Annotated in this window: 50 protein-coding genes and 1 pseudogene (1 of these 51 running past the window's edge); 21 read left to right on the forward strand and 30 right to left on the reverse strand. The window is 54.3% G+C overall.

Annotated elements, in window-relative coordinates; all coding sequences use genetic code 11:
• A pseudogene (locus CX651_RS10730) lies at nucleotides 1-127 on the reverse strand (alpha-amylase family glycosyl hydrolase); the annotation flags it as partial.
• A gap of 407 nt (nucleotides 128-534) precedes the next feature.
• Nucleotides 535-1,902 carry an L-cystine transporter gene (locus tag CX651_RS10735; RefSeq protein ID WP_101055994.1) on the reverse strand — a complete coding sequence of 456 codons (1,368 nt, stop codon included), beginning with the start codon at nucleotides 1,900-1,902 and terminating at the stop codon, nucleotides 535-537.
• A gap of 303 nt (nucleotides 1,903-2,205) precedes the next feature.
• Between CX651_RS10735 and CX651_RS10740 the strand changes: the two genes are divergently transcribed.
• Nucleotides 2,206-4,233, forward strand: a complete 2,028-nt coding sequence (locus CX651_RS10740; RefSeq protein ID WP_101055995.1) for a S9 family peptidase — start codon at nucleotides 2,206-2,208, stop codon at nucleotides 4,231-4,233.
• A 77-nt stretch (nucleotides 4,234-4,310) separates the two neighbouring features.
• On the opposite strand, the gene CX651_RS10745 is transcribed toward CX651_RS10740, so the two are convergent.
• The gene (locus tag CX651_RS10745) at nucleotides 4,311-4,895 is read right to left on the reverse strand and encodes a LysE family translocator (protein ID WP_101055996.1); all 585 of its coding nucleotides are present in this window, start codon (nucleotides 4,893-4,895) and stop codon (nucleotides 4,311-4,313) included.
• A 108-nt stretch (nucleotides 4,896-5,003) separates the two neighbouring features.
• On the opposite strand from CX651_RS10745, the gene CX651_RS10750 reads away from it, so the two are divergent.
• Together CX651_RS10750 and CX651_RS10755 are read left to right on the forward strand one after the other, a co-directional pair.
• Nucleotides 5,004-5,447 (forward strand): Lrp/AsnC family transcriptional regulator, encoded by a 444-nt coding sequence (locus tag CX651_RS10750; protein ID WP_101055997.1) that lies wholly within the window; start codon nucleotides 5,004-5,006, stop codon nucleotides 5,445-5,447.
• Between the two features lie 118 nt (nucleotides 5,448-5,565).
• On the forward strand, nucleotides 5,566-7,317 hold the full coding sequence (locus tag CX651_RS10755) for a sensor domain-containing diguanylate cyclase (protein ID WP_101055998.1): 1,752 nt from the start codon (nucleotides 5,566-5,568) through the stop codon (nucleotides 7,315-7,317).
• On the opposite strand, the gene mtgA is transcribed toward CX651_RS10755, so the two are convergent.
• From mtgA to CX651_RS10780, 5 genes are all read right to left on the reverse strand, one after another.
• Nucleotides 7,301-8,017 carry a monofunctional biosynthetic peptidoglycan transglycosylase gene (gene mtgA / locus CX651_RS10760; protein ID WP_268249217.1) on the reverse strand — a complete coding sequence of 239 codons (717 nt, stop codon included), beginning with the start codon at nucleotides 8,015-8,017 and terminating at the stop codon, nucleotides 7,301-7,303. The genes CX651_RS10755 and mtgA overlap by 17 nt on opposite strands.
• Nucleotides 8,018-8,204: 187 nt before the next feature.
• Nucleotides 8,205-8,876, reverse strand: a complete 672-nt coding sequence (locus CX651_RS10765) for an alpha/beta hydrolase (RefSeq protein ID WP_101055999.1) — start codon at nucleotides 8,874-8,876, stop codon at nucleotides 8,205-8,207.
• A complete protein-coding gene (gene trxC / locus CX651_RS10770; RefSeq protein WP_101056000.1) occupies nucleotides 8,852-9,277 on the reverse strand; it encodes a thioredoxin TrxC in 426 nt (141 codons plus the stop codon). Before trxC ends, CX651_RS10765 begins: the two co-directional genes overlap by 25 nt.
• Nucleotides 9,278-9,342: 65 nt before the next feature.
• The gene (locus CX651_RS10775) at nucleotides 9,343-10,083 is read right to left on the reverse strand and encodes a sporulation protein (RefSeq protein ID WP_101056001.1); all 741 of its coding nucleotides are present in this window, start codon (nucleotides 10,081-10,083) and stop codon (nucleotides 9,343-9,345) included.
• A gap of 167 nt (nucleotides 10,084-10,250) precedes the next feature.
• Nucleotides 10,251-11,303, reverse strand: a complete 1,053-nt coding sequence (locus tag CX651_RS10780) for an endonuclease/exonuclease/phosphatase family protein (RefSeq protein WP_101056002.1) — start codon at nucleotides 11,301-11,303, stop codon at nucleotides 10,251-10,253.
• Nucleotides 11,304-11,859: 556 nt separating this feature from the next.
• Here CX651_RS10780 and CX651_RS10785 point away from each other — a divergent pair.
• Nucleotides 11,860-12,510: a hypothetical protein gene (locus CX651_RS10785; RefSeq protein WP_101056003.1), complete on the forward strand. Its 651-nt coding sequence runs from the start codon at nucleotides 11,860-11,862 to the stop codon at nucleotides 12,508-12,510.
• 22 nt (nucleotides 12,511-12,532) lie between these two features.
• Nucleotides 12,533-13,888, forward strand: coding sequence for a magnesium transporter (gene mgtE, locus CX651_RS10790; RefSeq protein WP_101056004.1), 1,356 nt, complete (start codon nucleotides 12,533-12,535; stop codon nucleotides 13,886-13,888).
• Between the two features lie 114 nt (nucleotides 13,889-14,002).
• On the opposite strand, the gene CX651_RS10795 is transcribed toward mgtE, so the two are convergent.
• Nucleotides 14,003-15,766, reverse strand: coding sequence for an alkaline phosphatase D family protein (locus CX651_RS10795; protein ID WP_101056005.1), 1,764 nt, complete (start codon nucleotides 15,764-15,766; stop codon nucleotides 14,003-14,005).
• Nucleotides 15,767-16,013: 247 nt separating this feature from the next.
• On the opposite strand from CX651_RS10795, the gene CX651_RS10800 reads away from it, so the two are divergent.
• Complete coding sequence (locus CX651_RS10800; RefSeq protein WP_101056006.1) at nucleotides 16,014-16,433, forward strand: CBS domain-containing protein; 420 nt, start codon at nucleotides 16,014-16,016, stop codon at nucleotides 16,431-16,433.
• Between the two features lie 95 nt (nucleotides 16,434-16,528).
• Here CX651_RS10800 and CX651_RS10805 read toward each other — a convergent pair whose 3' ends face one another.
• From CX651_RS10805 to CX651_RS10840, 8 genes are all read right to left on the reverse strand, one after another.
• Nucleotides 16,529-16,813: a heavy-metal-associated domain-containing protein gene (locus CX651_RS10805; protein ID WP_101056007.1), complete on the reverse strand. Its 285-nt coding sequence runs from the start codon at nucleotides 16,811-16,813 to the stop codon at nucleotides 16,529-16,531.
• Nucleotides 16,810-17,127, reverse strand: coding sequence for a mercuric transporter MerT family protein (locus CX651_RS10810; RefSeq protein WP_101056041.1), 318 nt, complete (start codon nucleotides 17,125-17,127; stop codon nucleotides 16,810-16,812). Before CX651_RS10810 ends, CX651_RS10805 begins: the two co-directional genes overlap by 4 nt.
• A 16-nt stretch (nucleotides 17,128-17,143) precedes the next feature.
• Nucleotides 17,144-18,286: a transglutaminase-like domain-containing protein gene (locus tag CX651_RS10815; RefSeq protein ID WP_101056008.1), complete on the reverse strand. Its 1,143-nt coding sequence runs from the start codon at nucleotides 18,284-18,286 to the stop codon at nucleotides 17,144-17,146.
• A gap of 273 nt (nucleotides 18,287-18,559) precedes the next feature.
• Nucleotides 18,560-19,780, reverse strand: coding sequence for a phosphoenolpyruvate carboxylase (locus CX651_RS10820; protein ID WP_101056009.1), 1,221 nt, complete (start codon nucleotides 19,778-19,780; stop codon nucleotides 18,560-18,562).
• Nucleotides 19,777-20,427 (reverse strand): hypothetical protein, encoded by a 651-nt coding sequence (locus CX651_RS10825; RefSeq protein ID WP_025011291.1) that lies wholly within the window; start codon nucleotides 20,425-20,427, stop codon nucleotides 19,777-19,779. The genes CX651_RS10820 and CX651_RS10825 overlap by 4 nt, the downstream gene beginning before the upstream one ends.
• Nucleotides 20,427-24,098: an ATP-binding protein gene (locus CX651_RS10830; RefSeq protein ID WP_101056010.1), complete on the reverse strand. Its 3,672-nt coding sequence runs from the start codon at nucleotides 24,096-24,098 to the stop codon at nucleotides 20,427-20,429. The genes CX651_RS10825 and CX651_RS10830 overlap by 1 nt, the downstream gene beginning before the upstream one ends.
• Before the next feature lie 173 nt (nucleotides 24,099-24,271).
• Entirely contained in the window at nucleotides 24,272-24,469 is a 198-nt protein-coding gene (locus tag CX651_RS10835) for a YheV family putative zinc ribbon protein (protein ID WP_039034984.1), read from the reverse strand.
• Nucleotides 24,470-24,754: 285 nt separating this feature from the next.
• Nucleotides 24,755-25,102: a hypothetical protein gene (locus tag CX651_RS10840; RefSeq protein ID WP_101056011.1), complete on the reverse strand. Its 348-nt coding sequence runs from the start codon at nucleotides 25,100-25,102 to the stop codon at nucleotides 24,755-24,757.
• A gap of 228 nt (nucleotides 25,103-25,330) precedes the next feature.
• On the opposite strand from CX651_RS10840, the gene CX651_RS10845 reads away from it, so the two are divergent.
• Complete coding sequence (locus CX651_RS10845; protein ID WP_101056012.1) at nucleotides 25,331-27,139, forward strand: protein kinase domain-containing protein; 1,809 nt, start codon at nucleotides 25,331-25,333, stop codon at nucleotides 27,137-27,139.
• On the opposite strand, the gene CX651_RS10850 is transcribed toward CX651_RS10845, so the two are convergent.
• The 4 genes from CX651_RS10850 to CX651_RS10865 all read right to left on the reverse strand — a co-directional run bounded on the left by CX651_RS10850 (nucleotide 27,136) and on the right by CX651_RS10865 (nucleotide 37,727).
• Nucleotides 27,136-29,919: a M16 family metallopeptidase gene (locus CX651_RS10850; protein WP_101056013.1), complete on the reverse strand. Its 2,784-nt coding sequence runs from the start codon at nucleotides 29,917-29,919 to the stop codon at nucleotides 27,136-27,138. The genes CX651_RS10845 and CX651_RS10850 overlap by 4 nt on opposite strands.
• A gap of 120 nt (nucleotides 29,920-30,039) precedes the next feature.
• The gene (locus CX651_RS10855; protein ID WP_101056014.1) at nucleotides 30,040-32,445 is read right to left on the reverse strand and encodes a zinc-dependent metalloprotease; all 2,406 of its coding nucleotides are present in this window, start codon (nucleotides 32,443-32,445) and stop codon (nucleotides 30,040-30,042) included.
• A gap of 60 nt (nucleotides 32,446-32,505) precedes the next feature.
• Entirely contained in the window at nucleotides 32,506-36,198 is a 3,693-nt protein-coding gene (locus CX651_RS10860; RefSeq protein ID WP_101056015.1) for a response regulator, read from the reverse strand.
• A 134-nt stretch (nucleotides 36,199-36,332) separates the two neighbouring features.
• Nucleotides 36,333-37,727 (reverse strand): PhoH family protein, encoded by a 1,395-nt coding sequence (locus tag CX651_RS10865; protein ID WP_039033471.1) that lies wholly within the window; start codon nucleotides 37,725-37,727, stop codon nucleotides 36,333-36,335.
• Between the two features lie 345 nt (nucleotides 37,728-38,072).
• Between CX651_RS10865 and rapA the strand changes: the two genes are divergently transcribed.
• The gene (gene rapA / locus CX651_RS10870; RefSeq protein WP_101056016.1) at nucleotides 38,073-40,979 is read left to right on the forward strand and encodes an RNA polymerase-associated protein RapA; all 2,907 of its coding nucleotides are present in this window, start codon (nucleotides 38,073-38,075) and stop codon (nucleotides 40,977-40,979) included.
• Nucleotides 40,980-41,206: 227 nt separating this feature from the next.
• Complete coding sequence (locus tag CX651_RS10875) at nucleotides 41,207-42,187, forward strand: DUF3530 family protein (protein ID WP_146226012.1); 981 nt, start codon at nucleotides 41,207-41,209, stop codon at nucleotides 42,185-42,187.
• Nucleotides 42,188-42,262: 75 nt separating this feature from the next.
• Here CX651_RS10875 and CX651_RS10880 read toward each other — a convergent pair whose 3' ends face one another.
• Both CX651_RS10880 and CX651_RS10885 read right to left on the reverse strand, forming a co-directional pair.
• The gene (locus CX651_RS10880; RefSeq protein ID WP_039033473.1) at nucleotides 42,263-42,766 is read right to left on the reverse strand and encodes a YqhA family protein; all 504 of its coding nucleotides are present in this window, start codon (nucleotides 42,764-42,766) and stop codon (nucleotides 42,263-42,265) included.
• A 90-nt stretch (nucleotides 42,767-42,856) separates the two neighbouring features.
• The gene (locus CX651_RS10885) at nucleotides 42,857-43,660 is read right to left on the reverse strand and encodes a crotonase/enoyl-CoA hydratase family protein (RefSeq protein WP_101056042.1); all 804 of its coding nucleotides are present in this window, start codon (nucleotides 43,658-43,660) and stop codon (nucleotides 42,857-42,859) included.
• Nucleotides 43,661-44,023: 363 nt separating this feature from the next.
• Here CX651_RS10885 and CX651_RS10890 point away from each other — a divergent pair, with 363 nt between their 5' ends.
• Both CX651_RS10890 and CX651_RS10895 read left to right on the forward strand, forming a co-directional pair.
• Entirely contained in the window at nucleotides 44,024-45,019 is a 996-nt protein-coding gene (locus CX651_RS10890) for a response regulator (protein WP_101056018.1), read from the forward strand.
• Between the two features lie 15 nt (nucleotides 45,020-45,034).
• Nucleotides 45,035-45,994: a GGDEF domain-containing protein gene (locus CX651_RS10895; RefSeq protein ID WP_101056019.1), complete on the forward strand. Its 960-nt coding sequence runs from the start codon at nucleotides 45,035-45,037 to the stop codon at nucleotides 45,992-45,994.
• Nucleotides 45,995-46,059: 65 nt separating this feature from the next.
• On the opposite strand, the gene murA is transcribed toward CX651_RS10895, so the two are convergent.
• From murA to mlaF, 7 genes are read right to left on the reverse strand one after another with little or no spacing between them, the layout of a single operon-like run.
• Entirely contained in the window at nucleotides 46,060-47,319 is a 1,260-nt protein-coding gene (gene murA / locus CX651_RS10900) for a UDP-N-acetylglucosamine 1-carboxyvinyltransferase (RefSeq protein WP_101056020.1), read from the reverse strand.
• Nucleotides 47,320-47,328: 9 nt separating this feature from the next.
• Complete coding sequence (locus tag CX651_RS10905; protein ID WP_039033477.1) at nucleotides 47,329-47,586, reverse strand: BolA family protein; 258 nt, start codon at nucleotides 47,584-47,586, stop codon at nucleotides 47,329-47,331.
• Between the two features lie 7 nt (nucleotides 47,587-47,593).
• Complete coding sequence (locus CX651_RS10910) at nucleotides 47,594-47,881, reverse strand: STAS domain-containing protein (protein ID WP_101056021.1); 288 nt, start codon at nucleotides 47,879-47,881, stop codon at nucleotides 47,594-47,596.
• A complete protein-coding gene (locus CX651_RS10915; RefSeq protein ID WP_101056022.1) occupies nucleotides 47,878-48,534 on the reverse strand; it encodes an MlaC/ttg2D family ABC transporter substrate-binding protein in 657 nt (218 codons plus the stop codon). The genes CX651_RS10910 and CX651_RS10915 overlap by 4 nt, the downstream gene beginning before the upstream one ends.
• Nucleotides 48,535-48,544: 10 nt before the next feature.
• A complete protein-coding gene (gene mlaD / locus CX651_RS10920; RefSeq protein ID WP_101056043.1) occupies nucleotides 48,545-49,018 on the reverse strand; it encodes an outer membrane lipid asymmetry maintenance protein MlaD in 474 nt (157 codons plus the stop codon).
• 43 nt (nucleotides 49,019-49,061) lie between these two features.
• Nucleotides 49,062-49,847, reverse strand: a complete 786-nt coding sequence (gene mlaE, locus CX651_RS10925) for a lipid asymmetry maintenance ABC transporter permease subunit MlaE (RefSeq protein ID WP_039033480.1) — start codon at nucleotides 49,845-49,847, stop codon at nucleotides 49,062-49,064.
• The gene (mlaF, locus tag CX651_RS10930) at nucleotides 49,834-50,661 is read right to left on the reverse strand and encodes a phospholipid ABC transporter ATP-binding protein MlaF (RefSeq protein ID WP_101056023.1); all 828 of its coding nucleotides are present in this window, start codon (nucleotides 50,659-50,661) and stop codon (nucleotides 49,834-49,836) included. Before mlaF ends, mlaE begins: the two co-directional genes overlap by 14 nt.
• A gap of 284 nt (nucleotides 50,662-50,945) precedes the next feature.
• On the opposite strand from mlaF, the gene CX651_RS10935 reads away from it, so the two are divergent.
• The 10 genes from CX651_RS10935 to rapZ form a co-directional block, all read left to right on the forward strand.
• The gene (locus CX651_RS10935; protein WP_101056044.1) at nucleotides 50,946-51,908 is read left to right on the forward strand and encodes a calcium/sodium antiporter; all 963 of its coding nucleotides are present in this window, start codon (nucleotides 50,946-50,948) and stop codon (nucleotides 51,906-51,908) included.
• Between the two features lie 30 nt (nucleotides 51,909-51,938).
• Nucleotides 51,939-52,916 (forward strand): KpsF/GutQ family sugar-phosphate isomerase, encoded by a 978-nt coding sequence (locus CX651_RS10940; RefSeq protein WP_101056024.1) that lies wholly within the window; start codon nucleotides 51,939-51,941, stop codon nucleotides 52,914-52,916.
• Nucleotides 52,916-53,467, forward strand: a complete 552-nt coding sequence (kdsC, locus tag CX651_RS10945) for a 3-deoxy-manno-octulosonate-8-phosphatase KdsC (RefSeq protein WP_101056025.1) — start codon at nucleotides 52,916-52,918, stop codon at nucleotides 53,465-53,467. Before CX651_RS10940 ends, kdsC begins: the two co-directional genes overlap by 1 nt.
• On the forward strand, nucleotides 53,464-54,024 hold the full coding sequence (gene lptC, locus CX651_RS10950) for an LPS export ABC transporter periplasmic protein LptC (protein ID WP_025011766.1): 561 nt from the start codon (nucleotides 53,464-53,466) through the stop codon (nucleotides 54,022-54,024). Before kdsC ends, lptC begins: the two co-directional genes overlap by 4 nt.
• Complete coding sequence (gene lptA, locus CX651_RS10955) at nucleotides 54,011-54,544, forward strand: lipopolysaccharide transport periplasmic protein LptA (RefSeq protein ID WP_101056026.1); 534 nt, start codon at nucleotides 54,011-54,013, stop codon at nucleotides 54,542-54,544. The genes lptC and lptA overlap by 14 nt, the downstream gene beginning before the upstream one ends.
• On the forward strand, nucleotides 54,541-55,269 hold the full coding sequence (lptB, locus tag CX651_RS10960; protein WP_025011764.1) for an LPS export ABC transporter ATP-binding protein: 729 nt from the start codon (nucleotides 54,541-54,543) through the stop codon (nucleotides 55,267-55,269). The genes lptA and lptB overlap by 4 nt, the downstream gene beginning before the upstream one ends.
• A gap of 95 nt (nucleotides 55,270-55,364) precedes the next feature.
• Nucleotides 55,365-56,828: an RNA polymerase factor sigma-54 gene (locus CX651_RS10965; protein ID WP_101056027.1), complete on the forward strand. Its 1,464-nt coding sequence runs from the start codon at nucleotides 55,365-55,367 to the stop codon at nucleotides 56,826-56,828.
• A gap of 31 nt (nucleotides 56,829-56,859) precedes the next feature.
• Nucleotides 56,860-57,147, forward strand: a complete 288-nt coding sequence (gene hpf / locus CX651_RS10970) for a ribosome hibernation promoting factor (RefSeq protein ID WP_039033487.1) — start codon at nucleotides 56,860-56,862, stop codon at nucleotides 57,145-57,147.
• Between the two features lie 2 nt (nucleotides 57,148-57,149).
• On the forward strand, nucleotides 57,150-57,593 hold the full coding sequence (gene ptsN / locus CX651_RS10975; RefSeq protein WP_039033488.1) for a PTS IIA-like nitrogen regulatory protein PtsN: 444 nt from the start codon (nucleotides 57,150-57,152) through the stop codon (nucleotides 57,591-57,593).
• Nucleotides 57,590-57,671, forward strand: partial view of an RNase adapter RapZ gene (gene rapZ, locus CX651_RS10980; protein ID WP_039033489.1) — the 5' end (the start) only. The gene runs 773 nt beyond the window's last position; only the first 82 of its 855 coding nucleotides appear in the window; its start codon is at nucleotides 57,590-57,592; the stop codon falls past the right edge of the window. The genes ptsN and rapZ overlap by 4 nt, the downstream gene beginning before the upstream one ends.

Consider the following 57,671-nt stretch of genomic DNA (forward strand, 5'->3'; position numbering starts at 1 on the left):
TATGCTCGTAACTGCGCCCCGACAGTGCATCTTCACCACACAAAAATGCCCTTCTAACGCAACGGTTAATCACGTGGTAAAAGGGCGTACTTTCAACATCTATCAACTGGCGACGGGCACTGGTCATAACCAACCTCGACTGAGCTTTGATGGGTATTTCAAAGCCTAGTCAAGGCTGGGCGAAACATCAAAAAGATATGGCTGTCCTGTCTTTGTTCTAGACAGGGAGGCACGGCGAGATCCGATCCGGGTTTAAGCAGTCATGATATGGCGAATGAGTACCAACTGACTGCAACAATAAAGACTTGAGCGAACACGCCGACCGACCCTGCCAATCTAATAATGGAAAAGTAAAAAAGATTGGTGATCAGGTGTCAGTTGTTCATTTTGGCGTGAGCTCCAATAGGCGAGGATGGCGGAATTATAACCGCCTGAGACAACAAAAATCCAGCTTGTCCCCTTTGGGGGTTGAGAGCACGAGTCAAAAAAGGATGCCGCAGCATCCTTTTTCTCAAGCCGTTAGCCGGGGCTAACTTATTGCTGCTCGGCCGTCTGGTTTTCCGTGGTTTGCTTCAATAGCCGACTGGTCATGGTACCGGCGGTCATGGAGCCGGATACGTTCAAGGCGGTACGAGCCATATCAATCAGCGGCTCGATGGAGATCAGCAGCGCCACAATGGCCACCGGCAACCCCATGGCAGGCAGGACGATCAGCGCCGCAAATGTTGCACCGCCACCGACACCGGCTATCCCGAAGGAGCTGATGGTCACTATGGCAATCAAGGACAGCATGAAATGCAAGTCCAGTGGATCTATGCCCATGCTGGGCGCCACCATTACAGCCAACATGGCCGGATAGATACCGGCGCAACCGTTCTGGCCGATAGTGGCACCGAAAGAGGCCGCCAGGTTGGCAATGGCAGGCGGCACATTCAGCTGAGTCACCTGAGCCTCGACATTCAATGGAATAGTCGCCGCCGAACTGCGCGACGAGAAGGCAAAGGTCAGCACGGGCCAAATTTTACGGAAGTAGTCCAGTGGGCTGACGCCCACCATGGCTACAAGCATGCCGTGAACAACAAACATCAGCAGGATGGCGACGTAAGAGGCCAGAATAAAACCCAACAGGTTGAGCATATCGGCGCCGCTGGAAGAGGCGACCACCTTGGCCATCAGCGCGGCAATACCATAAGGAGTCAGCGCCATAATCATCTTCACCAGGCGCATAACAATCGCCTGCGCACCTTCAACAAAGGTCCGTATGGGGGATTCCAGTTGCTCTTTCTCATGCATCACCTTGCGGGCTGCTATCCCGAGGAGGATACCGAAAATCACCACGGCAATGATGGAAGTGGAACGGGCACCGGCCAGATCGGCAAAAGGATTTACCGGAATAAAGCTCAGCAGCATTTGCGGTACAGTCAGATCAGCAATCGAAGCCGCCTTGGTATCCAATACCGCCATTTGCGCCGTTTCCCGGCTACCGGCTATCAGCCCCTCGGCAGAAATCCCTGAGATGGACGTGACCAGAATACCTATCAAAGCCGCCACGGCTGTGGTCGCCATCAAAATAAATATGGTCAGGGAGGAGATCTTGCCGAGCGAGCCGCCCTTATCCAACTTGACCACTGCCGCGACCATGGACACCAACACCAAGGGCATGATCACCATCTTCAGCAAGGCCACATAGCCACCACCGACTATGGCTATCCAACTGAGCGCCTCTGCTGTGACCTGGCTGTCCACGCCAAAGTAAGACTGCATCAGGAAGCCATAGGCACTGCCGAGGATTAAACCGATCAGCACCAGACGGGATAATTTGTGCTCTTTTTGCTGTTGGTGAAACAGAATAAACAGAACGCCGAGAAATACCGCAATGGCTGCGATAACTGCAATAGACATATGGAACCTTATACGGGAAACGGTATATGAAGAGAGAATCTACCGCATAATAGGCGCTTGTTTAAGCACGACAAAATATTAAGTTATTATTCTTTATAGCCTCTAATTATAAATGGCCTGGCTTAACCCCATAAAAAACGGCCAAATTTCGCACGATACCGTACGAGCGCTAACAGAAAGTTACACAAAATAATCCCATCAAACCGTTCCCGGATAAGCTTGTTTTCATCATCCGGGGATATACTCCCGAGGCAGCCTCTGCTGTTAAATATAATAACTATCTGTATCTAAAGGAGACTTTCCGTGAAGAAGGTTGGAATTCTGTTGCTCTGCCTCTTGATGCCACTGGCATCGGCGTGGGCAGAGCCGGGCAAGCCCTTGTCGGTTGAGCTATTGTGGCAACTCAAGCGTATCGGCAGCCCGGTAGTATCGCCGGGCGGCGAGCATATCATCGCCCCCGTGACCGAGTATGATGTCAAGGCCGACAAAGGGTCGACCCAACTTTGGTACTTTGATACCGATGGCAAACATCAACGCCCACTAACTGCCGCCGGACTCAAGGTGAGCAACCCGGTATTTTCTCCCGATGGCAACACTCTGGCCTTTGTCAGCCAGCGTAATGAAGACGATGCCGGGCAGATCTATCTGCTGCCGATGAATGGCCCGGGTGAAGCGCAGCGGCTGACCGAAGTGCCTACCGGCGTGTACGGCATCAAATGGGTAGGTAAACATCTCTATTTCATCAGCAACATCTTCCCCGGGCAGGACTGGAAGCAGATGCAAGAGCAGCTGAAAGCCGACAAGGACAACAAGACCTCGGCCAAGCAGTGGAATGCCCTGCCCTATGCCCAGTTCGATCACTGGCTGGATGAACGTCGTCAGGCGCATGTGTTCCGAATTCCCGCCAAGGGCGGCGAGATAGAAGCCATTACTCAAACACTGGGCCATGAGCTGCCTCGTTCGAGTCAAAGCGCCGGCAGCTATGATGTGTCTGCCGATGAGAAACTGATCGCCTTCAACGCCTACGGCTCCGACAACCAGGTCGATCCCAAGCTGGACATCTTCCTCGGCAAGATAGGCGCAGACAAGGCAGAAAACCTGACACCGGACAACGAAGCGCCCGATAGCCGCCCAAGCTTCAGCCCCGACGGCAAGACGCTGGCCTTCACTCGCCAGAAGATACCGGGTTTCTATGCCGACACCTCCAGGCTGATGCTGCTGGATATCCACAGCCGTAAGCTCAAGACCCTGACCGCCAATTGGGACAGATCTGTGTCTCAGTTCAGTTGGACGCCGGATGGCAAAGGCTTCTACGCCGCCATTGATGATGCCGCCACCAGCCGTATCTATCATATCGATGCCAAGAGCGGCAAAGTGAAGGCGATCACCAAGGACACCAACTATGGTCAGCCGCAGATAGGCAAGAAAGGCACCCTGATTGCCCTCAACGACAGCTTCCTTTATCCGGCGCGACTGCTGGCGATCAATCCCAAGAACGGCAAGGGCCAAAGGCTGGAGCAGTTCAATGACGAACTGCTCAAGAATGTGGATCTGGGCAGCTATGAATCTGTGACCTACAAGGGTTACAACAACCAGGATATCCAGATGTGGGTGCACTACCCACCGGGTTTCGATCGCAGCAAGAAGTACCCGCTGTTTATGCTGGTACACGGCGGTCCACACAACGCCATCAGCGATGGTTTCCACTATCGCTGGAACGCCCAGACCTTTGCCTCCTGGGGTTATGTCACCGCCTGGCCCAATTTCCACGGTTCCAGCGGCTTCGGCCAGGACTTTGCCGATGCCATCAACCCGGACTGGAAAAACAAGTCTCTGGATGATGTCCTCAAGGCAGCCGACTGGTTTGAACAAAAGAGCTGGATCGACAGCGATCGCATGGTGGCCGGTGGTGCCAGCTACGGCGGCTATCTGACCTCCATCATCCTCGGGCAGAAACATCCGTTCAAGGCGCTGCTGATCCATGCCGCCGTGTACGACATGTACTCCCAGATGGCTTCCGACTTCGCCGTGCACAGCACCCGCTTCGGCCATTACTGGGAAAACCCGGAAATCTACCAGTCGATTTCGCCCCATTACTTTGCCGCAGGTTTCAATACCCCGACGCTGGTGAGCCACGGTCAGCTGGACTACCGGGTGCCCGTGGGACAAGGTTTTGAGCTGTTCCGCACCCTGCAAAGCCGTGGAGTGGAATCGCGGATGATCTATTTCCCCGATGAGAACCACTGGATCATGAAGCCCAACAACTCCATCTATTGGTATAACCAGGTCAAAGACTGGATGACCCATTATGCCGAGCCGGGCCCACGTTAAGCGCCGATAATCGGCATCCAAGCAAGAAGGCGACTCAGGGTCGCCTTCTTTCATATTAATGCCACGAAAAGCGAACATCAGAGCATGGGTACTATGGATGCCAGCAAGAGACCGCCCATCAACAAGTTAAAACCACGGGCGTAGTTGGGCGCCGTCAGCCAGCGACTCAACTGTTTGCCGATAAGGGTCCAGATACTGACAGACGGGACATTGACCAAGGCAAATATTACAGAGATCAGCAACAACTGCTGCCAACTGGCACTCGGGTTGTAAAGACTCACCGCCGCCAGCGCCATGGACCATCCCTTGGGATTGAACCACTGAAACAATGCCGCTTGAATGAAGGTCATGCTGCGATAACCTTCATTGGTATTTCCCGGACGACTCAAGGCGATTTTCAGCGCCAGATACACCATGTAGGCAATACATAGCAAACTCAGTAACTGGTGCAACCAAGGATAGGCCTGAAACAAGCCGGTCACGCCGATACCCACCAACAACAGCATCAGGCTGAACCCCAGTACTATCCCCAGCATATGCGGTAAGGTGCGAACAAACCCCACATTGGCACCTGAAGTCATCAACATGATGTTGTTGGGCCCTGGGGTCACGGTTGAAACAAAGGCAAACATCACCAAAGGCCATAGCAGATTAGGCTCCATTCTTGCTTTACTCCTGAAATAAGCAGTCAGCAAATACTAGATGGATTGGTACGCAATTTTGTGCTTATATTTGCTCTTAAAGCGGAAAGTAAGCAATAAAACATCACCATGGATAGATTTGACGAAAGAATATTGCAAGAGCTACAGAGTGATGGCCGGATCTCCAATGTCGAGCTGGCCGAGCGGGTGGGATTATCTCCCTCTGCCACCCTGAGACGGGTACAGGAACTGGAGCGAAAAAAGCTGATCACGGGCTACCGGGCCGTATTGGACAAGAGCCAGCTGAACATAGGTTTTATTGCTTACGTCGCCATAGGCCTCAACAGTCACAGTAAACAATCCCAGTTAGGCTTTGAAGAGCATATCCGCTACGCCAGGGAAGTAGTAGAGTGCCACAATATCACAGGCGCCAACGAATACTTGTTGCGGGTCGAGACCAAAGATCTCAGCAGCTATAAACGTTTTCATGCCGAAGTCCTCGGGGAATATCCTCAAGTCAAATCCATTACCACCATGGTGGTAATGGATTCACCGAAAGATCAACGTCAATAATTATCTGCGATAAACCGCATAACAAGCGGTATTGCTGGCGACACTTTTTATCCTTGGGTACCATTGAACAATAAAGAAGCGCCTGGACATGCCGGCGCCAGGGAAAATGGATACTTGAATGGAATTGAGATACGCGTTGCTGTGCCTGTTTTTGCTGCTAACCAGCCTAAAACCATTTGCATTAGAGCAGGTTAAACTTCCCGTTATTAATATAGAACAAAGCAGCGTCGCGCTTGATGAATTCAAAATCGGCTATTTCATTGATGACAGCCAAAACCTTGGCTTTGAGCAGGCACGCCAGAAGCCTTTCGGCGTAACCGATAATGTCACCACCTTGGGTACCAATGCCAGGGTCACCTGGTTCAAGCTGATACTGCACAATAGGCTCTCACAGGCAAAGCCACTGTTTTTACACCTGCCCCATGCTTACCATGTGCAGCAAATCGACATCTATGAGGAAAGCGGCCAACAACTGCAGCGACACGAGCAGTTGGACCTCGAACAGGCCGCCAACAACCCGCTCATGTATCGGGGTACAGTCGTCTACCCATTGAAGCTGGCGCCAGATCAGATAACAACCCTGTATATTCGTAGCCACGCCTACTCCCATCAATGGTTTGCCATGACACTGATGGATGGAGAAAATTCGCGGCGGGCCCTGGTGAGCACTCACTATGATATTGCACTTATGGTGGGCATGTTGCTGGCACTGGTGTTCTACAACTGCCTGCTGTATTTCGCCACCAGTAAGAAAGAGAACATCTACTATTCGCTGTATCTGATCTCGGGTCTGGTGTGGATAGCCCTGTCCTATGGTCTAGTTGCCAGCGTGTTCAACGCCTACGGCTCGAGCGTCTTCATGCTCAATCTGTCGCTGCTCACCATGCCGATTTTCCTGCTGCTGTTTATGACGGCTATTTTCGAGACCAGAAAGTTCTACCCCACAGAGCACAAGGCGCTACAGCTGATGCTGTTACTGCTGCTAGCGACCTTGTTCTGGGGCTTATTTGATATCTCAGCAGCACTCAAACCCGCCAGTAGCCTGGCAGCACTCATGATGTTGGTGACCTTCTCTGTGAGTATCTCCCTATATCGCAAGGGCAATCCACTGGTGAAGTACTTTCTGGTAGGCCACAGTTTTTTTGTTATCTTTAATGGCATAGCCGTGCTCTTCTACAAGGGATTGATCTCTCCGAGCTATCTCAGCAGCCACGGAGTCGGCATAGGCATTATGCTGGAAGCCCTGACCCTGGCGTTTATCATCTCCTACAGGATCAAAATCCTTGAGGATATCCGCGCCTCGCAGGAAGAGCTCAAGCGCCAGGCGGCCACAGACCCTCTGACCAAACTCTATAACCGGCGCTATTTCTATTCTGAGGCCGACTATCAACTTAAGCTGGCCGGCCGCAATGGCGAGGCTATCTCTGTGCTTATTCTGGATATAGACAGTTTCAAGCAGATCAACGATAACTTTGGTCACCACTTGGGCGACAGGGTGATAGTCGCCCTGGCCAAATTATTGAAGCAACACTGCCAAGGAGCCGAGATGGCGGCCCGCTTCGGCGGTGAAGAGTTCGTGATCTTGCTGCCGGGAGCCCCACTAAACCAAGCCTTGCAGCGAGCCGAGCAGCTGCGCCTCAATGTCGAAGCGATGCAGCTAACCGCCGACACGGGAGACAAGATAAGTTGCACCATAAGCTTGGGCATCGCCGAGGTTGAAATTGCAACAGAATCGATAGAAGCGGCCGTAAAACGAGCCGACCACGCACTTTATCAAGCCAAAAACAGTGGCCGCAATCGGGTCGTCGCCAATTCAAGCGCTGGCGACCAAGGGGTAAATACCGACATTGAAATCAATCCAGGTCTTTAAGTGTTTGCCGCCCCAATTGCCGCATCTGCTGCTGGATCCAGTCGGCGCGGCGGTTCATGTAAGCACTCGGTGGATCGATTTGATATTGCCAGGGATTAGGCAACAAGGCGGCGAGCAAGGCGGCCTCGCGGGACGACAACTGAGCGGCGCTCTTATGAAAGTAGTGCTGCGCCGCCGCTTCGACGCCGTAGATCCCCGGGCCGAATTCGACAATATTCAGGTACAACTCAAGGATCCTGGGCTTATCCAACACCAGCTCCAGAAGCAGAGTGAACCAGGCTTCAGCTCCCTTGCGAATAAAGCTGCGCGAAGACCACATAAACAGGTTCTTGGCGGTTTGCTGGCTCAAGGTGCTGGCGCCCCTGAGACGCTCCCCCTGAAGTTTTTCCTCTATGGCATTCTGAATCGCCTTGAGATCAAAACCGGAATGAAGGGCAAAACGCTGATCTTCACTGGCGATCACCGCCAGTTGCATATTGGCAGATATCTGAGTCAGCGGCTGCCACTGATGCTGCACCTGGCGCTGTACCTGTGTTACCGGCGCCGGTGGAAACCAATAGCGTTCAATACGCCAGCTCCACAGCGGTGGGTTAACAAACTTAAGCGCTATCACCATCAGCAGAGACAGTACCATCAGCCCCAACAACAGTTTTATCAGCCAGCCTGTCAGTCGCCTAAACCATCCCTTTTTCGCGGCCAAATTCGCTCCTGATAAATAAGCCCACCTGAACTTGAGTGCACCTGAAACTGAGTGAGCCAGGAAACCCTCTGTGAATAATAATTGAGTATTTTGCCAGGTGCGAACCCGGCCCGGAATGACAATCTGTAAGCTTATCCGGAGCACCCGGGAGACTCAGCGGCACTTTTCTTAGCCCGTTAGTCAGCGCTCATTGGTCAGGGCCAAAGCGGCCGCGCTCAAGAAAGCCCTGTACTGCCGCCAGCGTATCCTGATGCCAATGTATGGCCTTATGGCACAGGGGCAACACCATCCAATCACTGGCATCATCACAACGGGTGGACGCCAGGGGTACCCGGCCATCGGACTCGCCGTCAATCAAGGCGCCCAAGGGATCTTGAGTCCCACTGCCGGCGATGATCCCAAGATGAGCCTGACTATCCTCGCGCCAACTTGCCCAGCGCTGCCCCGGCAGCAGAGATTGCAGCGGCTGAAATAGCCGGGAATATCCCGGAAGCTTATCGGCCAGGCTCGCCAGCGGTGAACCATCATGGGGCGTGGCAATAAACACACTGTGGCCCAAATTGTCGGGCGGCTGCTCTGCCAGCAGTTGCCGAACAATTAAGCCTCCCATACTGTGCGCCACAAAGTGCACCCTGGGATACTGCTGCCATTTCTGCTCATCCAGCGCCTGGCGTAAGGTCACTACCGCTTGTTGCAGTGAGCCGAAACGGGTGGGCAATCTGGGGCACAGGATACTGTATTGCCGAGCCAAGCCTTGGGCCAGAAAGCCCATGTCACGCTCATCTTTATTGAAGCCATGCACCAGCACCACCAGGGCTTTGCTGTTATCCAGCCTCAAATTAGCTGACTCTTGAGCCATTGCTGGAATGCCTGTTTGGGCATGGCACCGGCCTGCTGGGCTATCACTCGGCCATTTTTGAACAGCATTATGGTCGGAATGGAGCGGATCCCATACTGGGCCGCCAGCGCTTGCTGAGCTTCGGTATCCAGCTTGCCGAAACGAAACTCCGGCTCCAGTTCGGCAGCGCTCTGCTCGAATATAGGAGCAAACTGTTTGCAAGGGCCGCACCAGCCGGCCCAGAAATCCACCACCAACGGCAGCTCTGACTTATGGGCATGGTTGGCAAAGTTGGCATCAGTCAGTTCTACTGGAAGGCCTAGAAACAAAGGCTGCTTGCAGTGGCCGCACTTAGGGCCTTGAGACAGCCGTTCTTCCGGCACCCGGTTCATTCCAGCGCATTGGGGACACGCAATCAACATAGGACTCTCCTCTCAAGCGGCATTATCGCCGCACACTGTGAAATAGGGGACGGCGTTAAACCGACTCAAGCCAGATGAGGTCGCAACAGGGCCAGCACCTGGGGATAATCGGCCTGGTTATCCAAGGTCAGACTCAGATAGCCATCACCGCGAAAGGCCCGGTCCAGCTCCAATAGCAGATGGGTTTGCTCGCCATCGGGAACCAGGGTAAGTTCCACTTCACGCAAAAGGCGGATCCCACGCCCTGTGGGTACAAACTCCAACTCCTGATAGCAGCCTGAACCACTGCGAAAATCAGAGGTGTTGATATAGCCTTGCTCGACATCGGCTTTTTTAAGGACAAAGCCCAACTCCTCCATGGCCTGCAGCAGGTGCAGCAACAGCTGGGTAGGCTGGATCTGCAGCAGATCCTGATCGCCTGGATCTATGGCGTAATCTATCGCCAGCCCGGTTTGCAGCCAGACCCGGCATTGATTGTTACGCACCGGCAACTCGGTAAATGGGGTCTCAGGATGCAACTGACCGATAAAAGGCAACTCTCTCACCTCTCCGGCCTGAAGTTCAAAGCCTTCGCTGATACGCCAGCTGGCCAGACAATGATTGATAAAATGACTGCTGTCGCCATCACTGACCTTAACCCGAGTCATAAGGGCCAGCTCCAGGCCGGCAATACTCTGGCTTACCTCGCCGCCCTTGAGCACGATTCGGGCTTCGAAGGTTTGCCCAGGTTGCAGGCTGGCATTGAGCAAACGAGTATCGACACTGGCGCCGCCAACGCCAACTGCAGCAAGCAATTTCTTAAACATCCTCTGTTCCTGTTTACTTAAAAGGCCTTGCCGCATTTAAGCCCCTTTTCTTCGGCGAGTAAAGGGCGAACGCATTGGCTGTAAACTCCCAAACCCAACAAGCAGGCAGCAACAAAACTCATTCTGAGCCAGTTAAAAACCAGAGGCCGGCAAAATCATCCTCCTAATCAGGGATGGCGTAAACGGACTTCTGCCAAAATCGGTGTATGGTCGCTCGCCTGGGCATCCAGTTCAAACTGCGGCCGCAGCAGATGCCTGTCATAAACCCGGTAATCTGCCACTTCTGCCAAACTATGCTGACTGCGGGCATCAAACTCCTGACTCAACAACAGATAGTCGACCACACTGCCTTGAGAACCATGAAAATGGGTCACGGGGCGAGTCACTGTCACTTGCTCGCCACTTTGCTCAGAGGCTTCTCGCCAGAGCTGCCAGGCGTCAAACAGTTGAAAATGCGCCAGCTGCAGTTTCAGCCTTTCATCTGGCAGGCCGTGAAGGCCCGCAGCGCGAATATCCCCGTTATAGAGCTGCCCGGCACCCACCAACAGGCCCTTGAGTTCACTGGAATCTATGCCGGCGTTGAAATCCCCCATCAGCACCACAGCATTGCCGCTTTGCCGGCGCCGCTTGAGTATCGCCTGATACAACAACATGGCCTCACTGCCACGCTGCAAAGTGGCTGACCATCGGCCCAGCGCACTCTCGGCCAGCAGCCCGGCGGCACCTTGCAACTCGACCGCGCCCTTGGGCAACTTGTTGCGAGGTGATTTGAAATGCACCACGTAAGTATCACAGTGGCCTATCCCCGGCAGCATCAAGGTGGCTCGCAGTATCTGGCGACTACTTTGAAACTCTTCCTTGAGTCCAAGTGAAAATGCCAGTTCGCTATCCAGCTCCACCGCCGCCAAGGAAACAATCGGAAAACGGCTTGCCAGTGCCACCACACTCTTGCGGGCAACAAAGCCTTCTATGACCGGCGAATCTACCAGCGCAAAGTGGGCAAGACCGGCAGCCTGACACAATTCGCGTAGCGGCTCGGGGCTGAATAACTCCTGCCAGCCCACCAGATCTGGCTGCGCCTGCTGCAGCCAGCGGACTGTCCAGTCGCACTTTTGTTGCCACTGCCCTTGGGTATAGATGTTGTTGAACTCATGAAACGCCAGCGGCGGCATGGCAAAATTGAACAGATTCAGACTCGCGATGCGGATATTGGAAGACATGAAAAGCGCTGCGGCTCCGGTAACCCTGCTGAGTAATAGTGTTGATATTAAGCCGCTGCTGAGATTTGTCCAATAGCACACCAAAAACAACCTTCCGGCTACCCATTACCCCCCAACAGCGCCCAATAGCCCAACAAATAAGCAACATAAAGCCGCTGTTTGTGGCTAAAAAAACCTGTTTGACAGGCTTTTTCGATCTCCCGCTTGACTTGTTTGGTTTCGACCATACAATCGCCGCTTAATTAACCATACGGAGACCCACTGTGGACACACACATAGGTGACAGTAGATGCCCTGTCAGTCAGACAGGATTATTTGCCCGGCACTAGTCTGCAGCTTCGCAAACTACTGCCAGGACTGGCAGTAGCGTATTAAAGAATCCCTTTTTCCGTTACTCCCCATAAAAACCTTGTTGAGCTTTACATGCATACGCATGCCGCAGTGTTCTCCTGTGGCTGCAAACTAATGCATCCATAAAGGTTTTTTACTTAGGACAGCCTTGCTGCCGCTGCCCCATCTACGACCTTGAGTGTTCCCCCACACAGGAGGAACAAGCATGAAACTCAGATATACCAATACGCTGCTGCTGGGCGGCCTGCTCTGGCATGGACAACTGCATGCCGGCATTCAGTTGCTGGAAGATCCCGATATTGCCGCTGCCACAGAACTCGCTGTCGACTGGCAACGACAAGCGGGCAACAACGGCTTTGCCCTGGGGCTCAACCAAGCCGTCTTTGGCGGCGAATTGGCGCTGGAACTGCAAACAGACGACCGGGATGCCCCCTGGGACAGACATGAGAGCCGCGGCTGGCAACTCGGCTACAAACAACCGCTGGCCACAAACGGCTTATCTCAGACTCTGGCACTGGAGCTGGGGCGTCATCACAGAGATGGCTGGCAGGGTCACGCCCTGGTCAGTAGCGATCTGCCGATTGCCACCCAGGGCTTCTTTGTGCGCAACAACTTAGGGCTGAGCCTGGAGTCGGGGGAAGGTCCGGCAATGATTTTTGGCCTGGGAGCCGGCTTCAAAGTTCAGCAGCAAACTCTGCTGTTTGAAAACCAGTATCTGGGCCAAGGCGACTATGGCTACCAGCTACTCTGGCAAAACCAACCCAACGCCCATTGGCAGTGGCAATTGGGTTATGGCAATCAGTATGGCGGTGGCGCCCGCCAATTTGGCGCCGGCATACAATTTTTCTTTTCTTGATAGCTCATTGGGAGAATGACCTATGAACAGCAACAACATCATACTCAACCTGCACCTTATTCTGGCCAACAAAGACGCCAAGGCGATGCAGATGCTGGCATCCGAGCTGCATCCGGCGGACATAGCCGCCGTACTGCCGACCTTCGACAGCCAGCAAACGGCCTCAATACTGACCCTGTGCCAGCCCAAAACCGCGGCGGCGCTGCTGCGGTATCTACCCCATCAGCAGCAAAAGCTGCTGGCGGAAGCACTGGATCATCAAACCCTTGGGAAAATTATCATGGAGATGGCGGCAGACGAGCGCGCCGACCTCTATAACGAGTTGGATGTTGAGCAGCAAGCGCTGCTGCTACCCACTCTGGCCAAGGCGGAGCGCGAGGATATGCGTACCCTGGCGGCCTATGATGACTCCAAGGTTGGCTCCATTATGACCTCTGACTATGCCCTGCTGCGGGTCAATCACACCGCGGAAGAGGCTATAGACAGCCTGAGGAAAGTTGCCGCAGATCTGGAAACCATCTACCAGACCTATGTGGTGGATGAGCGCGGACGCCTGATAGGCAATGTGTCGCTGCGTCAGCTCATCATCGCGCCCCCCAAGGCATTGGTGAAAGACTTTATGAAAGAGCAGACCATAGCCATAGAAGCGGAAGCCTTCAAAGAAGAAGCGGCGCAGATGATAGCCCACTATGATCTGCTGGCGCTGCCTGTGGTCAACGGCAAAGACCAACTGGTCGGCATAGTCACTTATGATGATGCCATGGATGTGGCCAGTGCCCAGGCCGATGCCGAATTCAACAAACACGGCGCCGTGGGGCAGTTGGCCTGCTCTTTCAAGGAAGCCAGTATTGGCATGCTCTATCGTAAGCGAGTCTTTTGGCTGGTGTTGCTGGTGTTCGGCAATGTGTTGTCCGGCACTGGGATCGCCTACTTTGAAGATACCATTACAGCTTATGTTGCTCTGGTATTCTTCTTGCCACTGCTCATCGGCAGCAGCGGCAACGCCGGTTCACAGTCTGCCACCTTAATGGTCAGGGCTCTGGCCACCGGGGAGGTCGTCCTCAAAGATTGGCTGTCGCTACTGGCCAAAGAGCTGCTTGTGGCCGGCTTGCTGGGTGCCACCATGGCCATTGCGGTATTTACCCTGGGTTATTGGCGCGGCGGCGATATCGCCCTGGTGGTCGCCCTGACTATGCAACTTGTGGTGATTATCGGCAGCCTGATAGGCATGTCCCTGCCCTTCTTGCTGAGTAAGTTCAAGCTGGATCCAGCGTCGGCCAGCGCGCCGCTGGTGACTTCGATAGCCGATATCATAGGTGTCATCGTCTACTTCAATGTCGCCACCGCTATTTTGGATTTTCCGCCTGTCAGTGGTTAATGAACCTTGGCATAACCTATGGAAACCCAGGTTATGCCGGAAAACGCCTTGTCATGGCTCAACAACTTCATTCAAACTCACCAAGACTCGGCGGGTAACAATATAAGCCAATAATCAGCCAAGCAAGATCCCAGGCTTTCCATCCAAGGAGCGGGCAATGGCGCGCCGCTCCTCGGCTTCAGTGAAATCTTTGCTCAGAATGCTATCCACGTAGAACCACTCGCTGACCACCTCTTCGCTGCTGAAAGTCAGCGTCATATAACCCCGGTTCAACAGGTTGGCGTATTTAAGGTCGTCCACCAGCCCTACAACAGCCGCCTCTGTCGCCGGGATCTGCTCTGGTGGCAGGTTGAGGTAGTACTCAAGCCCCGGGGAGGAAACCGAACTGGTGGCAAACTCAACCCCAACCATATTGCCATCTTTGTCCTTGAGATCATTGGCCCAGGCATTGTGGGTATCACCGGCAATCACCACCAGGTTTTTACCCGAAGCCCGGGCAGTGGCCAGCACGACTTCACGCTCATAGGCATAGCCATCCCAGGCATCCAGGTTGTAGGGGATCGACGGCAGTTGCAACAGCGCCAGCACTTCCGGCGTCAGCTTGGCCTGGTTGGCAGCCAGATAGGTCAGTTCCGCTTGGGTCAGCGTCGGATCGCCGGCCTGAGCACGAGCCGCCAGCTGCGCCAATGCCGCCAACTCGGCAAACTGCGGAATAGGCAGCTGCTGCGTGGCTATCGCCGCCGGCAACATCATCCGCCCCATCAGTATCTGCTGCCCCAAAAGCTGCCACTTGGCGCTGGATTGCAACAGTTTTCCCTGCAACCACAGCAGTTGGGTCTGGCCCAGAAGCGTACGCTGAGTGTCGGTCACGTCGGCGAGAAACTGCTGATCGTTGAAAGCGCCGGTAGCCGAATCCAGATAGTTGCCATAGTCCAACTGTTTGTCACGGGCCAACACCCGGGTATCCAGCATATGCAGATCCAGCAGATCGCCGAAGCTGAAACTGCGGTAGATCTCTTCATGATTGCCCTCGCGCCATGGGCGGATAGGCAGCCATTCGAAGTAAGCCTGCAATGCCGCCTGTTTACGGGCGTCGAAGTCCCCTTCCCCTTGGTTATGGTTTTCGGCACCATCCTTCCAGGTGTCGTTGGCCACTTCGTGATCGTCCCAGACAGTAATAAACGGCAGCTTGGCGTGCAGCTTCTGCAAACTGGCATCGCCGCGATACTGGCCATAGCGGGTACGGTAATCGCTCAAGGACAGCAACTCTCCCGCGGGTAGTACCTCACGGCCCAGCTCGGCGGCATGTTCACTGGCATAACCACCACGACCATATTCATAGATATAGTCGCCCAAGTGCAGCATGGCGTCGAGATCGTCCCGCTGCGCCGCCAATTCATAGACATTGAAGTAACCGGCCGGGAAATTGGCGCAGGACATAACCGCCAGTTTAACCGAATCGACCGCGCCCTCGGGCAGGGTCTTGGTCATACCGACCGTGGATGTCTTATCACCCGTCATAAAACGATAGAAGTAGCGGCTGCCGCTCTCCAGCCCTATGGCATCGACTTTAACCGTGTAGTCACGTTCGGCATTGGTCACCATTTCACCTGTGGTCACCAAGTCGCTGAAGGCACCATCACGAGACACCTGCCAGGATACTCTGACATCCCCCGCCGTTTGCGGTGTGACCCGGGTCCAGATAATCACGGCATCCTGAGTGGGATCACCGCTGGCGACACCATGAAGAAAATCGGCGGCGACAGTATTGTCATCATTGTCACTGGAGCAGCCCATCAGGCCATATGAAAGTACGGCGGCGCCAACACCTTTGGCAGAGAGGGCAAGAAAGTCACGACGGGAGAAGTTACGGGTCATTGTTATTATTCCTTTAAAAACGCTTCATCATGCTGGTATGAGGTCGGATGTCCAGATTGTGAAGTTAAACTATTACACAATTGTGACAATTAGGTAACCATGTATTGATATTCAAATGAATTCAGTCAGTTAAACAAAATAATGCCAGCTTTAGGCCAAGGCGCTTGCAGCCTACAGTGGCTGAGGGCAAAATGCCTTACAGGACAAATAATTAGCCCTGCCAGGGCCCTGCTGAAGGAACAAAACAATGAAAGTCAAAGACATCATGAGTACCCAAGTGGTGTGTATCAGTGATGGCGCCAGCGTCAAGGACGCCCACCAACTGATGCATTCCCGCAGCGTACGCCATCTGCCGGTGATATCAGAAACCAGCGGCACTCTGGTAGGGATACTCACTCATAAAAAGATGATTGCCACAGTAGTCAATCTACTGACTCGTTATGGCCAGGGAGCACTGGAACGAAAGGAACGTGGCACCCTGATAGCCGATCTGATTGAAACCGACTTTGAACCACTCATGGCCGATGCGCCGCTGACTCAAGTGGTGGATTATTTTATTGCCAACAAACATGGCTGTCTGCCTGTAGTGGACGAGCACAACAAGGTGCAGGGCATAGTCACCTCTTCTGACTTCGTCAAACTGTGCCGGGAATTGCTCAAGGCCTGAACCCATCAAAAAAGCGTGCTTAGAGCACGCTTTATTGGACAGAGCTTTTGCTTTTGGCGCAAGCTGAACCTATTGAATGAACCGGGTCTTAGAGCTTAGGCCTCTGGCTCTATCTTATTGATACTGCCCTTATAGCCGGTTTCATCCACCGCCTTTATCAGCGCATCCATATCAAAGCCTTCAGGCACTATCACTCTGGCCTGCTGGGTCTTGAGCGAGGACTTGGCCTTAATAACGCCCTCTGTCTTGCGCAGCGCCTTGTTGATTACCGTGACACACAAAGGGCAGGTCATGCCTTTAACATCCAGGGTAACCACCTGATTGCCCGCCCAGGCAAACGGCGTACACAGCAGCAGTAAAACCAGTAACAAGCTTCTCATTCAAACACCTCTAACAGCCAAGGTAATACAAAAGGGTAAAGCTGAAACGCCAAGACCACAGGCACGGCCAGCCAATAGAGCAGCAACATTCTGGTGCGGCTCATGGTCGCGGTGCACAGAGGCTTTTTGGAGAAATACAAACGCCAAAAGCCCAGCAGGATCAACAGAGTCGACAACGCCAGCATGGGTATTTGCAGCCAGCCCAGCTGTTCAATGCCCGACAGCGAGGCTGCCGATACCCCAAAAACCAGATAGATCAGCGGCCCAATACAGCACAGGCTGGAGGCGACGGCGGCAACAACGGCTGCTGCCAGTGTCGCCAAAAACCCCTTAGAGCTGTTCTGTTGACTGGAAATCATAGGCGAAAACTTTAGGGTCATAGTAGTTCACAGGGTCGCCATCCACTTCGGCATAAGGGTAGCCAAAGTTGTTCAGCGGCGTCTGCTCGGCCATAGGCGCCAGATCGAAGTCGCGACCGAAGTTGAAACCAACCCAGTTCATCTCCCAGTTACCGAACAGATAGTCGTTGACCGCCTGCACATCGGGATCCTGGTGTTGCTTGTTCTCGGTCAAACGCATCTTGGTCACATCCGCAGGGTCGGCCGGCAACCAGCCGTAACCCGCCAGATAGAACATGGCGCGGCAGTGCTGACCACCACTGACCTTGGCCAGGCCATAGGCATCACTGCTGCCGAAGGCTTTCTTGGAGTATTTGCCCATCTTAATAGCCTGTCCTACCCGGATCCCGAACATCTCCCGCGCCGGAATACCGGCGGCACGAGCCAAGGCCACAAATACCGAGTTGATATCAGTACACTTGCCCCCCAGTTTGCCGCTCTCGAGAATAGTGGCCACATCACCCGTACCGCAACCGATAACGTCGTTGTCGCGGAACATATTGGCGCTGACCCAGTTGTAGATGAGACGGGCCTTTTGCAGCGGATCGGTTTCCTTGCCAACAATCTTGTCTGCAGTCTGCTTCACTATGCCATCAATGGGCATATGCTTGGTGGGCAGCAGATAGTGTTCCACATCCACCGGGTACTGGATAGTTTCGGGGGCGCGATAATGTTCGAGTTCACCGTTTTTCAGCGGTTCCCAGTCGAGGGTTTCCAGCTCCATCACCAACTGCAGTTCCATCTTGCCTTTGGCATCAGGCCAAGTGGCAAATAGTGTCTTGGCGCCATAGCTGTTAGCGGCAGTGATGTAAGCGTCCTGGAAATTGCCTTTGAAATTCAGCTTACGAACTTGCTGAAACTGGGTGTCTTCCACCAGCGGGATCCACAACTTGACCACGCCCTCTGAGCCCTCGGGTGCAATCAGTTGGTAATCTTGAGTCAGGGTGAAGTGTCTGCGGCCGTCGGCGGAATAATGCTCGACGGCCTTGGTCTTCGATGTGGCCGCCATCACAGGGCTGATGATACCGGCCGTCGACAAAATAGCCGCAGTTTTTAAAAAATTGCGTCTTTGCATTATTCGATTCCTTACGTTTGATTAACAGACGAGTCAATGAGGTGCCCGCTGGCGGGCAGAAGCATTATAAGTGGCGGCCCCTGGCACCGCAACAAAGCCGCAGACACAGGGTTAGTGTAGCCAGAGTCATCAGTAAGGTGGAATAATAAGAAAAATTAACAAGTTTGCGAGACAAAACAACCATATTGGTCATCTTGTCTCGCCTTACGTTTACCAATGTAAAGCCGGTATTGCAGACGGAAAACCGGCGCCGGATCACATTCTTACCTGGGCTTATCTCAGCCCCACTTCCACGTCGCGGATAATGAAGTTACCCGAATAAAGCGGATGGGGTTCACCCAAAGGCTCCAGGGCAAAGAAGCGCTTGTGCTCTTCACTGAGCCCCTCGAAGCCGCCTATCACCTGATAGAGCCAGCTTTCCGGATCCCAGGACAGCTGTTGCTGCTGCAGATATTCCAGCGCCGAAGTGTTGCGGCCCGAGTCAATGACGGCGCAGAAGTACTCATCTACCGCCTCTTTGAGCGGGTTATCCGGCATATCAAAGTCTTCCTGAGGATTAACCGCAACCGGCACGTCGTGCTCCTGCAACCTCTTGGGCAGATGGTCACGACTGATAGCCTTGATACGGGCCACCATCTCCATCAGTTGCAGTTCCTGGCCGCTGTTATTCACATCCACAGATGCCGGTGCCAGCAAGGCCTCGGCATGATTGAACAACACAGGCACCTGCTTGTGCGCCACATGGTCGGCTACCTGATAGTCGGGGTGCAAATCTGTATACAGCAACCAGCCTTTGAGCAAACGGGTACGACCGCGGATCTGCCTGAAGCGTCCCAGCAATTCCAGCAGACGCCCCTGCACCACGCTCAGCTCCTGGGTGCAATCGCTGAGGGTCTCCTGCAACATGGTCACCAGCAGGCGGCGCAGTTCACGGATATCACCGGCAATTTCGCCAAGCTCGGTAAACTCAAACAGCTCCAGGCCGTTAAGCAGTTCCGATACCTGGCTCTGGGCCAGCTCGTTTTCACGGATCTTGGCGTTAATTGAACCCACATAACCGAACTCATTATTGATCCGGCCCCAGAGCACACGAATGGAGTAACGCAGGCTCTCGGTGAAGCTGAATACGTGTTCGGTCAAGTCCGCCAGATAGGCCTCGGCGGCGCTGTAATCCACACTGGCGCGCGCCTCACGGTAGTGATTGGCCAAGGTCTTGATGGTGGCCAGGGCCGAACCGACGTTGGCGTTGATCTGGCGGTTACGCTCATCCTTGAGGCCCTCTTCCAGCAGGGCCCTGACATTACGCGACAATCTGAGCGGTTCGTCCGGCTCGGGACGCCAAAGAATACCGTTGTCGGTAAGCTTCTTCAGCAGCGCGGGTTCCTGCCGGGTCTCGTCCAAGCTACCGGAGAGATAGGCGTCCATCACCAGTTCGGCGTTACGCCCAAGCAGCCTCAGCAGCTTGACCCCGGCCTGATGCAGGTTGCTGCTCATATCAGATCCCTCTGGGTGGCAGTTTCAGCCTGAGCCTCCAGACTGAGGCCCTCGGTTTCATCGATAAAGCGGATCACTTCGTAGAGGTAATCCAGCTTGCCGGTGGCGATATAGATCTGTTTTTCCGGATTCGGCCGCACCAGATAACCCAGCTCCTGCAAGCGCTTGAAAACCAGTTTAATCTGGCCATCGACACTGCTTGAGCTGGAGCCGAACAAGCGATACTGGCTCAGCTTGGCCAGTTGCTCGCGAAACGCCGGCGTATCCTCAATGCGGCTCTGCAATTCGGTAAGCCGCACCGCCGCGCCTTCAGTCAGGGGCGCGTCCTGGCCGCTGGCTTCCTGCACCAATACCAGCCATTCCACCATGGGGATCAACGCCTGGCAGATATCGCGAAACTGCGCCGAAATCACTTTGCGCTCGTCCTCCCCCAACTGCAGATAACCACAGAAAAAGACTTCGCCCTCGGCGGCCTGGGCCACAGTGCGGTTGATTTGGTTGAGATAGGCCTCGACTCTGTCACGGGTGGCCGGACTCTTGAGTGAACGCCAACCTTCCTCATCCGTGGTGCGGCAGATAAATTCACCCTTGAGCAGACGTTCAATCAGGGCGCCTGAGCCGACGATGGTACTTTGCAATTCGCTCATTACACCGCCTCCTTGGCCAAGCGCTCAGAGAGCTTTTGCGCTATGGGATCGACCTTGGGTTTAACCACCTGCAGTCGCTTGGTCTGCTTGTTGATGATGTAGCGATTGGCAAACAAATTCAGTACCTCGGACTCAGGGTTGGGGAAAGCACCCAACACGCTGATATTGTTGTTTTCACAGGCATCGAAGATCTTCTTCACGTTAGCGTGGTGCAAGGTGCCCAGCTCATCAATCGGCCAGTGCACAGTGACATCCGCCTTGCCCCGCAGCAAACGGGTAAAGGCCAGCAGGAACTTACAGAGGATCAGATAAGCCATACCATGACTGGATGACTCGTTGAGCTGACGGTCGGTGCGGATCACCAGATCCGAATTGCCTTCCTTGAGGCGCAGCTCAATCTCCAGCAGCTTGGCGATGCCGCCGGTCAGGGCCGAGCGGCCTATGATATCCAGCGCCCGGCGCATGCTGTTGGTATAGTGCTCATCCGGCAGGCCGGTGAAGCCTTCGGCCTTCCAGGCGCGGAACGCCTTAACGAACTGCTCCAGCTCAGGCCAGAACTCCAGCTCACTGATCCGCGAGCGGATCCTGACCGCAGATTCAGAGACGCCTTCAAGAAACAGCTCCTCCCCGACTTCGCGGGTAATACGGGCACTTTGGGAGGCAATACGGCGGTCGATATCGGCCAATACATCGTAAAAGGCAGTCAGGTCGACACCGAAGATCCGGCCCTGTTCACGCAGCGCGGTAATCGACTGCGGCACCATCACATTGAGCAACTGGGCCAGATGCGGCACCAACTTGCGGTAATCCAGCAGGCGTATGCCCTTGTCATTGACAGAGCTGGACTCTTCACGGGCCTTTTCCCAGAACTCGGATAGGCTGGAGCCTGACTTGCTGGCAATCACCTGATCGAAATGATCCACATACTGCCTGACCGAACCCAGCAGATGCTCGCGCTTGAGCAGCAGCTCCTCGCCCTGACGCAGACGTTCACCCAGGCTACCCTGAGGCTCTTCATCGTTGCGCGGCAATTTCAGCTCGGCCAGCTTACGCAGCAAGGCGCGCAACTTGGTGAGGTTTTCCGAGGCCTCTACCTGAGCGGCATCAGACTGGCGCCTTTGTAGCTCCAGTTGCTGGCGGGCATGTTTGACTTCGTTGGCCTTGGTTTTCAGCTGCTGATCCAGCTCGGAGGCGGCGCGCTTGACTTCGCCCAGGTCGGTCACCAACTTGGGTTTACGCACCAGCCAGGTATGCTGATACCAGTCGTCATAGCGCAGCACTTCACTGCGACGCTGCTCGGCAGCGGCAATGGCACCTTCCAGCTCACGGATCTCCCGCTTGAGGGCGAGAATTTTGTCTTCATCCACCCCGCGGGACTTAAGCTCATTCTTGTACCACAGCTCGCAGGCTTTTTGTTCCTCTTTGGCACGACTGCGGCGCTGATTGATGCTCTCTTTGAGCTGCTCCAGATGCTGCTCCAGCGCGCCAACCACTTCCTGCCAGTAGGCGTTCTTTTCCATTCTGGCATCCAGCGCCTGCTCTTTGAGCTCCTCCAGCCATTCCAGGTGCTGGTTACGCAGCTGTTTCATCTCCTGATCCAGCAGCGTCAGGCGTTTACCGGCCTGTGCCTTACGCTCAGCCAACGCCTTGTTGATCTGCTCCTGCACAGTGCGGCGCTCCTCGAACAGACGCCGCAAATCGTCACGCAAATTCTTGTATGCCGTGCGGGCAAAGGTCAGCTCACGGTTCAGTTTATCCAGTGCTTCGTTGGCCTGCACCAGGCGCTCTTCCGCTTCTTCCTGCAGCCCATAGGCGTTTTGCAGGGCATCTTCGGCCTTGGCCAGCTTTGCCCTCAGCTCAGGCTCTGAACTGGCGTATTCGGGGATTTCCAGCGCCTTGAGATCCAATGAGATCCCAAAAAGGCTGTCACTTTCGGCGCCGACATTGGGGTGCAAGTCGGTGCGGTGCAGCAAGTCGGGATGTACCACCTTGCCCAGGTGCTGCTCCCAACCCGGCACTTCTTTTCGCAGGAACTCCAGCAAGGTGTGGGACTGAGGGAACAGCATGTGTTTGAGATCGTCCAGATCGCCCTGGCGCTCCGTGACTCTGAGCGCGGCAATTCTGAGTGATTCGCTGGCCTGATCCCTGAGTGAGCGCTGTTTGCGCTCTTCGCTCATCAGCCGCTCCACCTTGGCGTTGGCAGCCTCCTGCTCGGCATCGGCACGGTCGATACGCTCGTCGAATACCGCCAGGCTGAGCTTCTCCTCCTCGGTATAAGTCACACTGTCGACCTGCAGCTTGAGCTCGGCCGCATTGAGCTTGAGTTGGTACTCCTGCTCCTGGAATTTGGCCTTGCCGTTTTCCTGCTGCTCACGGAATTCGGCATCGAGGCGCGCCAAGTCTTCCCGGGCCACTTCACGCTGCTTGTCGCGGGCCTCGCGTTGCTTATCCAACTCTTGTTGCAGCTTTTCCAGCTCCTTGTTGAGCTGTTCGCCAATCTTGCTGCGGCGGGCGTTATAGGCGGCTTCTATATCCTGATGCTTCTCTGTTTGCAGCTTGTGTCTTTCGCTGAGGTTCTCAAGATCGCTACGCCACAACGGCAGCTGTTCCAGATTGGCCTTGGCCTGTTCGATATCGGCATCGAGAAACGCCGCATGTTGGTTTTCGATGGCGTCGAGTTCATATTCCAGCTTGGCGACATCGCCCTTGGCGGCAGACAGCTCCTGGTTAAGCTCATCGCGCTGCTCTTTCCACTCATCGTCCAATGCCTTGAGACGGAAGTTCAGCTCCCGCGACAGGGTCTGATTTTGCTCCTGACGCTGGGCCTCCAGCACTTCGTCATTGCGATAGCCCTTGGCCAGGCTGCCAAGACGCAGTTCGGCCGACAGCAGCTCGTTGAACTCCTGCTCCAGCTTGTCAAATTCGGGACGGATCTGCTCGAACCCGGCGATCAGCTGGCTCTCGCGGATCCAGGCCTCGACGCGTTGTGGATTAAGCCTTGATGCCGGCGGGTTAACGCCATCCTCTTCCAAAATGGCGGCGATCATCGACTTGACCGTTTCCATTTTGCCTTCTTTGGAATGCACCGCCTTGGCCAGTTTTTCGATATGGCGCAGTGAATGGTCGGCCTCGCACAGAGAGAACAAACGGGCATAGCTGCGCAGCTCTGTGCGGCTGGAACCTGTGTTCAGCAAGGTACGGTCATTCTGGATGATGGCGCGAAACTCTCGGGTATTCAAAAGCTTGGTATGGTTCACTCCGGCGCGTTTCATCTCGCTGCCCAGTTTAGCCATGGTATGGCACAAAATAGTGTCGCCGTTTTGGGACTTGATATAGTCTTCCAGTTCAAATCCCTTGGCGATAAAGCGATAGTTGACCCCTTTGCCATCGCCGGCCGAGGCCAGCACCGCCTGATACAGCAAGCCATCACTCTTTTGGTATTCGTAAATGATATAGCTGGATTCTCTGGGCAGATACCAGCGCTCGAAGCTGTCACGGGTCGAAGGCACGACCCGGCTGGGGTATTCACCATAAAACACAGGCACCAGACGCTGCAGCGTGGTCTTGCCCGAGGCGTTGGTACCACAGATATTGGTATGACCATCGAGCTTCAGTTCCACCACGCCCGGCAGATGGGTGTCGATCAGCACTATTCGAATCAAGCTTGGCATATAAATCCTTATGCAGACAGCAAGCGCCAAATAGCCAGAGGCCCCGGCACTCGCGGCAACAGGCGGGCAAACCGCCTCAATACAGCAAAACCCTTAAATTAATGGAAAGCCCCACCCTTGGCAATTGAAGGGCCGGTAAAGAAAGCGGGATCCGCTGCGGGTATCAAAGAATATTATTCAGGTTTGAACAGGCCTATCACTTCACCGGTCGCCTTGTCGCTGACCTTATCATCGGTCTGCTGCTCGCGGTAATCACACTCGACACACTCGACCGTTTCTATGCCGTTCTCCTTGAACAGCACTATGCTGTCCTGGGCCTGACATTTGGGGCATTTGGCTCCAGCCACAAAGCGTTTCTTGATCCTGTTCATCTTCTGAGTCTAGTTGATAAGCAATGGCATTATTTTGCCATATCTGTGGCCGCTGTGGCGCATTTTAAGCAGCGTTAGGACAATGTTTGTGCCATTAAGAAATAACCCATATAAAACCAGAAGGTTACAGCTGAATGTTGAAGGAAATATGTAGCAGATTATTTGGGATTGAGTCCAGACAAGGAATGGTATCGCGCAATTCCAATACCATTCCACCAGGAAGTTCACTTAACCCAATGAGCCGGCATCATTGAGTGGCAACACAAACTTTTATGCGGAGTACTATCAAGACAATCTGGCCAGGGTCTCCTGCACCTTGCGCAACCAATTGCAGTTATCACATTGACACTTGCGCCGTGACAAATGGTGCGGGCTCAGGCTGGAATCGACAAAGTCGACCGCTATCAATAACTGCTGCTTCAATTCTTCGAGTGATTTCTGCTCCAGATCCACCAGTTCATCATTCTGATTCATCCAGATACATTCCATTCCCTGATGACAAAAGTTACAGCGCTCATCCACCGGATTATAGAAACCCGCATGGGGACAATGACGCAATTCCATCGACTGTATCACCCTGGGACGGGCATACTCGAACAATTCGATCAGCTCCTGCTTATCTGGCACTGACATAAGGCCTCCAAATCTCTTCTGCCACTGCGGCTTGTTGCAAACAGGTTACTCTGGGGAGGGCGCAATGAAATTGATATAGGTCAAAGTGCCGCCCAAAAGGATACGCTAGGAAGCCTGGTTCTGAGCTGGATCCCAGAGTCACAACTTGCCGCTGTTATCCCTTGCTGTTTTAATGAGCTTCTGCTTGTTGTTATTTTGTATCCTTGCTTCTGCCAATGGAGAAATCGCTTGCAAACACCTGAGCTGCAGCACTTTTATATTTCGGAAGAGCAGTCTGTCTATCTGCTCAAGGCCGATGACGCTCGCAAACACAGAGCCTGGATCCGCCTCTGCCGCCAGCAACTGATCAAGTTGGGCTATGACGATCCGCAACTGATAGGCAAAGGTGCCTATGGTTTTGTGTTCGCCGGACGAAACCGCCATGGCCAGGAACATGTATTCAAGTTCTCCCGTATTACCCTGCCTCAGCAGGTGCAGGACAGACTGGAAGAAGAAGCCTTCATGCTGTCTCAGGTCAATCATCCCAATGTGCCGCCACTGATAAAGTTCGACAGAGTCGGGCGCCAGGGGATCTTGGTGATGGCCAGAGCTCAGGGCCAGGATCTGGATCAACGCTGCCGCCGCCAAGGCGCCTTGCCTGTGGCGGAAATCATGAGCATTGCCAGGCAGTTGGCGGATCTGCTGCAGTATCTGCGCAGTGGCAGACCCTTGGTACACGGGGATATCAAACCTTCCAACCTGGTTTATGACCCAGAGGAAGATAAGCTGTCTTTGATTGACTGGGGCTCGGCAGTATTTGCCCAGCGCGATGCCGACAACCGCCCGGTTGGCGGCAATGTGATGGAGTTAATGTCGAGCGATCAGCAGCATACCAACGCCCGCATGGGCGATGTTTACTTTATCGGCGATGAGCAACTCTCGGGGGCGCTTTCCAGCCCCAGGTTTGATGAACAGGGGGTTGCCGCCACCCTCTATGCGCTGGCGTCCGGCCAGGCCAGCCGCTTCGGTTCCCAGGTGATCCCGCCCACCAGCATAGGTCTGCCGCTAGAATTGGCCAGGATCCTCGAGGGGATGTTGGGCTCGGATCCTCTCACCCGTCTCAAGGCCGGCGACTACTTCCTGCGTAGCATGAGATACAGCCAGCATCTTTTACTGCCGCCGCTGCCACAGGAGCTGAATGCCGAGATCCCCGTCTGGGTACAGAAGCGGGCCCGGGACGTGGAAACCGTCAGCTACAGTTCGCGTAAGTCGTTTCTGCGCAGCCATCATCCGGACGCCGATGCCGAGGCTATTCGCGCAGAAGATATTCAACTGGAGAAGTACTACCGCAACTTCCTCGCCGGTATGGGAGACACAGAGAAGGGCTTTATCGCTGCCGTCGGCCGCCTAGGGCAGTATCCGATTGTGGGTGGCTTGGCGATTCATTGGCAGGAGACAGGCGTCTATATCGACTCCAACCTGGCGCTTTATGATGAAGAGCTCAGGCCGGCATTGATTCAGGCGGTCAACAACATGGTGACCCTGGCCCGGGGCATTCATCGCATAGGTATCTTCAAGGCCTGTTTCTTCAACGCCAAAGATACCCTGCACCTGGAGCGCAGCGCCCCTGCAGAGCAGTTCAAGGCCAAAGCAGATCAGCTGCTGCCCTTTGAGGTGGGCGATGTGCCGACACTCGAAGATCAATCCCGGCTGCACTCCTACTTTGAAGATGGCCGGGATCCGGATGAAAACCTGGAGCTGCCTGCGGAAATCATGACAGAGCTGGGCTGGCTCAACCAGATACACCACACAGGCTGTATCATCTTCGAAGCCCTGCCAACCCATATGAAGATCCACAGTTATCTGAGACTGCTCAACCCTAGAAAACAGGCGCAGTTTCGCGCCTGTCTGGACAGGATCCTCAGTCATGTCGACAAGATCCAGGGCCAGGGGGTCTCGGGGTTTATGAAGCTACCCTATAAAAATACCCGCAGGTTCGAGCACCTGCAGCGCAAGCCGGAGCGCTTCTATCCGAGAAACCCCAAGAGCGGTGGTTAGTCGCCGTAAGTAGTGGTCACACTCAAGCGGCGCTCATTTTCAAGATACTCACGGGCCACGGCTTCCAGGGCTTCACTATCCAGTTGCCCCAGCATTTGCCTGCGCTGTTGCCAACTCAGCCAACGGCCCGGTCGGCTCTGGGCCGTTGCCGCCAGATCCAACCAGAAACCGTTGCTGGCAGGTGCACTATCCAACCACTGCAACAAGGGCTGGCGCGCCCGCTCCAATAGATCGCTATCTATGCCGCCCTTGGCCTTGACTCTGGCCTCGACTGCGGCAAAGCCCTGTTCGGCCGCCTTCAGCTTGGCTGCATCTGTGACGGTAAACAGTCCCAGATAACCGTAACCTGTTGGATGCCAATCGAAATGATTGAAGGTATAAGGCGAATATCCGGCACCAGCTTTTTCCCTGACCTCTTCATTCAACAAAATGCCCATCACCTGTTCGAGTAACATCAGTTCACTGTGGCGTCGAACATCCTGCATGTCGGTTGTCGGCCACAGCCAGGCCAATGCCGCCGAGTTCTCGGCGCCTCTATGGAAAATCTGTCTCTGAGCCGGCACCTTGGGAAATACCGGCCGCTCGAAGGCCGGGGCCTTGGCAGGATGCCGCTTGATGGCACCGAATGTCTCGGCAACCGCTTTTATCCCCTGAGCCTCATCGAAATCACCTACCAGCGCGATTTCCAGCATTCCCTTATCCAGTGCCGATGCCAACACCTTGGCAATTTCAGAAAAGTCCCGCTGCAATACCTGTTCTTCCCGGCCGTAACCATAACGGTGATCGCCTGGGTGCAGGAGTCCACTCAAACCATCCCAGAAAGCGCTATTCGGGTTGGCATTACGGCTCTGGCTCTCTGCCTTGACTTGTTGCCGAAAGAGGGTAATGGCTTCCTGGCGCCAGCCCGGTGCGGTTAAAAAGGCGGCCTGTAACCCCAGCTGGGTTCTGAGTTCAGCGGCATTGGTATGGGTGACGCCGCCAAAGCCTTCAGTACTGACTCCTATATTTGCCGAAATGTCCTGCCCGGCAAAGATATCCGCCAACTGTTGCCAGGAGTGCTGCTCAAGCCCGCCGAGCAGAAAGGCGCTGTTAAATAGGGTGCCCAAACCCTCTTGGCGCGGAAATGGCAAATCACCGAATCCCAATGACAAGCTGACGGCCACATTGCTCTGCTCAAATTCGGTAGGCTTGAGGTTGAGCAGAGTCCCATTGGCAAAACGCAACTGGCGTATTCCGGTATCGGGATCCCTGTTGTCGGCGACAATTTTGCCCGGTTCCCCAAAGCTTTGATAAGCAAACTCGCTGGCTTTTGTGCTTGTATAGGGGGCAACGGGCTGCAGCTGACTCTGCTCATATGCCTTCAGCAATTGTGTTTCTACATCGACGGGGATCTTGGCAGCGGAGAGATAGATACCGGGTTGCCCCTGCCAAAGCTCTGCCAATGTCTGTTGGATAAGAGCCGGGGTAATCTGCGGCGCCAAGGCCTCAAAAATGGCCAGTTGATCTGAGGGGGCCAACATCAGCATGTCGTTGGCATCTAATGATACCAAGACTTCTGCCAAGTCGAAGCTATGAATGGTATTGCTACCGGCCAGATTGCGCTGGTAGTGCTTGTGTTCGCTCTTCAGCGCTTGCTGCAGCTCGTCGCTGCTAAAGCCGTATTGTAGGGCCTGACGTATAGTCTGCTCCAGCAGAGCCACGGCTTGCGGCCAGTTGTCTTCCTGGGTCTCCAGCGCCAGTTCCACCCTTACCGCAGTGCCAAACTCTGTGCCCAACTCAACAGAAGCATGGCTTACACCTTCCTCGGCAAACAGGTGTGACTGCAATCTCTGATAGAGCATACTCCCCAGCAGCGACTCGAGTATCATCTGTTGACGGAGCTCAATACTGTCAGGCTTTGGTGTTCTGGGAGTCAGTACCCCCAGAGAGACTTGAGTCGACAAACGAGGATTGAAGAAAGCGTCCGCCTGAGGCTGCTTTCTGACCACAGGCGGTGAAAGCTTCACCCGTGCCGGGGCAACCGCCTGAGGGTGCGGCTTCCAATCGGCAAACAACTGCTTGATTTGAGCCTCGGTACGGGCGATATCAAAGTCGCCTACCAGGATCAGTGTTGTTCGCTCAGGAGTATAGAAACGCTGGTATAAAGAGCGCAACTTGGCTACATCTGCAGCCTTGATGATATCAGCCTCACCGATAGGTAAACGTCTTGGCAGCAGGCTCGATGGATACCAAAAGTGCAGCTGATTACGATAATTTTCAAACTCAGCCGACTGATGCTCCTTGAGCTCGGCCAACACCACGGCTTTTTCCTGGGCAAGTGCCTTGGGATCCAGAGTGAGTCTGTCGGCAATCTCCCGCATCAGCATCAGCCCGGTATCCAACTTCTGCTCATCCCCTTGGGTGATGTTGAACTCATAGACCGTCTGTTCGAAATCAGTCACTGCATTGGTATCGGCGCCAAAACTTAAACCAAGACGTTGCAATCTTGGGATCATATCCCCTTCCGGGACAGCTGCCGAGCCTTTGAACGCCATATGCTCCAGCAAGTGCATCAGCCCCTGCTCATTTTCCGCCTCAAGCAGTGAGCCGGAGGCGATCCGCATCCGCATCACTATGGCGTTGGCCGGCGTCTTATTGTCCACCAATTGATATTTAAGACCATTGTCCAGTTGGCCCTGATGAATGCGAGGGCTAACGCTTAGCCCTTCGGCCTTGGCAACGAAGCAGAACAGCAGCAACAAGCTGCCGAGCCAGGCTCTGAGAAACAGGATTTTTGGCATAACGAATTCCCTCAAAAAAACAGAGGTTCGGTGCAAAAGGGCCCGAACCTCTGGAACATGAAAGATGCCAATATAAGACAAGAAATTAATTGTGTCACATAATCAATACCTTACAACGTACTAAATCGGTGAGCCCGGTGGCATTTTCGCAGGCTTGCTGATCACTCTGCCCCCGGCTTGTTTCAGTGCCTGTTCAAGCACTGTTTGCAGTTGTCCATAGTGGGCAGCCTTGTAACCTGAACTTCTTTTTTCTTTTCTGGGCAACTGCTTAAGCAGATAATCCAGCTTCATCCTCAACATGGCTTTGACTTCCGGGGCGCTGGCGTCACTCTCCAGACTCTGCAACATACCGTCCAAAACTACCGCATTTACCCTCATCGCAATACTGGTCTGATCTCCCGAAGGCAGTGATTTCAGCAGTGTCTTAGCCAGCAATCTATCCAGCAAATCCTCTACCGACAACTGCTCTGTGTCTCTGGCAAAGGCCTGATCCACTCGATTGAGCCGCTCAGGGTTCAACAGCGTCGACACTGTGTGACGACTGAGCACTTCTGCCATGGCCAATTGATCCACGGCAACCCCCAAAGATGAGTCGAAACTCTCGCGGCTACGGTAATAGTTGCCAGCCTTGGGCACCAGTTGCTCCAAAAGCTCAGTTGGCAGATATAGCTCTCTGGGATCCAGAGTCGCCAGCACAGTCTCCAATGCCCGCTTCTGCAATTCCGGTGCAATAAAGTGCCAGTTACCGCTACCGGCATCAGCCAGGTAATTGTAGTCAATGCCGCCAACAAACTTGGCCGCGGCGCTGATCTGGTAGCGATTCAACAGATAGATGGGCACCAGGGCATCACTGAGTTCGCCCAAGGGTTGCTCCGGCAACAGCGCCTTGGCGGAGAAGGTCTCCAGCGCCTGGCGCCTGACCAGCTGCATTCTTGCCAACTCCTTAACCGGATCCTCGCCTCTGTCCCAAAGGCTGGCATAGGCATGGGCGGCTGAAGTCGCCCTCGAATCACCCTCGCCTATGTATCTCAGCCCCTGCTGCTGCACCTCTTTGAGCAGCGACTTGAGCGCGGCCTGGGTTTGGGCTTCATCACCAAAGTCACCATAACCGTACTTGATGGCAAACTTATCCCAGGCCCCCAGCCCTTCGGCGTAAGGCTGGCTGATATCCACCCGCTTGCCATCGAGGCGCACATAGGGATGGGGGTAATCCATCACAGAAGCGTTGTTATTGGTGGAAGCAGCAAAGTTATGATCCAGCCCCAGGGTATGACCGATTTCATGAGCCGATAACTGGCGAATACGCGCCAGAGACAAGGCCATGGCGGCTTCATCGGCCGCTTGCCTGTCTTCCCAACCTGCGGTAAGGCCACGGGCAATCAGGTGATCCTGACGTACCCGCAGACTTCCCAGAGTGACCTGGCCCTTGATGATTTCACCACTGCGGGGATCTGTCACTGCTGCACCATAGGACCAGCCACGGCTGGCCCTGTGCACCCACTGGATCACGTTGTAGCGCACATCCTGAGGGTCGGCGCCTTCCGGCAATAGCTCCAACTTGAAGCCGTTGATAAACCCCGCCTCATTGAAAGCCTGCTCCCACCAGCGGCCGCCTTCGAGCAAGGCACCGCGGATAGGCTCGGGGACACCGGGATCCAGATAATAGGTAATGGGCTCAACCACTTCGCTTGGCTCAGGGCCAGGATTAACCTTCTGCAGCCGGTGGCGCAGCAAGAAGCGCTGGTTGATATCCTGATCTATGGCGGTGGCATAGTCCTTGTATTCATCGGACAGATAACCACTCATGGGGTGATAGAGGCGCGCCTGATAACCCGGCTCGGGCAAGGCGATAAAGGAGTAGCGCAGTCTCAGAGACAGGGCCTGGCCATCCGGGGTCACCTCGGCGACTCTGGCGCCGGCCTTATCACTGGCGAAAGTCAGCTGCACATCCACATCCGAGTTACGCTCGAACGACTTGACCGAGGCTGGCAACACCACAGAGCGGCTGGTGTCCAGACGATAATGCCCTTGGCCCCTGGCCGCCAACTGTTGGCTGATGCCGTGCAGGTCCTGCAACATCAAGTCGTTGACCGGCACCAGCAGACGTTTTCCCGGCAGGAGTTTGCCGCGCCAGAGCACTGATTCGGCAAAGGCTTCATGCACGGCTCTTTGCTCGGCTTGGTCGTCGGTATCGGCGCGAAAACGGGTATTGAGCTGTTTGAGCAGAATATAGGGGCCCTGGCGCTCAAACTGCACCATGCGGGTATACCCAAGTTGCCCACGGTCGAGCCCAATGTCATTGGATCCGGCGCCGTGGGGCAAGCTGGAGAGCAGCAACATAGGCTGGTTGAGTTTGCTCGGTTCCAGATACAGCTGCCCGGCTTTGGCATCATAAAAGAGATTGATAAAACCTTCGGCCTGAGTGCTTTCGCTGATGACGTCGGCGGCCTCCCTCTCCTGTGCCGCCTGCGCCAATCCGGGTACCGCGATCAGCGCCAACAACAAGGTCCAACTTTGAGGTTTCATCCCATCTCCTGATTGTTATCTGTAAGTTGCCATTCAAGTTAAGGGATCGGCCGGTTTATCTCAAGTCCTGCCCACCCATTCACTCAAGGTATCAAAGAGTTCATTGAGCATAATAGGCTTGGTGATATGAGCGTTCATTCCCGCCGCCAGGCTCTTCTCACGATCGCCTGACATGGCATGGGCCGTCATGGCGATAATCGGCAAGGTCTCCCTGTCGTATTTCTTGCGCAGTTCCCGGGTCGCCGTCAGGCCATCCATCACAGGCATCTGAATATCCATCAATACCGCATCGTATTGGCGCTGCTCCACCATATCGAGGGCAATTTGACCATTGTCGGCCAGATCTACCTCATAACCGGCGCTGCGCAGCAGTTCGGAGGCCACCTGCTGGTTGATCAGGTTGTCTTCCACCAGCAGTACCAGGCCTTTATGACCACCGCTCTGGTTGTCGGTAATTTCAGCCACAGTCGCCGAATGAGGTTTCTCGGCAAAGGCTGAGATTATCTCATCAAACAGAGTCGAGGCCTTGAAGGGCTTTTGCAGCAGCGCAAACACATTGGCATCTTCCACTTCCTGGGCCAATGGACCGGCGGCATAGGCCGTCATCATGATCACCACGGGGCGCTTGCTTATTCTGCCATTGGCCACCATTTCATCCAGGGTACGGATCACCTCACGGCCATCCATTTCCGGCATCATCCAGTCGATTAGCAGTAGGTCGGTTTCCTGTTTTTCCAACTTATAAAGGGCTTCGGCACCGCTGGCAGCAGTGTCCACCTCGAAGTGGAAATCGCGCATCAGGGTCGAATATATCTGCAGCGCCGTAGAGTTATCGTCCACCACCAGCGCCCGCAGGCTGTTGAGTTGCTCCGGCATCACCAGAGGTTCAATCTTGGCCTCTTCGGCGATTTCAAAGCTGATGGTAAAGCTGAATACACTGCCGACACCCGGCTCACTCTGCACCTGCATCTTGCCGCCCATCATGGACACCAGATGCTTGCTGATGGACAAGCCAAGGCCGGTGCCACCATATTTACGGGTGGTGGAACCATCCGCCTGGGCAAAGGCATCAAACAGTATCTCCTGCTGCTCCTTGCTGATCCCTATGCCTGTGTCGCGAACCCAGAATTTGAGGGTTATACGATGATCGCGTTCGCCGACATCTTCACAGCCGAGTTCAATCTCCCCTTCAGAGGTAAACTTGACCGCGTTGGACAAGAGATTCACCAGCACCTGGCCGAGACGCAGCGGATCACCCTTGAGCATAAGTCCGGCGGTCACAGGGGCATACAGTAACAGCTCAACCCCTTTCTCCTGCGCCTTGAGTGAGTTGATATCCAAGGCGTGCTCCAGCACCTTGTCCAACGGGAAGGAGACCCGCTCCAGCTCCAGCTTCCCGGCTTCAATCTTGGAGAAGTCGAGAATGTCATTGATGATCCGCAGCAATGATTGGGCCGAGAAGCCGGCCTTCTCCAGATAATCTTTCTGCTGCACCGTCAGGTTGGTGCGCTGCGCCAGTTGCAGCATGCCTATGATGGCATTCATCGGCGTGCGGATCTCATGGCTCATATTGGCCAAGAATTCACTCTTGTAGAGGTTGGCCAGTTCGGCATCTTTCTTGGCCTCCAGCAAGGCCACCTCGTTGCTCTTGCTGCGGGTAATGTCCTTGTGGGTACCCAGCATACGCCTGGGCTCATTGTTGGCGGTAAATTCCACCACCCGGCCACGGGACAGCACCCAGTGATACTGCCCGCTCTTGCCGCGCATTCGGAACTCTATCTCATAGGCGCCTATGGGATCGGCCAGATACTGCTCGCGATACTCTTCAACCCGGATCCTGTCGTCCGGATGGATCAGCTCGTCTATGGTCGACAGCAGCGCCGGAAACTCATTGGTCTTGTAGCCCAGCATGGTGTAGTAGGCCGGGTTGCAGATGATCTGCTCCGAATCCAGATACCAGTCCCACAGGCCATCTTCCACCGCATCCATCGCCAGGTGATAACGTTCTTCCGACAAACGCAACTGCTCGGCGGCTTCATATTCGCGGGTCACATCACGCCAAACGGCAATCAAGCCCAGCATCTCGCCGCGGCGGTTATAAAACGGCAGCTTGAGGGTATCGAGCAGCACGGGCTTGCCCGCCAGCTCGACCTTTTCCTGATAGCGCAGCGGCGCCCTGTCCTTGAGCACCTGTTCATCCTCGGCGCGAATTCTGGCGGCCTGCTCCGGGGTGGTCAAAGTATCTGAATTCAGGCCGATCATCTCGGCCTCGGTATAGCCAAGTACCCGCTCGGCTGACTTGTTGCAGCCGAGGTACTTGCCTTCTTTGTCTTTGAAGACAATGGCTTCAGGAATCGAGTCCAACAAAGAGCGCAGCAGGGCGTATTCCCGCTCCCGCTTTTCTGTGGTTTCCTTCAGCCGCTCGGTGCGCCGGGCCACCAGTTTATCCAGCCGCTTGTTCTGCTCTGCCAGGTGACGGGTATATTGCTGGTTTTCTTCAAAAATGCGGCTGACCAACTGGAACCAGGGCTCCCAGCCCTGGGTGATCTTCGCCGGCGGCCGGATCGGCTCACGGGAACAGTCTTCCAGGTGTGACAGCAAGCGCGAGGCCGGGCTGACGAAAGAGCGGCGAGTCTGCCAGTGCACTATGGTCACCAGCACAGACAAGGCCAGTACCACTAAAATAAAGCTCAGCTGCAGCTTCTCGAACGAGTCCAGAAACAGATCGTCAACATCCTGCAGATAGAGCAAGCGCCAAGGGGCGTTGTGCAGCGCCACTGAGTGGATGTAATAGCCGTTACGGATCATCCCCTCGTGGGCATCGAACAGCTCGGACTCAGGCAATGAATGCAGCTCGGATGGGATCCGCTGACTGATGTGGTAGACCCGGTTAATGCTGGAGGTATCAAAATCGCTGTGGGAAAGAATATTATTGCCCTGATCCAGCAAAATCACAGTGCCCGGCATTTTGAAATAGAGACGTATCTGTTTGGCGAGCGATGCCAGTGTCATATCCAGATTAATTGAGCCGATAAACTCATCTTCGAGATAGATGGGCACCCCGAGGGTGGTCAACAGGCCATTACCGGCCGAGTCCACATAGGCCTCACTCCAGAACACACTGCGCTGGGGGTTCATCGCCGGAGTCGCCAGTTGAAACTGTTTCTTGTTCAGCAGTTCATCGCGAAAACGCTGCTCGTCCGAGGGCCAGGGGTAATAGGACATCATCCGCCGCTTGGACAGATAATAGATGGCCGAGGCCTTGGGCGCAGCCTCCTTGGCGACCGGGAACGACAATGACAGCTCAAACAGCATCTCCAGTTCCTGATAGAACTTGTCGCCGCGGCCATCGAGAGTACCTGAGCCGGTTATCCGCCCCATGTTGGTGAAGGGTTCACCACTCCTGGCGTAATTAGGCTCCAGGGTAAAGAACTGCCCACTTTCGTTGAATTTCTCGTACTGAGGCAGCCTGTCCTTGCGCACCTGCTCGGCCAGGCGCAAGTGGTCCACGGCCACATTACGCAGGCTCTTGACCGCACGGATACTGGATTCCAGCAAGAGGTCAATCTGCATCACATGGCGATCGACCTGTTCTTCCCTGAGCTCCATCTGCTGGGTCTTCTGGCGTTCAAAAAACACCCAGGCGGTGAGCAACGCCAGTACAATCACCCCCATATAGGTGTAAAACACTGCACGGTTGTAATTTTTCTGGATCGGAGATTTCAGCTGCAGATCCGGCTCACTCAATTTCATCCATTACCCTTGCATCACGGCCCATCCCCAAGCGGTGGGGAAGAAAGATATCATATACTTAATTTGGCTGCATATGCAGTACCCCGCACAAAGCAAAGGCCCCGAAATGGGGCCTTTTTCAGTAGCAGGGTTTATCAGAGCTGCTCTTCGGCAAACTCTGCCAGCCGTGAGCGCACTACGCCGTTGAGATAAATGTTGGCACTACCCTCAAAATTTTTAAAGCGTTCAACCATATAGGTTAAACCCGAGGTGACCGCGGTCAGATAGTTGGAGTCTATCTGCGCCAGGTTACCGCAACAGATAAGCTTGGTGCCTTCTCCCATACGGGTGATCATGGTTTTCAGCTGTGAGGCCGTCAGGTTTTGACACTCATCCAGCAATACCACCGAGTTCTGAATCGAACGCCCACGCATAAAGTTAATCGACTTAAACTGGATATTGGCCTTTTCCATTATGTAGTTGAGTGAACCACTGGGGTTAACATCATGCTTGTGCAGCACCTCCAGGGTATCGGTAATTGCCGCCAGCCAAGGAGCCATTTTTTCCTCTTCCGTGCCCGGCAGGAAGCCTATCGATTCGGCAATTTCCGGGGTGTTACGGGTGACTATCACCTTGTCGTAGAGATTTCGCTCCACCACCAGCTCCAATGCTGCCGCCATCGCCAACAGTGTTTTGCCGCATCCTGCTGGGCCGGTGAGAATAACCAGATCGATATCGGGATCCATCAAGGCCTGCAGCGCCATGCCCTGATAGATGTTCTTCGGTCTCACGCCCCAGGCCTCCATATTCATCAGGCGATCGCGACCGAGATCCAGCACATTGAGACTGGTTTCACTGCGGCCGACCACCCGGCCACAAAATTCGGACTCATCGTCCAGTAGATATTGGTTGATATAAAACAGATCGTCGCCCAGGTCCTTGAGCGGCACATCGTGCACAGTATGACGGCCATGACGCTCGGTGGCCACTTTGTGCAGATGCTCCCAGAAGTTGCCTTCAAATTGATGAAAACCCTTGGACAGAAAACGTATGTCATCGATCAGCTGATCTGTGCGGTAGTCTTCTACCAGGAGTATCCCGGCACCTTTGGCCTTGAGACGCATATTGATGTCTTTGGTGACCAGCACCACGGTACGGGGCTCGTATTGATTTTGCAGATGCAGGGCTGTGTTGATGATGCGGTTGTCGTTGTTGTCGCCGGGCAGCGAGCCTATGGTGAATTCAATCTGGTGGTCGGGGAAGATGGCCAGAGTACCTGTGGCATCTGTGTGCCCTTCGCGGCTTGGAAGGGGAACCCCTTTGATTATCTGTTCCGGAGTGGTCTTGCCGCCGAGGATATCTTCCAGCGCCCGAATGGCGACCCTGGCATCGCGGCTGACATCCCGCTTTCTGTCTTTTATCTGGTCCAATTCCTCCAGTACCGTCATTGGGACCACAACATCATGTTCTTTAAAGGAGTAAATCGCTAAGGGTTCATGTAATAACACATTGGTATCAAGTACAAACAACTTTCTGTCGTCTTGTTCCATGGCGCCTCCATTTGCGTCAATGAGCTACTCACAGCTTTGTTGTCATGGGCCAGCGCAGGCCTGGGGTTGGGGTATATGTCACTCCTGTTTCTAACTGATTGCGGGTAGGTTTCACCACTGTGACATGGCTTAAACTAATACTGGCACCTTTAGCAACGGATGACAAATACCCTTTGCAGTCTCTTTAATGGCCACTGCGCGGTATCCGTTTTTGAGTGTAGGATGCTAAAGATGACGATTGGATGACAAGCGGACGAAAAGGCCTGCTGGGCAGGATTGGTATTATACTCGGATTGGTATAACATACGCGCCCTTTGTGAATCCGCCCGAAGATGAGAGTTAAAGATGCCCTTCGCCTTAGGTCAACGCTGGATCAGTGATACCGAATCAGAGCTTGGTTTGGGTACAGTAGTACAACTGGAAGGCCGCATGGTCTCACTGCTGTTCCCCGCCACCGGAGAGAACCGCATGTTCTCCCGCAACGACGCCCCGTTAACCCGGGTGATTTATAACCCAGGTGATCAGGTCAAGAGCCATGAAAACTGGACACTGACCATCAACTCTTTGGATGAAAAAGACGGGCTGGTGATCTACACCGGCATTCACAGCGAAACCGGCGAAGAAGTGCAGCTGAGGGAAACCTTGCTGGATCACAATATTCGTTTCAACAAACCGCAAGACAGGCTCTTTGCCGGCCAGATAGACAGACTGGACAGATTCGGAGTGCGCTACGCCGCCCAGCAGCTGCGCCACAATCTGGCCACCTCAGATCTGCTGGGGCTGCAAGGTCCCAGAGTCGGCCTTATTCCGCATCAGCTGTGGATTGCCCATGAGGTCGGGCGCCGCTACGCGCCACGGGTGCTGCTGGCCGATGAAGTGGGTCTGGGCAAGACCATAGAAGCCGGCCTCATCATTCATCAACAGTTGATGACAGGCCGCGCCGAGCGGGTACTTGTGATAGTACCAGATACCTTGCGCCACCAATGGCTGGTGGAGATGCTGCGCCGCTTTAACCTGCGATTTGCCGTATTCGATGAAGATCGCTGCATCGAAGCCTTTGCCGACCATGACAACCCCTTCTACACCGAACAGTTGGTGATCTGCTCACTGGAACTGCTGCGCAAGAAGCGCCGTCTCGACCAGGCGCTGGATGCCGACTGGGATCTTATGGTGGTCGATGAGGCCCATCACCTGGAGTGGACCGAAGAGGCTCCGAGCCGGGCCTATCAGGTGGTTGAAGCTCTGGCGGAAGTGGTGCCCGGCGTACTGCTGCTGACCGCGACCCCGGATCAGTTGGGCCATGAGAGCCACTTTGCCCGACTGCGACTGCTGGATCCGGATCGTTTCTACGACTATCAAGCCTTTATCAAAGAGGAACAAGGCTACAAAGAGGTGGCCCTCGCCGCCGAGGCGCTGGCAAGTGGCAACAAGCTGCCCGACAATGCCATCAACAGCCTGACCGAACTCTTGTCCGAGAAAGATATCGCCCCCGCTATTCGCCTTATCCAGGCTGACGGCGTCGATGCCGAGCAGCAGCAAGCCGCCCGTGACGAGCTGCTGCAAGAGCTGCTCGATAGGCACGGCACGGGTCGGGTGCTGTACCGCAACAGCCGCGCCTCGGTCAAAGGCTTCCCGAAACGCATTTTCAACGCCTATCCACAGGCCATGCCGGAGCAGTACCTCACTGCGGCCCGAGTCAGTGCCATGATGAATGGTCACCGCACCCTGGAAATGAAGGCCGCCTACGCGCTGGCGCCGGAAAAAATGTATCAGGAGTTTGATGAAAACTCCGCCGCCTGGTGGAAGTTCGACCCCAGGGTCGACTGGCTCATCGATTTCCTCAAGCAAAACCGCAGCAAGAAAGTGCTGATCATCGCCAGTCAGGCCGCCACGGCGCTGAGTCTGGAAGAAGCGCTGCGCACCCGTGAAGGGATCCTCGCCACTGTGTTCCATGAGGGCATGTCCATCATAGAACGGGACAAAGCCGGTGCCTTCTTCGCCCAGGAAGAGGGTGGTGCCCAGGCGCTGATCTGCTCGGAAATCGGTTCCGAAGGGCGTAACTTCCAGTTCGCCAGCCAGTTGGTGCTGTTTGATCTGCCATTGAACCCGGATCTGCTGGAACAGCGCATAGGTCGCCTGGATCGCATAGGTCAGAACCATGATGTAGAGATCCACCTGCCCTTCCTCACCGACACGGCGCAGGAGCGTCTGTTGGCCTGGTACCATGAAGGCCTCAACGCCTTCGAACTCACCTGCCCCGGCGGTCATATTCTGTTCAAGGAGTTTGGCGCCCAGTTGCTGCCACTGCTGGTAGAAGAAAACGAAGAAGAGATGGCTAAGCTGCTGCGCGACACCCGCAGCCGTTATAAAGAGCTAAAGCAGGCAATGGAGCAGGGCCGCGACAAGCTGCTGGAACTCAACTCCCACGGCGGCGACAGGTCATTGGCATTGGCCGAGAGACTGGCGCAGATGGATAACGACACCCAGCTTATCGGCTCAGTGATCCGTCTGTGGGACATCATAGGTCTGGATCAGGACGATAGAGGCGAAAACACCATAGTGCTGCGCCCGAGTGAGCACATGATGTATCCCACTTATCCTGGCCTGCCGGAAGATGGCATTACCGTGACTTTCGACCGGGAAACCGCCCTGTCCCGCGACGATATCGCCCTGATAACCCAGGAGCATCCTCTGGTGCAAACCGGGTTGGATCTGATCACAGGTTCTGAGACAGGCACCACAAGTGTTGCCATCCTCAAGAACAAGGCGTTGCCGGCAGGTACCGTGTTCCTGGAGCTTATCTATCTGGCACAGGCCTCGGCGCCCAAGTCCAGCCAGCTGTATCGCTATCTGCCGCCGACACCACTGCGTATTCTGCTGGATAAAGACGGCAACAATCTGTCTGACAAGGTGAGCTACGAGCATTTTGATCGCCAGCTCAGCGCGGTTAACCGCCATATCGGCAGCAAACTGGTCAACGCCTCGCAGGCGATATTGCATCCACTGCTGGCCAAGGGCGAAGCCCACGCTATGGAGGCTATGTCCAACCTGCAGGCCGAAGCGCAGCAGCAGATGGAGCGCCAATTGGGCGCCGAGCTGGAACGTCTGGAAGCCCTCAAGGCGGTGAACCCCAATATCCGCGATGCCGAGCTTGAGTATCTGCAAAATCAGATAGCCGAACTACGCGGCTATTTGGATCAATGCCAGCTGCAGCTCGATGCCGTGCGCCTGGTGCTGGTCAGCCACGCCTGATAATCCACTCAAATATCATCCCCCAAGACCCGCTAACTGCGGGTCTTGTTTTTTGCGCTAAATTTCAGAAGCCCTGGTGCACCACGCCTTCAAGCATTGGATCGACACACAAACTTTCGATACAACAGCTACTAGTGCACAAATTTGCGGCTTATAATTTTGGCATTGAGTCAATAAAGGCTGCAGAATCATGCTATTCCAGCCTATGAAAAGTTTAAGGAGTTCCCTTGGCGCTGATATCCAGGACGATAGCTATGCTGTGCTTTTTCCCCTTGATGGCACTGGCAGCCGACGAACCAGCCAACAAAGACATGGCCAACCAGGCGCAGACTCAACCAGAGCCAGCGAGTCAAACGCCTGAAACAGCCCCTATGAAACCCAGAGACAATAGCCGGGCGTTGGAGCATGTCGCCGCCTCAGAACTGCAAAAGATCCAAGTAGATGGCGAGGAGCAAGCCGTTCTGATACGCCCCTGGAGTGGCCCGAAACAATTGGGCGCGGCGCTGTTACTGCCGCCTCCCGGCACCCACGCCGATGCCCCCGGGCTCAACGCCTTCTTGCGCCGCAACATCAATCCCGCAGGCTGGGCCAGTCTCAGCATCACACCACCGCCCTTTCCTGAGCAGCCCAACTTCACCACAGAGGCCCAGGAAATAAGCAAGGCAGGCGATGGCAAAATGCCGGGGAAACGCAACCAGGCAACGAGCCGCCGAGAGGCAGAGGAATGGCAGAAACTCAGGAAACAGCAACAGAGCTTTATCCAACAGAGTCTGGCGCAATTGGACACCTTGGGAGCCCCCTTTCCAGGCAAGCGCTTGCTGATAGCCCAGGATCAGTCCGCCGCCTTGGTAATTGAGTTGTTGGCAGCGCAGAAGTTGGCCAAACCGGACTTGCTGGTGGTGATCAATCCCTACCTTGACGATCCCGATGCCAATCTGGCCTTGCCAAAGCAGCTGGCCGGATTGGAGTTGGCGGTACTCGATATCCAATCCCCCGACGGTCATCAAGCCTCGCAGGCCACGGTAAAAAGTCGTAAATCGCTGGCAATGAGCCAGCCGGACAATCAATACCGGCAGCAATTACTGGCGCTGGATCTGCGTCAGGATGTAGCCTTTGAAAACACCTTGATGATGATAGAAGGCATGGCCAGAAAGGTGCTGAAACAGCTGGCAGCAAACGAAAAAACGGCCACTGAAGCCAATCAGTGACCGTCTAATACAGAAGTTGCTGCCGAAATCGGCTCCCAGGCCAAGCTTTCCGTAGAGTAAATGTCGGGAATGCGATTACTCTTTCTTGCCGCCATTGGAGAACATTAATGCCAGGGAGATGAGCACCACTGTGCCGCCCATGAACAGCAAGTCCAGTGCCGAGCTGGGTTTGATATCGGCAAAGAAGGAAAACACCTTGATGATCAACATCATCAATATCACTTTGCCCAGCTTGCTCTTGAGCGCATCTATGCTGGAGATGATCAATATCTTGCCGCCGGTATCCGAGTTACTGGCCGGTTCCAGGTTACGGATAAAGAGTTCATAGAGGCCGAAAGCGAAGATCAGCAGCACGGCCCCGAGCAGGAAGGTATCCAGTATCTCCACCAATACCATCACAAGATCATTGCGCACATCATAGCTGCCACTGAGCAGGTATTCCCACAGTAGGGCAAACATATGCAGCACGTCCTTGACTCCCATGACAAAAGTGACCAAGGCCGCCAACACACAGGAGAAGACTCCAACCATGACAGACAAGCGACTGCCCCAGAGCAAGCGTTCAAAAAAAATCCGCATCCCAATTCCTATTTATAAATAAAGTGACGGATTTTCAGGCGCTTCTGTCATATAGGTCAAGTTAATATTTATTTAGCCGTGAAGGATATCTCACCAGTTTCGCCGCGGTTCAAAGGCCCGCTCGGGGTCCTTGCCCTGCCGCACGGCGGCAATGGTTCTGTTACGCCCCAAGAGCAAACGTACCTGACTCCAGGACTCCCGCGCCAGCAGGCGCCTGCGGGAACCTTTCCAGCTGCGGTTGATACTCAGCTTTATCGCCGCCAACGCATCCGGAGAGCGCTCATTGAGCCCACATGCCAGTTCTTGTGCCCGGGCCAGAGGATCACTGCAGCACTCGGTCACCAGCCCAAGTTCCAACGCCTTGGGAGCCGGGATTAATTCCGCCGTCATACTGAGTTTCAATGCCTGATCTTTTGCCAGAATTTCCCGCAAACTCACCAGGCCACCCATGTCGGGAACCAAGCCCCACTTGGCCTCCATTATTGACAACTCGGCGTCATTGGCGGCAATACGAAAATCGGCGCCGAGCGCAATTTGCAAGCCGCCGCCATAGCAGCGGCCATCCAAGACGGCAATGACAGGAACCGGTAGCTCTCGCCAGGCGACAGACACCTGCTGCGCCAAATTGGCATTGCCCGGTAGCCACTTGAACAGCAGCTTCAGCGCTTGCCAGGGAGAGTTAGCCACACTCTTGATATCCAAGCCCGAGCTGAATTGGCCGCCCTCGCCTCTAAGGATCACCGCCCGCAAATGCCGTTGACGGCGCAAATGACGCGCCATCGCCTTGAGCTCGCTGAACATGGTGTAATTAATGGCGTTGAGCTTATCCGGCCGGTTCAAGCTAACGATAGCCAACTGTTGCTGCCATTCCAGGCTGAGAGTCTGCCACTGCATCTGCAGGTCCTTGAAAGTTGAAGTTATGTTAACGGTATCACCATCAAACAGGTCAGGCCAGATCAAAAATCTCTCTATTTCAATATCACAGCACAGTTTAAATTTTGGCTTACGTCAATAAACTGACATTGGTTTTGACTTAGTGGCGACAAGTGTTCACAATATCGACCCTCAACAGGCAAGCCATTGCACTAAATAAGATTTTATCCTGCCAAATATGAGAAACGGGCATAAAGTCCGTATCCGCCGGTATATTGCTATCGGCCCTGTCCTCACTGATCCAGCGGCATAGTCAGAGGATAATCACAAAAAATGCCGCTGTAGGTGTTATCTTCAAGTAATGCGGTAGAACAGGAAATCTCTATGGCGATTCCGGTACTCATATGCGACGACTCTGCACTGGCGCGAAAGCAGATGGCCCGTACTCTTCCCAAAGAATGGGAAGTCGACATCAACTTTGCTGCCAATGGCGCCGAAGGACTTGAGGCTATCCGCGCCGGCAAGGGTGAGATTGTCTTTTTGGATCTCAATATGCCGGTCATGGACGGTTATGAAGTGTTGCAAGCCATTCAACAACAAGATCTGCCGGCCATGGTGATAGTCGTCTCGGGCGATATCCAAATTAAAGCCCATCAAAGAGTCAAAGCCTTGGGCGCGCTGGATTTTATTCAAAAGCCCGTCAGTGCAGATGCCATTCGCAACATACTACAGGAATATGGCATTTTACAGTTGGCCGAAGGCGGCGACGGCAACGAAGAGCCAATGATCCAGGTGGATATGCGTGATGCCTGCCAGGAAGTCGCCAACGTTGCCATGGGTCGCGCCGCCGATCTGCTGGCCAAGTTGCTGGATGTATTTGTGCTCCTGCCCATTCCCAACGTCAATGTGCTGGAGGTCAGTGAGTTGACCATGGCACTCAAAGCCACAGAGCAAAGCCCCAAGATATCGGCGCTGTGTCAGGGTTTTATCGGTGCCGGCATTGCCGGTGAGGCGCTACTGCTGTTTCACGACTCCAGCTTCAAGGATATGGCCAAATTGATGGGCCTGTCAGACCCCGAAGACACCAACACGGAAATCGAGGTGATGATCGACACAGCCAACGTGTTGATCGGCGCCTTCCTCAGCGGCATCTCGGAGCAGCTGGATATGCAATTCAGCCAGGCACACCCTGTGGTGCTCGGACGGCATTGCACAGTGAACGATCTGATCCACGATAACTCAGATCGCTGGCAGCGCACGCTGGCGATGGAGATCAACTATCGCATCGAAGATCACAATGTGCAGTGTGATCTGCTACTGCTCTTTACCGAAGACTCCTTGCCGACGCTGAATTTCAAGCTCGGCTATCTGATGAACTGACAAAACAGGTTTGCCATGGCAAAGGATTTGAATGCAATAAATGAACTGCACTGGCTGATCGACATGGTGCAAACCATAGAGGTTGGCCTGGTGGTGCTGGACAGAGAATACAATATTCAGCTGTGGAATGGCTTTATGGAAAACCACAGTGGCGTCTCTCCCAACGATATCAAGGGCAACAACCTGTTTGAACGTTTTCCGGATCTGCCGGCCAGTTGGCTCAAGCAGAAGATGGAATCTGTGTTTCTGCTGAAAAACCGCGCCTTCATCAGTTGGGAGCAGAGGCCCTATGTATTCAAATTCAAGAACTATCGGCCCATCACAGGCCGCGCCGAATTCATGTTCCAGAATGTCACCCTGCTGCCGCTGGCCTCTCTGACCGGGCAGATCTCCCATATCAGCATTATTATCTATGATGTGACGGATATCGCCATCAACAAGCTACAGCTCAAAAGCGCCAACGAACGCCTGGAACACCTGAGTCAAACCGATGGCCTGACCCAACTGCACAATCGCAGACACTGGCAATTTTGCATGCAGCGGGAGTTTGATCGCCACACCCGCTATGGCGAGCCAGCCAGCCTGGTGATGTTCGATATAGATCACTTCAAACGGATTAACGACAGCCTGGGGCATATCGCCGGAGACAGGGTTATTCAGCATCTGTCCCATATTCTCAGCCAAAACCTCAGGGAAACCGACTGCGCCGGGCGCTATGGCGGCGAAGAGTTTGCCGTGGTCTTGTCCCACACCAGCGCCGAAGATGCCCGCTCCTTTGCCGAGCGGCTACGCACTCAGATAGAAAGTAGCCGCTTCAGCTTCAATGGTCAGCCGGTACCTTTTACTATCAGTTTGGGGATCTGCGATCTGAGTGACGAGGTGGAAAACAGCGACCAATGGTTGGCCAATGCCGATCAAGCCCTATATCAGGCCAAGGTTTCCGGCCGCAACTGCGTCAGTATTTTCAGCGATTGATTTGCCGGGAAGACACCAATAAAAAACCACTCTGAGAGTGGTTTTTTATTGGTCGTGCAACCGGGTCAGGAGAGGCGCTCTACCGAGCCACCTAGGCCTTTGAACTTATCTTCGATATGTTCATAGCCTCTATCCAGATGATAGATACGATCCACCACTGTGGTGCCTTCGGCCATCAGTCCGGCAATCACCAAACTGGCAGACGCCCGCAGATCGGTCGCCATCACCTGAGCACCATTGAGCTGTTCAATACCGTGAATAATACAAGTATTGCCTTCCAGCTCCATATTGGCGCCCATACGGTTCAACTCGGGCACATGCATAAAGCGGTTCTCAAAGATGGTTTCCGTGATAGTGCCTGTGCCTTCTGCCAGTGCATTGAGCACACAGAACTGCGCCTGCATATCGGTCGGAAATCCTGGGTAAGGCAGAGTCTTGATATTGACTGACTTGGGACGCTTGCCCTTCATATCCAGGGCTATCCAGTCGCTGCCGGTAAGGATTTCGGCGCCGGCATCTTCCAGTTTGGCCAGCACAGCTTCCAGCGAGCCAGGATCGGCATCCAGACAACGGATCCGGCCACGGGTCACGGCTGCAGCCACCAGAAACGAGCCTGTCTCAATTCTGTCCGGCATCACCCGATAACGGCACCCATTGAGTTTTTCCACCCCTTGAATCCGTATGGTGGCTGTTCCGGCGCCCTCAATCTTGGCCCCCATGGCGATAAGGCACTTGGCCAGGTCCACCACTTCGGGTTCGCGGGCGGCGTTTTCAATCACGGTTTCACCATCGGCCAAGGCCGCGGCCATCAGCAGATTCTCCGTGGCACCGACACTGACCATATCCATAAAGATATGCGCGCCCTTGAGGCGACCATCGACCCGCGCCTTGATATAGCCTTCATCGACTTCTATCTTGGCGCCCATCTGCTCCAGGCCATGCAGGTGCAGGTTCACCGGCCGGGCACCTATGGCGCAGCCCCCCGGCAGAGACACATCCGCCTTACCGAAACGTGCCAGCAAGGGCCCCAGGATCAGAATCGAGGCGCGCATGGTTTTCACCAGATCATAAGGGGCGCAAAACTCATTGATGCCGCTGGCATCGATACGTATCTGCCCTTTACCTTGCTCGCTGACATCGGCACCGAGGCAACGCAATAACTTACAGCTGGTGTTAACGTCCCTCAGATTAGGTACGTTGGAGACCAGGAATTCCGATTCAGTCAACACCCCGGCCATCAGGATAGGCAGAGCGGCGTTCTTGGCTCCTGAGATCACCACGTTACCGGCAAGCGCACCGCTTGCCTGAATTTTCAGTTTATCCACATTGATACTCTAGGCTGGCATGTTGAAGATTTTTTCACGCTGCCACTGGGTAGGCGTAAAAGTCTTAATACTGAGCGCATGCATCTCACCACTGGTGATCTTATCCATCAGGGGCGCATAGATAGCCTGCTGCTGCTTGATACGGCTCATGCCATCGAAACATTCACCCACGGCCACTATCTTGAAATGACTGCCTTCGGCGCTGACATAAACTTCCGTCAACGAGAGTGAGTCCTTTAATATTTGTTCTATCTCTGTGGTATTCATAGGAAACTTACCTAGTTTGGCCCTCTTTGGTAAAGAAGGCATCCAAATCATACAGGGCGATCAACTTACGCACCTGTGGCGAGGGAGAAGCCAGGGTCAGCTCCCCCTTTCTGAGACTGACAAGCTCCATTAGAAACGCCATGCCGGCACTGTCCGAGTATGTCAGCTCGCTGAGATCCAACCGGCGCACATCGGCCGGCAGCAGTGTCTTGCGCGTTTTCCACAAGCGGGTGACTTCTTCTTGAGTCAAACGCCCGCTCAACTTGCAGCTATCGCCCTGTGGCTCAAGCTTCATAGCGCATCCTTGCCTTTGGGGCCATCGGGATCCACGTGAGCCTGAGTGCGCTCTTTAAGCATCTCAATCACGGCATCTATGCCTTTTTGGCGAATGAGTGTAGTGACTTCCGATTGCTTGGAGGCCAGCAAGCTGACACCTTCGGCAACCAGGTCAAAGGCCTTCCAGGTATCGTCCTTCAAACGACGTGCCTTGAACTGCAACTTGATGGGCGGACGACCCGCTTCAATGATCTGTACATTCACCTCGACTATCTTTTCCTGGCTGAAGTCGATGGCGCGGCCAAATTCCACCTTCTGATTGGTGTACTCGGTAAAAGCCTGGGCATAGGTGGAAACCAGATAGCCCTCAAACGCATCGACAAAGGCATCACGCTGCTCTCTGGTGGTCTGCTGCAGGTATTGGCCCATCACCTTGTAAGCGGCGTACTTGTAATCCACATAAGGCATCAGCTCCTCTTTAACGATCACCTTGAGGTGATCCGGATTGCTGTCGATAATGCTCTTATCCTGGTGAAAACGGTTAAATGTCTTGTCGGCAACCTGCTCCACCATGACATAAGGGTTGCTGGTATCGATATCGGCCGCCTGTGCCACCGATGCAGACGCCAGGCAGGCGACGGCCAACAGATTACGGATTATCCCTTTAAACATCTCAGTGCTCCTAGTTGTCCTTTGAACCCATGCTATATAAAAACTGTCCGATCAACTCCTCCAGCACCAGTGCCGAACGGGTATCGTCAATGCGATCGCCATCTTGCAAAATCGCGATATCGTCATCCATAAACCCGGGCGTCAAGCCGAGAAACTGTTCACCCAGCAAGCCAGAGGTCAAGATAGCCAGGCTGCTAGTTTCAGGAAACTGGTCGTAACGCTTATCCATAGTCAGAGTCACCACTGGCACCATCTGCTTGGGATCCAGGGTGATCTGACTGACCCGGCCGACAACCACACCGCCCACTTTGACCGGCGAGCGTACTTTAAGGCCGCCAATATTACTGAACTTAGCTGTCAGAGTGTAAGTATTGCTAGCGGACTGCACCTCCACATTGGCCACCTTGTATACCAGCAGCAAAAAAGCCACCAGTCCCGCCAACAGGAAGAGTCCCACCATAAATTCAATTTTTCGTGTCAACATAGAGTCACCAGAGTTAATCATCCATTATGCGCCGGCGCCAAAATCAGCGGGCAAACATCAGCGCCGTCAATAAGAAGTCCAGCGCCAATACCGCCAGGCTGGACTGCACCACAGTCTGAGTGGTCGCGCGGCTAATCCCTTCCGGATTAGGCACCACCTGATAACCTCGATAGAGGGCTATCCAGGTCACCACTATGGCAAAAACAAAACTTTTAATCAGACAGTTGACTATGTCCTGCCGCCACTCCACCGCGGCCTGCAGAATCGACCAGAAGGCGCCATTGTCTATACCTTTCCATTCAACCCCAACCAGATAACCGCCATAGATACCCACAGTGGTAAACATCAAGGCCAGCAACGGCATGCTGATCACCCCGGCCCAGAAGCGCGGCGCAATCACCTGCCGTAGCGGATCTATCGCCATCATCTCCAAACTGGAGAGCTGCTCTGTGGATTTCATCAACCCCAGTTCAGCAGTCAGGGCTGAACCGGCGCGGCCGGCAAACAGCAGGGCTGTGACCACTGGCCCAAGCTCCCTGAGCAAGCTCAGCGCCACCATGGGGCCCAGGCTCTCTTCGGTGCCAAAATCCACCAAAATGTTGTAGCCCTGCAGCGCCAGCACCATGCCAATAAACAGCCCGGAAACCAAAATGATCACCATGGACTGCACGCCGACGACGTAAACCTGCTTTATCAGCAGTGGCAAGCCTTTGCGTGGCCGTGGCAGCTGCACCAGGGCGCCCCAAAGCATCACTCCGGCCTTGCCGAGACCTGTTATCAGACCCAGGGCATTGCGGCCAAGGTTGGCTATCGAATCAGTCAAGCTCACCGAGCAACTCCTTCTGATAATCCTGCGCCGGATAGTGAAAAGGCACAGGGCCATCCGGCATACCGTCGATAAACTGCCTCAGCTGTGGATTGTCGGCCTGCTTGAGCTCGGCCGGTGTGCCATGGGCTATGATGCGCTTGTCGGCAATCACATACACATAGTCGGCAATGCTCAGCACTTCGCCAACGTCATGGGAAACCACCACTGAGGTGAGATTCAAGGCATCGGACAGCTCTTTAATCAGCTTCACCAGCACTCCCATGGAGATGGGGTCCTGACCGGCAAACGGCTCGTCATACAGCACCATTTCCGGCTCGAGTGCTATGGCACGAGCCAAGGCTGCCCGGCGCTGCATACCGCCGGAAAGTTCGCTCGGCATCAACTGCGCCGCCCCGCGAAGTCCTACGGCTTCAAGCTTCATCAACACTATGCGGCGGATGATAGCTTCCGGCAGCCCTGAGTGCTCCCTGAGTGCAAACGCCACGTTATCGAACACATTCATATCGGTAAACAGGGCGCCGCTCTGGAACAACATGCTCATCCGCTTACGAGCTTCAAACAGCTCGTGGCGGCTCAGCTTGTGAAGATCCTGACCATCGAACAGCACCTCGCCATGATCCGGAGTCAGTTGCCCACCAATGAGCTTCAGCAGCGTAGTCTTGCCTATGCCGCTGGGTCCCATGATGGCAGTGACTTTACCTCTGGGAATCGTGAGGCTTATCTGCTCAAAAATCACCCTCGAGCCACGACTGAAGCCGAGGTTGTTGACCTCGACCAGGGGAGAAGGATTTTGCTGCTTGTTGGATTCCGGCATCAAAATGAAATGGAGACCTTGTCTAGTGGAATTCAAGTTACGGCGCGGCTGTAGCACCACGGCACATAAGGCCCGCCGTTATAAGGCTTGATACTGCCGCAGGCTTACTGAATTGACGCTGAATGGCGCCCGGTAACCCGTCTGGCCAAGCCAAAGATAAGCGATAAATTGTACGCAATTGAGGATAAGCGCACAACTGAATCAATAGTATCGCGCCGTGATACTTTCAATTTGTAGCAAATACGGCGAAAATGCACGCCAGAATCCGTAGCTTTATTTACTGCATGTTATTCAATATTTTCTTGCTGCTCGCCGGCTTATCCGTCCTGGTCTGGAGTGCCGATAAATTCGTTTATGGCGCCGGGGCTTTTGCCCGTAACCTGGGATTGCCTCCCATGTTGATAGGACTGACCATAGTCGCCATGGGCAGTTCGGCCCCGGAGATGTTCGTTGCCGCCAGCGCCTCTATGGCCGGCATGCCGGATACGGCCGTGGGAAATGTGCTGGGTTCCAATGTCGCCAATGTCAGCTTGATCCTGGGTTTAACCGCCCTGCTCGGAGCTATTGCCGTCAGCTCCAAGACCCTGAAGCGGGAGATCCCCATGATGCTGGGCGCCACTGTGCTGGCAGGCTACTTCCTGCACGATCAGTATCTGAGCCGCAGCGAAGGGGTTACTTTGCTGGCGCTGTTCTTCGGCTTAATGGGCTATCTTATCTGGCATGCACTGACCAACAAGAACAAGGATCCGCTCGCCGACGAAGCCGATGCCGAGATCCCCAAAGATGTGCCCACTGCCAAAGCGGTACTCTGGTTGATCATAGGCTTGGTACTCTTGCCGCTGTCGGCAGACTGGATGGTCGAAGGTGCTGTAGGTATTGCCAAGTCTTTTGGACTGTCTGATCTGGTTATCGGCCTGACCATCATTGCCGTAGGCACCAGCCTGCCGGAACTGGCGGCCTGCGTGGCCGGAGTACTCAAGAAAGAGGACGACTTGGCCATAGGTAATATTGTCGGCTCCAACCTGTTTAATATTTTGGCGGTACTGGCTATACCTGGTCTTATCGCCCCGGGCGTAATCGATGCCGCGGCAGCCGGACGCGACTTTTATATGGTTTTGGGCACCAGTTGTGCCCTGGCACTCCTGGTGCTGAGCACAGGCAAACAACGTGAACTCAAGCGCTGGCACGGTGCCTTACTACTGATAAGCTTCATTGGCTATCAATACAGCCTGTTTCAATCCCACTAGCGATGAAGGGCAAAAAGACGAGAGACAACTATGGCAGAAGCTAAGCAACTGCGCCAATGGGGCCGCAGAGTAATAGATATCGAGAAACAAGCACTGGACAACCTGTACCAGTTTGTTGATTCCCCCGAATTCGCCCAAGCCTGCGAACTGATCCTCAACTGCAGCGGCAAGGTGATAGTGATGGGGATGGGGAAATCGGGCCATATAGGCAACAAGATTTCTGCCACCCTCGCCAGCACAGGCACCCCGGCATTCTTCGTTCACCCGGGCGAAGCCAGCCACGGCGACCTGGGGGTGTTGAGTGAAAACGATATCGTATTGGCTATCTCCAACTCGGGCGAGTCCAGCGAAATTCTGACCCTGATACCCGTCATCAAGCGCCAGGGGATCCCTATGATCTCCATGACAGGCAAGCCAGAATCCACCATGGCTAAGCTGGCGCAGTTGCATCTGTGCATCAAGGTGCAGGAAGAAGCCTGCCCGCTGGGCTTGGCACCCACCTCCAGCACCACGGCTACCCTGGTGATGGGAGACGCCCTGGCGGTCGCGCTGTTGCAGGCCAAGGGCTTTACCAAAGATGACTTTGCCCTGTCGCATCCCGGCGGCGCTTTAGGACGCAAGCTACTGCTCAAGGTCAGTGATGTGATGCACAAAGGCGAAGAGCTGCCGTTGGTCACAGAAGATATCTGTATCACCGACGCCCTCTATGAAATCTCCAAAAAGGGCCTGGGTATGACCTCAGTGGTCAATCAACAGAAACAACTGGTGGGTATTTTCACCGATGGTGATTTGAGACGTGTCATAGACGCCGGAGTCAACCTGCGTACCACAAAAATCAGCGACGTCATGACCCGGAATTGCATCACCAGTGGTGACAATATCCTCGCAGCTCAGGCGCTCAAGGTGATGGACGAGAATGACATCAACGGTCTTATTGTCATCAATGGCGCCAATGAGCCAATTGGGGCACTCAATATGCTGGATATGGTCAAGGCGGGGGTTATCTGATGAGTCATCAAGGTTTCTACGGCCCCATAAGCGAAGATAACTGGCAAAGAGCCGCCAAAATCAAACTGCTTATCTGTGATGTCGACGGTGTCTTCTCCGATGGCCGCATCTATATGAGCAACAGCGGTGAAGAGCTGAAAGCCTTCCATACCCGCGATGGCTATGGGGTGCGCTCGCTGCTGTCCTGCGGTATCCAGGTGGCGGTGATCACCGGCCGCAAGTCCCAGATAGTCGAAAACCGTATGACGGCCCTGGGGGTAGACAAGATTTATCAAGGCATAGACAACAAGCTGGAGCCCTATGAGGCGCTGCTGAAACATTATGATCTCAAGCCTGAACAAGTGGCCTATATAGGTGACGACATTGTCGACTTGCCGGTGATGAAGCAAGTTGGACTGGCGGTTTGCGTGGCCGATGGTCATCCTTGGGTAAGGCAGCACTGCCACATGGTCACTCAGATTGCCGGCGGCCATGGTGCACTCCGGGAGCTGGCGGATCTTATCCTGCTCAGTCAGGACAAATTTGAAAATGCCCACGGAATGAGTATATGAATAGGGTCACCCTGGCCATTATTTTGTTTTTCTCCACTGCACTTATCCTTTACTGGCAGGTGCAGAACAAGCGCAACGCTCAACAGAGTGAGGCGCCTGTGGATGTGGTTAGGCCTGACTTTGTCGCCGATGACCTGCGCTCGGTCAACTTTGACGAGCAGGGCAATGTCGCCAGTAGGGTCGCCGCGGCGCACATGGAACATTATGAAGCCAGTGAAAAGACCTTCTTCAACCAACCGGTTTATCTGGTCTATCCGGACAAGGGCGAGGCACAGTGGCGTCTGTCTGCCAACGAGGGCAGGCTCAATCGCAAGAGTAACCGAGTGGTACTTGAAAATAATGTTATCATCGACGCCATTAGCCCCAATGAACCGATCCAGAGCCTGAAAACCAGTTATGTGGAGCTGGATCTGGACACCATGATCATGACCTCAGATCGCGAGATCCTGATCGAAGGCAAAGACTTTAATATCAAGGGATCCGGCCTGTACGCCGATCTCAATGCTCAGCAAGTGAAGCTGACCAGTCAGGTGAAAGGAACCTATGAAACCAAGTAAGCTTTTTATCGGTGCCCTCTTGTGCATCACAAGCCTGTCGGCAGTGGCCATTGAAGAAGATCTGCGGCAAAAAGTACAGATCAGAGCCGCCAATCAGTTTGCCGATATCAAAAACAAGCGTGTGGTATACGGCGGGCCTGTCACAGTCACCCAGGGCAGTTTGAAACTGCTGGCCGATGAACTCACGGCTTACACAGAAGACAAGAGTGGCGAGCGGATCCTGGTGGCCAAGGGCTCACCCGCTACCTATACCCAGAAACTGGAAGACGGCCGTCTGGCCAGTGCCAAGGCCAAAGAGATCCACTACAACATAGACAGTCGTATCATGACCCTGCTGGGCCAGGCCAAAGTGGAACAGGACGGCAGCGAAGTGACCGCCGAGAAGATAGTCTACGACATCAACAAGCAACAGCTTGAAGCGGAAAGCAGCGGCAAAGGCCAAGACAGGGTAACCACTGTTATCCAGCCGGAAAACTATCAGGATCTCAACAAGAAAGAACAGCAGCAGGAACCGCAATGACCAGCACCCTGACGGCACAAAACCTGGCAAAGAGTTACAAGAAGCGCAACGTAGTCAAAGACGTCAGCCTATCGGTCAACACCGGCCAAATCGTCGGGCTGCTGGGCCCCAACGGAGCTGGCAAGACCACCACCTTCTATATGGTGGTTGGGCTGGTACAAAGTGACAAGGGTCGTATCTTCATTGACGACGACGAGTTGACCTTGGATCCCATGCACCTGCGTGCCCGTAAAGGCATAGGCTATCTGCCACAGGAAGCCAGTATTTTCCGCAAGCTGTCGGTGCATGACAACATCATGGCCGTGCTGCAAACCCGCAAAGAACTCAACAGCGACGAGCGCGAGGAACAACTCGAACAGCTGCTGGAAGAATTCCACATTACCCACATACGTGACAGCCTGGGGATGTCCCTCTCCGGCGGTGAACGCCGCCGGGTGGAAATCGCCCGGGCATTGGCCGCCAATCCACAGTTCATTCTGCTGGATGAGCCGTTCGCCGGTGTGGATCCCATCTCAGTTATCGATATCAAGAAAATCATCGAACAGCTTAAGTCCCGCGGTTTGGGGGTGCTGATCACAGACCACAATGTTCGCGAAACGCTCGACGTTTGTGAGCGAGCCTACATTGTCAGCCATGGGCAGTTGATCGCCGAGGGCACACCCGCTGAAATCTTGGACAACCAGCAAGTGCGTGCTGTGTACTTAGGCGAACAATTCAGGCTATAGTTAGGATCATGTCATCCGGCGGCAATTCCGGGTATTATAGTTTGTTATTATTGAATTTTTTCCTTGAAAAATAACGAGTAGGGATTAGCGGTATAATGAAAGCGTCACTCCAGCTCAAACTAGGTCAACAGTTGACCATGACACCTCAGTTGCAGCAGGCCATTCGCCTACTGCAACTGTCGTCCCTTGAGCTGCAGCAGGAAATCCAGGAAGCCTTGGAAGCCAACCCTCTGTTGGAGATGGCCGAGGACAGCCAGGAGGAACAGATTGACGACAATCACAAGGAAAACGACGCCGGCGAACTGAGCGCCAAGCAGGAAGATGGTTCCACAGTAGAAACCTCAGAGGCATTGAACAATGAGTCTATGCCGGATGAATTGCCTATGGATACCACCTGGGATGAAGTCTTTACCGCCGCCAGCGCCTCAGGGCCAGCCATGGGCCGTGAAGATGATATGCCCTTTCAGGGGGAAACCAGCGAAGGTCTCTATGAACACCTGGAATGGCAGAAGAACCTGACCCCGTTTTCCGATACCGACGACGCTATTGCCACCGCCATCATAGATGCCATCGACGAGCAGGGCTATCTGACCCAGAGCACAGAGGAGATCCTCGAAGCCATGGGTAACCCTGAGATTGAGCTCGATGAAGTCGAAGCGGTACTCAAGCGGATCCAGCACTTCGACCCTGTCGGCATCGCCTCCAGAGATCTGCGCGAATGTCTGCTGATCCAGTTGCAACAGTTCAACGCCGACACCCCGCATCTGGCCGATGCCCGCTTGTTGATCGACGAGCATCTGGATCTCATCGCTACCCGCGACTTTCGCACCCTGATGCGCAAGACCAAGCTCAAGGAAGATCAACTGCGTGACGCCATCAACCTTATTCAGAGCCTCAATCCCCGCCCCGGTTTGCTGGTGCAGCCGATGGACGAGGAATATGTGATCCCGGATGTCAGCGTCTGGAAGAAGAACGGTCGCTGGGTGGTAGAGCTCAATCCGGACTGTATGCCCAAACTCGGGATCAACCAACAGTATGCTGCCATGGCCCGCAGCGCCCGCAGTCAATCAGACAGCCAGTTTATTCGTGGTCATCTTCAGGAAGCCAAATGGTTTATCAAGAGCCTGGAGAGCCGCAACGACACCCTGCTCAAGGTGGCCAACTGCATAGTGCAGTTCCAGCAGGGATTTTTCGAATATGGTGAAGAGGCCATGAAACCCATGGTACTCAACGATATCGCCGAGGCGGTCGAGATGCATGAATCGACCATCTCCAGGGTCACCACTCAAAAGTATATGCATACCCCCAGGGGAATATTTGAATTGAAGTACTTCTTCTCCAGCCATGTCGGTACCGAAGATGGCGGAGAATGCTCTTCCACGGCGATCAGGGCTTTTATCAAGAAGCTCGTGGCGGCGGAAAACCAGAAGAAACCTTTGAGCGACAGCAAAATGGCACAACTTCTGGCAGAACAGGGAATCAACGTTGCAAGACGCACCATAGCCAAGTATCGCGAGGCTATGATGATACCACCGTCGAACCAGCGTAAGAGTTTATAAATCCACAGTTGGAAATTGGAGGAATCTTTCTATGCAAATCAACCTGACAGGACATCATATCGAGATCACCGACTCACTGCGTGACTATGTGGAAAGTAAGTTTTCGAAACTTGAACGCCATTTCGAACAGATCAATAATGTGCACGTTGTGCTCAATGTACAAAAACTGCAACAGATTGCCGAAGCCAAGATCAACCTCACAGGCGGCGAAGTCTATGCAACTTCTGAACATGCCGACATGTATGCCGCCATCGACGTTCTGATTGATAAATTGGATCGTCAGGTCATTAAACACAAAGAAAAGCTGACAAAACACTAACGATGGAACTGAGTACCATCCTGCGGCCGGAGTGCACTACCTGTGCCACTCCGGGCAGTAAGAAAAAGGTACTGGAGCTAATTAGCGATCTCGCCAGCGCCCAGTACCCCACCCTTTCCTCTCAAGCGATTTTTGAAAGCCTTTTGGCCCGCGAAAAGATGGGGAGCACAGGTATAGGTAATGGTATTGCGATTCCGCATGGCCGGCTGCCTGATATCACAGAGCCGATTGCCGTGCTGGTCAAATGCGAAGAGCCTATCGCCTTCGATGCCATAGACAACCAACCGGTGGACATACTATTCGCTCTTCTGGTGCCCGCAGATCAATGCCAGCAACATCTGAGTACCCTGTCTGCCATGGCTGAAAAGCTCAGCGATAAGGCAATACTCAAGCAGTTGCGTAAATCCCGCGATGAAACAGAACTCTATCAGGTGATCACAGGATGAAACTCGCGATAGTCTCAGGCCGCTCCGGTTCCGGAAAATCCGTTGCCCTCAGGGTACTCGAAGACCTGGGTTACTACT

Source organism: Shewanella chilikensis, from assembly GCF_002836945.1.
GTDB classification, from domain to species: domain Bacteria; phylum Pseudomonadota; class Gammaproteobacteria; order Enterobacterales; family Shewanellaceae; genus Shewanella; species Shewanella chilikensis.

What these genes read in the sequence shown, in the direction of transcription:
- CX651_RS10735 (WP_101055994.1), bottom strand. Translation starts at nt 1,902, where the DNA reads ATGTCTATTGCAGTTATCGCAGCCATTGCGGTATTTCTCGGCGTTCTG.
- CX651_RS10745 (WP_101055996.1), bottom strand. Translation starts at nt 4,895, where the DNA reads ATGGAGCCTAATCTGCTATGGCCTTTGGTGATGTTTGCCTTTGTTTCA.
- CX651_RS10750 (WP_101055997.1), top strand. Translation starts at nt 5,004, where the DNA reads ATGGATAGATTTGACGAAAGAATATTGCAAGAGCTACAGAGTGATGGC.
- CX651_RS10755 (WP_101055998.1), top strand. Translation starts at nt 5,566, where the DNA reads ATGGAATTGAGATACGCGTTGCTGTGCCTGTTTTTGCTGCTAACCAGC.
- CX651_RS10765 (WP_101055999.1), bottom strand. Translation starts at nt 8,876, where the DNA reads ATGGCTCAAGAGTCAGCTAATTTGAGGCTGGATAACAGCAAAGCCCTG.
- trxC (WP_101056000.1), bottom strand. Translation starts at nt 9,277, where the DNA reads ATGTTGATTGCGTGTCCCCAATGCGCTGGAATGAACCGGGTGCCGGAA.
- CX651_RS10775 (WP_101056001.1), bottom strand. Translation starts at nt 10,083, where the DNA reads ATGTTTAAGAAATTGCTTGCTGCAGTTGGCGTTGGCGGCGCCAGTGTC.
- CX651_RS10780 (WP_101056002.1), bottom strand. Translation starts at nt 11,303, where the DNA reads ATGTCTTCCAATATCCGCATCGCGAGTCTGAATCTGTTCAATTTTGCC.
- CX651_RS10785 (WP_101056003.1), top strand. Translation starts at nt 11,860, where the DNA reads ATGAAACTCAGATATACCAATACGCTGCTGCTGGGCGGCCTGCTCTGG.
- mgtE (WP_101056004.1), top strand. Translation starts at nt 12,533, where the DNA reads ATGAACAGCAACAACATCATACTCAACCTGCACCTTATTCTGGCCAAC.
- CX651_RS10795 (WP_101056005.1), bottom strand. Translation starts at nt 15,766, where the DNA reads ATGACCCGTAACTTCTCCCGTCGTGACTTTCTTGCCCTCTCTGCCAAA.
- CX651_RS10800 (WP_101056006.1), top strand. Translation starts at nt 16,014, where the DNA reads ATGAAAGTCAAAGACATCATGAGTACCCAAGTGGTGTGTATCAGTGAT.
- CX651_RS10805 (WP_101056007.1), bottom strand. Translation starts at nt 16,813, where the DNA reads ATGAGAAGCTTGTTACTGGTTTTACTGCTGCTGTGTACGCCGTTTGCC.
- CX651_RS10815 (WP_101056008.1), bottom strand. Translation starts at nt 18,286, where the DNA reads ATGCAAAGACGCAATTTTTTAAAAACTGCGGCTATTTTGTCGACGGCC.
- CX651_RS10820 (WP_101056009.1), bottom strand. Translation starts at nt 19,780, where the DNA reads ATGAGCAGCAACCTGCATCAGGCCGGGGTCAAGCTGCTGAGGCTGCTT.
- CX651_RS10825 (WP_025011291.1), bottom strand. Translation starts at nt 20,427, where the DNA reads ATGAGCGAATTGCAAAGTACCATCGTCGGCTCAGGCGCCCTGATTGAA.
- CX651_RS10830 (WP_101056010.1), bottom strand. Translation starts at nt 24,098, where the DNA reads ATGCCAAGCTTGATTCGAATAGTGCTGATCGACACCCATCTGCCGGGC.
- CX651_RS10835 (WP_039034984.1), bottom strand. Translation starts at nt 24,469, where the DNA reads ATGAACAGGATCAAGAAACGCTTTGTGGCTGGAGCCAAATGCCCCAAA.
- CX651_RS10840 (WP_101056011.1), bottom strand. Translation starts at nt 25,102, where the DNA reads ATGTCAGTGCCAGATAAGCAGGAGCTGATCGAATTGTTCGAGTATGCC.
- CX651_RS10850 (WP_101056013.1), bottom strand. Translation starts at nt 29,919, where the DNA reads ATGCCAAAAATCCTGTTTCTCAGAGCCTGGCTCGGCAGCTTGTTGCTG.
- CX651_RS10855 (WP_101056014.1), bottom strand. Translation starts at nt 32,445, where the DNA reads ATGAAACCTCAAAGTTGGACCTTGTTGTTGGCGCTGATCGCGGTACCC.
- CX651_RS10860 (WP_101056015.1), bottom strand. Translation starts at nt 36,198, where the DNA reads ATGAAATTGAGTGAGCCGGATCTGCAGCTGAAATCTCCGATCCAGAAA.
- CX651_RS10865 (WP_039033471.1), bottom strand. Translation starts at nt 37,727, where the DNA reads ATGGAACAAGACGACAGAAAGTTGTTTGTACTTGATACCAATGTGTTA.
- rapA (WP_101056016.1), top strand. Translation starts at nt 38,073, where the DNA reads ATGCCCTTCGCCTTAGGTCAACGCTGGATCAGTGATACCGAATCAGAG.
- CX651_RS10880 (WP_039033473.1), bottom strand. Translation starts at nt 42,766, where the DNA reads ATGCGGATTTTTTTTGAACGCTTGCTCTGGGGCAGTCGCTTGTCTGTC.
- CX651_RS10885 (WP_101056042.1), bottom strand. Translation starts at nt 43,660, where the DNA reads ATGCAGTGGCAGACTCTCAGCCTGGAATGGCAGCAACAGTTGGCTATC.
- CX651_RS10890 (WP_101056018.1), top strand. Translation starts at nt 44,024, where the DNA reads ATGGCGATTCCGGTACTCATATGCGACGACTCTGCACTGGCGCGAAAG.
- CX651_RS10895 (WP_101056019.1), top strand. Translation starts at nt 45,035, where the DNA reads ATGGCAAAGGATTTGAATGCAATAAATGAACTGCACTGGCTGATCGAC.
- CX651_RS10905 (WP_039033477.1), bottom strand. Translation starts at nt 47,586, where the DNA reads ATGAATACCACAGAGATAGAACAAATATTAAAGGACTCACTCTCGTTG.
- CX651_RS10910 (WP_101056021.1), bottom strand. Translation starts at nt 47,881, where the DNA reads ATGAAGCTTGAGCCACAGGGCGATAGCTGCAAGTTGAGCGGGCGTTTG.
- CX651_RS10915 (WP_101056022.1), bottom strand. Translation starts at nt 48,534, where the DNA reads ATGTTTAAAGGGATAATCCGTAATCTGTTGGCCGTCGCCTGCCTGGCG.
- mlaD (WP_101056043.1), bottom strand. Translation starts at nt 49,018, where the DNA reads ATGTTGACACGAAAAATTGAATTTATGGTGGGACTCTTCCTGTTGGCG.
- mlaF (WP_101056023.1), bottom strand. Translation starts at nt 50,661, where the DNA reads ATGCCGGAATCCAACAAGCAGCAAAATCCTTCTCCCCTGGTCGAGGTC.
- CX651_RS10935 (WP_101056044.1), top strand. Translation starts at nt 50,946, where the DNA reads ATGTTATTCAATATTTTCTTGCTGCTCGCCGGCTTATCCGTCCTGGTC.
- CX651_RS10940 (WP_101056024.1), top strand. Translation starts at nt 51,939, where the DNA reads ATGGCAGAAGCTAAGCAACTGCGCCAATGGGGCCGCAGAGTAATAGAT.
- kdsC (WP_101056025.1), top strand. Translation starts at nt 52,916, where the DNA reads ATGAGTCATCAAGGTTTCTACGGCCCCATAAGCGAAGATAACTGGCAA.
- lptC (WP_025011766.1), top strand. Translation starts at nt 53,464, where the DNA reads ATGAATAGGGTCACCCTGGCCATTATTTTGTTTTTCTCCACTGCACTT.
- lptA (WP_101056026.1), top strand. Translation starts at nt 54,011, where the DNA reads ATGAAACCAAGTAAGCTTTTTATCGGTGCCCTCTTGTGCATCACAAGC.
- lptB (WP_025011764.1), top strand. Translation starts at nt 54,541, where the DNA reads ATGACCAGCACCCTGACGGCACAAAACCTGGCAAAGAGTTACAAGAAG.
- CX651_RS10965 (WP_101056027.1), top strand. Translation starts at nt 55,365, where the DNA reads ATGAAAGCGTCACTCCAGCTCAAACTAGGTCAACAGTTGACCATGACA.
- hpf (WP_039033487.1), top strand. Translation starts at nt 56,860, where the DNA reads ATGCAAATCAACCTGACAGGACATCATATCGAGATCACCGACTCACTG.
- ptsN (WP_039033488.1), top strand. Translation starts at nt 57,150, where the DNA reads ATGGAACTGAGTACCATCCTGCGGCCGGAGTGCACTACCTGTGCCACT.